The sequence below is a fragment of the Quadrisphaera sp. KR29 genome (assembly GCF_052644995.1).
In genome coordinates, this window is the sequence record NZ_JBQXXG010000013.1 from 56,213 (window position 1) to 113,703 (window position 57,491).

Annotated in this window: 52 protein-coding genes and 2 tRNA genes (2 of these 54 running past the window's edge); 17 read left to right on the forward strand and 37 right to left on the reverse strand. The window is 75.7% G+C overall.

Annotated elements, in window-relative coordinates; translation table 11 throughout:
- The 6 genes in view from ACUN9U_RS12840 to ACUN9U_RS12865 are tightly spaced (at most 12 nt apart) and all read left to right on the forward strand, a layout consistent with a single transcriptional unit that may run on beyond the window.
- Positions 1-382 carry the end of a metal ABC transporter solute-binding protein, Zn/Mn family gene (locus tag ACUN9U_RS12840; protein WP_445485387.1) on the forward strand. The gene continues 674 nt to the left of window position 1, outside the view, so only the last 382 of its 1,056 coding nucleotides appear in the window; the start codon falls outside the window, past its left edge; it ends in the stop codon at positions 380-382.
- Positions 383-387: 5 nt separating this feature from the next.
- On the forward strand, positions 388-1,230 hold the full coding sequence (locus ACUN9U_RS12845) for a metal ABC transporter ATP-binding protein (protein ID WP_445485388.1): 843 nt from the start codon (positions 388-390) through the stop codon (positions 1,228-1,230).
- Positions 1,227-2,147, forward strand: a complete 921-nt coding sequence (locus ACUN9U_RS12850; protein ID WP_445485389.1) for a metal ABC transporter permease — start codon at positions 1,227-1,229, stop codon at positions 2,145-2,147. Before ACUN9U_RS12845 ends, ACUN9U_RS12850 begins: the two co-directional genes overlap by 4 nt.
- On the forward strand, positions 2,144-2,989 hold the full coding sequence (locus ACUN9U_RS12855) for a putative protein N(5)-glutamine methyltransferase (protein ID WP_445485390.1): 846 nt from the start codon (positions 2,144-2,146) through the stop codon (positions 2,987-2,989). Before ACUN9U_RS12850 ends, ACUN9U_RS12855 begins: the two co-directional genes overlap by 4 nt.
- A gap of 12 nt (positions 2,990-3,001) precedes the next feature.
- The gene (locus ACUN9U_RS12860) at positions 3,002-4,396 is read left to right on the forward strand and encodes a hemolysin family protein (protein WP_445485391.1); all 1,395 of its coding nucleotides are present in this window, start codon (positions 3,002-3,004) and stop codon (positions 4,394-4,396) included.
- Complete coding sequence (locus tag ACUN9U_RS12865) at positions 4,393-5,505, forward strand: hemolysin family protein (RefSeq protein ID WP_445485392.1); 1,113 nt, start codon at positions 4,393-4,395, stop codon at positions 5,503-5,505. The genes ACUN9U_RS12860 and ACUN9U_RS12865 overlap by 4 nt, the downstream gene beginning before the upstream one ends.
- 183 nt (positions 5,506-5,688) lie before the next feature.
- On the opposite strand, the gene ACUN9U_RS12870 is transcribed toward ACUN9U_RS12865, so the two are convergent.
- The 3 genes from ACUN9U_RS12870 to ald all read right to left on the reverse strand — a co-directional run bounded on the left by ACUN9U_RS12870 (position 5,689) and on the right by ald (position 9,332).
- Positions 5,689-6,399 (reverse strand): GAF and ANTAR domain-containing protein, encoded by a 711-nt coding sequence (locus tag ACUN9U_RS12870; RefSeq protein WP_445485393.1) that lies wholly within the window; start codon positions 6,397-6,399, stop codon positions 5,689-5,691.
- Positions 6,400-6,635: 236 nt separating this feature from the next.
- On the reverse strand, positions 6,636-8,123 hold the full coding sequence (locus ACUN9U_RS12875) for a PP2C family protein-serine/threonine phosphatase (RefSeq protein WP_445485394.1): 1,488 nt from the start codon (positions 8,121-8,123) through the stop codon (positions 6,636-6,638).
- Positions 8,124-8,201: 78 nt separating this feature from the next.
- Positions 8,202-9,332: an alanine dehydrogenase gene (gene ald, locus ACUN9U_RS12880; RefSeq protein ID WP_445485395.1), complete on the reverse strand. Its 1,131-nt coding sequence runs from the start codon at positions 9,330-9,332 to the stop codon at positions 8,202-8,204.
- A gap of 118 nt (positions 9,333-9,450) precedes the next feature.
- On the opposite strand from ald, the gene ACUN9U_RS12885 reads away from it, so the two are divergent.
- Positions 9,451-9,939, forward strand: coding sequence for an Lrp/AsnC family transcriptional regulator (locus ACUN9U_RS12885; RefSeq protein WP_445485396.1), 489 nt, complete (start codon positions 9,451-9,453; stop codon positions 9,937-9,939).
- Positions 9,940-9,948: 9 nt separating this feature from the next.
- Here the strand turns inward: ACUN9U_RS12885 and ppc are convergent, their stop codons facing one another.
- Together ppc and ACUN9U_RS12895 are read right to left on the reverse strand one after the other, a co-directional pair.
- Positions 9,949-12,672, reverse strand: coding sequence for a phosphoenolpyruvate carboxylase (ppc, locus tag ACUN9U_RS12890; RefSeq protein ID WP_445485397.1), 2,724 nt, complete (start codon positions 12,670-12,672; stop codon positions 9,949-9,951).
- Positions 12,673-12,730: 58 nt separating this feature from the next.
- Positions 12,731-13,639, reverse strand: a complete 909-nt coding sequence (locus tag ACUN9U_RS12895; protein WP_445485398.1) for an HDOD domain-containing protein — start codon at positions 13,637-13,639, stop codon at positions 12,731-12,733.
- 310 nt (positions 13,640-13,949) lie between these two features.
- On the opposite strand from ACUN9U_RS12895, the gene ACUN9U_RS12900 reads away from it, so the two are divergent.
- From ACUN9U_RS12900 to ACUN9U_RS12910, 3 genes are all read left to right on the forward strand, one after another.
- Positions 13,950-14,867: a manganese catalase family protein gene (locus ACUN9U_RS12900; RefSeq protein ID WP_445485399.1), complete on the forward strand. Its 918-nt coding sequence runs from the start codon at positions 13,950-13,952 to the stop codon at positions 14,865-14,867.
- Positions 14,868-14,898: 31 nt separating this feature from the next.
- Positions 14,899-15,366: an SRPBCC family protein gene (locus tag ACUN9U_RS12905; protein ID WP_445485400.1), complete on the forward strand. Its 468-nt coding sequence runs from the start codon at positions 14,899-14,901 to the stop codon at positions 15,364-15,366.
- 68 nt (positions 15,367-15,434) lie between these two features.
- A complete protein-coding gene (locus ACUN9U_RS12910) occupies positions 15,435-16,046 on the forward strand; it encodes a GAF and ANTAR domain-containing protein (RefSeq protein WP_445485401.1) in 612 nt (203 codons plus the stop codon).
- Positions 16,047-16,158: 112 nt separating this feature from the next.
- Here ACUN9U_RS12910 and katG read toward each other — a convergent pair whose 3' ends face one another.
- From katG to ACUN9U_RS12925, 3 genes are all read right to left on the reverse strand, one after another.
- Positions 16,159-18,384 (reverse strand): catalase/peroxidase HPI, encoded by a 2,226-nt coding sequence (gene katG / locus ACUN9U_RS12915; RefSeq protein ID WP_445485402.1) that lies wholly within the window; start codon positions 18,382-18,384, stop codon positions 16,159-16,161.
- Positions 18,377-18,856: a Fur family transcriptional regulator gene (locus ACUN9U_RS12920; protein WP_445485403.1), complete on the reverse strand. Its 480-nt coding sequence runs from the start codon at positions 18,854-18,856 to the stop codon at positions 18,377-18,379. Before ACUN9U_RS12920 ends, katG begins: the two co-directional genes overlap by 8 nt.
- Before the next feature lie 75 nt (positions 18,857-18,931).
- Positions 18,932-21,868 carry an FAD-binding and (Fe-S)-binding domain-containing protein gene (locus ACUN9U_RS12925; RefSeq protein WP_445485404.1) on the reverse strand — a complete coding sequence of 979 codons (2,937 nt, stop codon included), beginning with the start codon at positions 21,866-21,868 and terminating at the stop codon, positions 18,932-18,934.
- A gap of 158 nt (positions 21,869-22,026) precedes the next feature.
- On the opposite strand from ACUN9U_RS12925, the gene ACUN9U_RS12930 reads away from it, so the two are divergent.
- Positions 22,027-22,620 carry a hypothetical protein gene (locus ACUN9U_RS12930; protein WP_445485405.1) on the forward strand — a complete coding sequence of 198 codons (594 nt, stop codon included), beginning with the start codon at positions 22,027-22,029 and terminating at the stop codon, positions 22,618-22,620.
- Positions 22,621-22,662: 42 nt separating this feature from the next.
- Here the strand turns inward: ACUN9U_RS12930 and ACUN9U_RS12935 are convergent, their stop codons facing one another.
- The 3 genes from ACUN9U_RS12935 to ACUN9U_RS12945 form a co-directional block, all read right to left on the reverse strand.
- On the reverse strand, positions 22,663-24,402 hold the full coding sequence (locus ACUN9U_RS12935; RefSeq protein WP_445485406.1) for a diguanylate cyclase domain-containing protein: 1,740 nt from the start codon (positions 24,400-24,402) through the stop codon (positions 22,663-22,665).
- 8 nt (positions 24,403-24,410) lie between these two features.
- Entirely contained in the window at positions 24,411-25,640 is a 1,230-nt protein-coding gene (locus ACUN9U_RS12940; protein WP_445485407.1) for an FIST signal transduction protein, read from the reverse strand.
- Positions 25,641-25,766: 126 nt separating this feature from the next.
- Positions 25,767-25,839 (reverse strand) — tRNA-Arg (locus tag ACUN9U_RS12945).
- A gap of 144 nt (positions 25,840-25,983) precedes the next feature.
- On the opposite strand from ACUN9U_RS12945, the gene ACUN9U_RS12950 reads away from it, so the two are divergent.
- Positions 25,984-27,552, forward strand: a complete 1,569-nt coding sequence (locus ACUN9U_RS12950) for a hypothetical protein (RefSeq protein ID WP_445485408.1) — start codon at positions 25,984-25,986, stop codon at positions 27,550-27,552.
- Between the two features lie 82 nt (positions 27,553-27,634).
- Here the strand turns inward: ACUN9U_RS12950 and ACUN9U_RS12955 are convergent.
- Positions 27,635-27,725 (reverse strand) — tRNA-Ser (locus ACUN9U_RS12955).
- Positions 27,726-28,011: 286 nt separating this feature from the next.
- Between ACUN9U_RS12955 and ACUN9U_RS12960 the strand changes: the two genes are divergently transcribed.
- From ACUN9U_RS12960 to ACUN9U_RS12980, 5 genes are all read left to right on the forward strand, one after another.
- Positions 28,012-29,448: an LCP family protein gene (locus ACUN9U_RS12960; RefSeq protein WP_445485409.1), complete on the forward strand. Its 1,437-nt coding sequence runs from the start codon at positions 28,012-28,014 to the stop codon at positions 29,446-29,448.
- Between the two features lie 149 nt (positions 29,449-29,597).
- Entirely contained in the window at positions 29,598-31,268 is a 1,671-nt protein-coding gene (locus ACUN9U_RS12965) for an LCP family protein (RefSeq protein WP_445485410.1), read from the forward strand.
- Between the two features lie 126 nt (positions 31,269-31,394).
- A complete protein-coding gene (locus tag ACUN9U_RS12970) occupies positions 31,395-31,979 on the forward strand; it encodes a type 1 glutamine amidotransferase domain-containing protein (RefSeq protein WP_445485411.1) in 585 nt (194 codons plus the stop codon).
- On the forward strand, positions 31,976-32,287 hold the full coding sequence (locus ACUN9U_RS12975) for a DUF6480 family protein (RefSeq protein ID WP_445485413.1): 312 nt from the start codon (positions 31,976-31,978) through the stop codon (positions 32,285-32,287). Before ACUN9U_RS12970 ends, ACUN9U_RS12975 begins: the two co-directional genes overlap by 4 nt.
- Before the next feature lie 49 nt (positions 32,288-32,336).
- Entirely contained in the window at positions 32,337-33,548 is a 1,212-nt protein-coding gene (locus tag ACUN9U_RS12980) for a glutamate--cysteine ligase (protein ID WP_445485414.1), read from the forward strand.
- On the opposite strand, the gene csrA is transcribed toward ACUN9U_RS12980, so the two are convergent.
- The 25 genes from csrA to fliF all read right to left on the reverse strand — a co-directional run.
- Complete coding sequence (csrA, locus tag ACUN9U_RS12985; RefSeq protein ID WP_445485415.1) at positions 33,484-33,765, reverse strand: carbon storage regulator CsrA; 282 nt, start codon at positions 33,763-33,765, stop codon at positions 33,484-33,486. The two genes, ACUN9U_RS12980 and csrA, sit on opposite strands and share 65 nt — an antisense overlap.
- A gap of 122 nt (positions 33,766-33,887) precedes the next feature.
- Positions 33,888-34,613 (reverse strand): PilZ domain-containing protein, encoded by a 726-nt coding sequence (locus tag ACUN9U_RS12990; protein ID WP_445485416.1) that lies wholly within the window; start codon positions 34,611-34,613, stop codon positions 33,888-33,890.
- Complete coding sequence (locus tag ACUN9U_RS12995) at positions 34,610-36,679, reverse strand: hypothetical protein (protein ID WP_445485417.1); 2,070 nt, start codon at positions 36,677-36,679, stop codon at positions 34,610-34,612. The genes ACUN9U_RS12990 and ACUN9U_RS12995 overlap by 4 nt, the downstream gene beginning before the upstream one ends.
- A complete protein-coding gene (locus ACUN9U_RS13000; RefSeq protein WP_445485418.1) occupies positions 36,654-38,699 on the reverse strand; it encodes a flagellar biosynthesis protein FlhA in 2,046 nt (681 codons plus the stop codon). Before ACUN9U_RS13000 ends, ACUN9U_RS12995 begins: the two co-directional genes overlap by 26 nt.
- A gap of 188 nt (positions 38,700-38,887) precedes the next feature.
- Positions 38,888-39,835, reverse strand: coding sequence for a hypothetical protein (locus tag ACUN9U_RS13005; RefSeq protein ID WP_445485419.1), 948 nt, complete (start codon positions 39,833-39,835; stop codon positions 38,888-38,890).
- A 185-nt stretch (positions 39,836-40,020) separates the two neighbouring features.
- Complete coding sequence (locus ACUN9U_RS13010; protein WP_445485420.1) at positions 40,021-41,166, reverse strand: EscU/YscU/HrcU family type III secretion system export apparatus switch protein; 1,146 nt, start codon at positions 41,164-41,166, stop codon at positions 40,021-40,023.
- Positions 41,163-42,014, reverse strand: a complete 852-nt coding sequence (locus ACUN9U_RS13015) for a flagellar biosynthetic protein FliR (protein WP_445485421.1) — start codon at positions 42,012-42,014, stop codon at positions 41,163-41,165. Before ACUN9U_RS13015 ends, ACUN9U_RS13010 begins: the two co-directional genes overlap by 4 nt.
- Positions 42,015-42,027: 13 nt before the next feature.
- Positions 42,028-42,300, reverse strand: a complete 273-nt coding sequence (locus tag ACUN9U_RS13020) for a flagellar biosynthetic protein FliQ (protein WP_445485422.1) — start codon at positions 42,298-42,300, stop codon at positions 42,028-42,030.
- Entirely contained in the window at positions 42,300-43,046 is a 747-nt protein-coding gene (gene fliP / locus ACUN9U_RS13025) for a flagellar type III secretion system pore protein FliP (RefSeq protein WP_445485423.1), read from the reverse strand. Before fliP ends, ACUN9U_RS13020 begins: the two co-directional genes overlap by 1 nt.
- Positions 43,043-43,561: a flagellar biosynthetic protein FliO gene (locus ACUN9U_RS13030; RefSeq protein WP_445485424.1), complete on the reverse strand. Its 519-nt coding sequence runs from the start codon at positions 43,559-43,561 to the stop codon at positions 43,043-43,045. Before ACUN9U_RS13030 ends, fliP begins: the two co-directional genes overlap by 4 nt.
- A 7-nt stretch (positions 43,562-43,568) precedes the next feature.
- On the reverse strand, positions 43,569-44,333 hold the full coding sequence (fliN, locus tag ACUN9U_RS13035; protein ID WP_445485425.1) for a flagellar motor switch protein FliN: 765 nt from the start codon (positions 44,331-44,333) through the stop codon (positions 43,569-43,571).
- Complete coding sequence (locus ACUN9U_RS13040; RefSeq protein ID WP_445485426.1) at positions 44,330-45,283, reverse strand: flagellar motor switch protein FliM; 954 nt, start codon at positions 45,281-45,283, stop codon at positions 44,330-44,332. Before ACUN9U_RS13040 ends, fliN begins: the two co-directional genes overlap by 4 nt.
- 81 nt (positions 45,284-45,364) lie before the next feature.
- The gene (locus ACUN9U_RS13045; RefSeq protein WP_445485427.1) at positions 45,365-45,913 is read right to left on the reverse strand and encodes a flagellar basal body-associated FliL family protein; all 549 of its coding nucleotides are present in this window, start codon (positions 45,911-45,913) and stop codon (positions 45,365-45,367) included.
- A gap of 8 nt (positions 45,914-45,921) precedes the next feature.
- Positions 45,922-46,875 (reverse strand): flagellar motor protein MotB, encoded by a 954-nt coding sequence (locus ACUN9U_RS13050; RefSeq protein ID WP_445485428.1) that lies wholly within the window; start codon positions 46,873-46,875, stop codon positions 45,922-45,924.
- On the reverse strand, positions 46,875-47,645 hold the full coding sequence (locus tag ACUN9U_RS13055; protein ID WP_445485429.1) for a motility protein A: 771 nt from the start codon (positions 47,643-47,645) through the stop codon (positions 46,875-46,877). Before ACUN9U_RS13055 ends, ACUN9U_RS13050 begins: the two co-directional genes overlap by 1 nt.
- A complete protein-coding gene (locus tag ACUN9U_RS13060) occupies positions 47,645-47,956 on the reverse strand; it encodes a flagellar FlbD family protein (RefSeq protein ID WP_445485430.1) in 312 nt (103 codons plus the stop codon). The genes ACUN9U_RS13055 and ACUN9U_RS13060 overlap by 1 nt, the downstream gene beginning before the upstream one ends.
- A gap of 137 nt (positions 47,957-48,093) precedes the next feature.
- Positions 48,094-49,410, reverse strand: a complete 1,317-nt coding sequence (locus ACUN9U_RS13065) for a flagellar hook protein FlgE (protein WP_445485431.1) — start codon at positions 49,408-49,410, stop codon at positions 48,094-48,096.
- A gap of 138 nt (positions 49,411-49,548) precedes the next feature.
- Positions 49,549-50,034, reverse strand: coding sequence for a flagellar hook assembly protein FlgD (locus ACUN9U_RS13070; RefSeq protein WP_445485432.1), 486 nt, complete (start codon positions 50,032-50,034; stop codon positions 49,549-49,551).
- Between the two features lie 65 nt (positions 50,035-50,099).
- Positions 50,100-50,717, reverse strand: a complete 618-nt coding sequence (locus ACUN9U_RS13075; RefSeq protein WP_445485433.1) for a flagellar hook-length control protein FliK — start codon at positions 50,715-50,717, stop codon at positions 50,100-50,102.
- Between the two features lie 1,067 nt (positions 50,718-51,784).
- Positions 51,785-52,804, reverse strand: coding sequence for an NlpC/P60 family protein (locus ACUN9U_RS13080; RefSeq protein WP_445485434.1), 1,020 nt, complete (start codon positions 52,802-52,804; stop codon positions 51,785-51,787).
- Positions 52,801-53,331, reverse strand: coding sequence for a flagellar FliJ family protein (locus ACUN9U_RS13085; protein ID WP_445485435.1), 531 nt, complete (start codon positions 53,329-53,331; stop codon positions 52,801-52,803). The genes ACUN9U_RS13080 and ACUN9U_RS13085 overlap by 4 nt, the downstream gene beginning before the upstream one ends.
- A gap of 49 nt (positions 53,332-53,380) precedes the next feature.
- Entirely contained in the window at positions 53,381-54,790 is a 1,410-nt protein-coding gene (locus ACUN9U_RS13090; protein WP_445485436.1) for a FliI/YscN family ATPase, read from the reverse strand.
- Complete coding sequence (locus ACUN9U_RS13095) at positions 54,787-55,485, reverse strand: FliH/SctL family protein (protein WP_445485437.1); 699 nt, start codon at positions 55,483-55,485, stop codon at positions 54,787-54,789. Before ACUN9U_RS13095 ends, ACUN9U_RS13090 begins: the two co-directional genes overlap by 4 nt.
- A complete protein-coding gene (fliG, locus tag ACUN9U_RS13100) occupies positions 55,469-56,500 on the reverse strand; it encodes a flagellar motor switch protein FliG (RefSeq protein WP_445485438.1) in 1,032 nt (343 codons plus the stop codon). The genes ACUN9U_RS13095 and fliG overlap by 17 nt, the downstream gene beginning before the upstream one ends.
- 6 nt (positions 56,501-56,506) lie before the next feature.
- On the reverse strand, positions 56,507-57,491 hold the 3' portion of the coding sequence (gene fliF / locus ACUN9U_RS13105; protein WP_445485439.1) for a flagellar basal-body MS-ring/collar protein FliF. Its footprint extends 617 nt past the window's final position; the window shows 985 of its 1,602 coding nt (coding positions 618-1,602); its start codon lies off the right edge, out of view — the gene reads right to left on this strand; it ends in the stop codon at positions 56,507-56,509.

The window sequence follows — 57,491 nt, forward strand, 5'->3', positions numbered from 1 at the left end:
GGTGCAGCAGGTGCAGGCCGCGGTGAGGTCCAGCTCCGCGGGGACCGGGGTGGCGATCACCGAGCCCGTCCCCGACCGCATGCTCGAGGCCATGGGCCTGGTGGTGAGGACCCCGCAGGCCTTCTCCGAGGCCGTCGAGGAGGGCACCGACGTCCCGCCGTCGGTGCTGGCCGACACCACCGCGCTCTTCGGCGACGGGGCCGTCGCGGCGCTGGTGTACAACGAGCAGACCGCCGGCGCGGAGACCGAGGCGGTGCTGAGGGCCGCGGAGGCCGCCGGCACCGCGGTGGTCCCCGTCACCGAGACGCTCCCGGAGGGGCAGGACTACACGCAGTGGATGACCGCCAACGCCGAGGCCATCCGCGCCGCCGTCCAGGGCTGAGGGGCGTGGTCCCGCCCGAGCGCGGCGCCCCGGCGGCGGGCCCCGCGCTGGCCCTGCGCGGAGCGGCCCTGAGCTACGGCGAGCACCGGGTGTGGTCGGGGCTCGACCTGGAGGTGCACCCCGGTGAGCTCGTCGCCGTCCTGGGCCCCAACGGCTCGGGCAAGACGAGCCTGGTGCGCGCCGTCCTGGGCCAGCAGCCGCTGACCAGCGGACACCTGGCCGTCGGCGGGCGCCCGCCGCGCACCGGCTCACCCGAGATCGGGTACGTGCCGCAGCAGCGCCTGATCGACCCGATGACGCCGCTGCGCGCCCGCGACCTCGTCCGCCAGGGCCTGGACGGGCACCGCTGGGGGCTGCCCCTGCCCAGCCGGCGGGTGCGGGCCCGCGTGGACGAGCTCCTCGCCGCCGTCGGCGCCACCGCCTACGGCGACGTCCCGGTGGGGCTGCTCTCGGGCGGGGAGCAGCAGCGCGTGCGCATCGCGCAGGCGGTGGCCACCGACCCCGCGCTGCTGCTGTGCGACGAGCCGCTGCTCTCCCTCGACCTGGCCCACCAGCGGGAGGTGGTGGGCGTCATCGACGCCCGTCGCCGCGCCGGGACGGCCGTGCTCTTCGTGACCCACGAGATCAACCCCGTCCTCGACGTCGTCGACAAGGTGCTCTACCTCGCCCCGGCCGGTCACCGGGTCGGGACGCCCGAGGAGGTGCTGACCTCGGAGTCCCTCTCGGAGCTCTACGGCACGCGGGTGGAGGTCCTGCGGCACGCCGGGCGCGTCCTCATCGCCGCCACGGGGACCCACGCCGACCACGACTGCCACCCCGAGCCCCTTCCCGCGGGGGGTGCGGCGTGAGCTGGGACGCGCTGATCAACTTCGAGGACTACTCGCGGCTGCTGCCGCTGGTCACCAACTCGCTGTGGGCGGCCGCCGCCCTGGGCCTGGTCGGCGGGCTGGTCGGGGTGCTCGTCGCCGCCCGCGACATGGCCTTCGCCGTGCACGGCATCTCCGAGCTGAGCTTCGCGGGCGCCGCGGCCGCGCTGCTGGTGGGCCTCGACGTCGTGCTGGGGTCCGTGGTCGGCTCCCTGGTCGCCGCGGTGCTCATCGGGGTGCTGGGGGTCCGCGCCCGCGACAGGAACTCCATCATCGGCGTCCTGATGCCCTTCGGCCTGGGCCTGGGGGTGCTGTTCCTGGCCCTGTACCCCGGGCGCTCGGCCAACAAGTTCGGCCTGCTGACCGGGCAGGTGGTGGCCGTGGACGACCCGCGGCTGGCCACCATGCTCGTGACCTCCGCGGTGGTGCTGGCCGTGCTCGCCGTGGTGTGGCGCCCGCTGCTGTTCGCCAGCGTCGACCCCGACGGCGCCGCAGCCCGCGGCGTGCCCGTGCGGGCCCTGTCGCTGGTCTTCATGGTGGTGCTCGGGCTGTCGGTGGCGATGGCGGTGCAGGTGGTGGGCGCCCTGCTCGTGCTCTCCCTGCTCATCACCCCCGCTGCTGCCGCCACGCGGGTCTCCGCCTCCCCGCTGTGGGTCCCGGTGCTGTCCGTCGCCTTCGCGGTGGCCTCCGCGGTCGGCGGCATCCTCCTGGCCCTGGGCGGCACGGTCCCGATCAGCCCGTACGTCACCACCGTCTCCTTCGCGATCTACGTGGTGTGCCGCCTGCTGGGCGCGCGGCGCGGGCGCCGCGGCTGGACCAGGCGACGGGACCTCCCGTCGCCGGGGGCGGCGGCGAGCGGACCCGCGGGCCCGGGCGGGCTGGCCGGCGCCCCCGGGTGAGCGGCGCCGCGCGGGAGGGCGCTGCGCCCGAGCCGGCTCTGGTGGAGCGGCTGCGCGCCGCCGGCTGCGTCTTCGCCGAGGAGGAGGCCGCGCTCCTGCTCCAGGAGCGCCTGCCGGCCGCGGAGCTGGAGGCGCGGGTGCGCCGGCGCGAGGCCGGCGAGCCGCTGGAGCTGGTCCTCGGCTGGGCCGCCTTCGCGGGCCTGCGGGTGCGCACCGCCCCGGGGGTCTTCGTGCCGCGCCGCCGCAGCGAGCTGCTCGTGCGCGAGGGGCTCGCCGTGCTGGTGGGCCGCGCGGCGCGCGCGGACGGGCAGGAGGGACCGCTCGTCGTCGTCGACCTGTGCTGCGGGACCGGGGCCCTGGGAGCGGCCCTGGCGGTGGCCGCGGCCCGCGAGCGGGTGGCGGTGCGGCTGCACGCCGCCGACGTCGACCCGCTGGCCACGGCCTGCGCCGCCCAGAACCTGCGCGAGCTCGCCCCCGGGGCCGCAGCGGGCGTCCACACCGGGGACCTCTACGGGGCCCTGCCGGCCGGGGTGGTCGGGCGGGTCGACCTGCTGGTGGTCAACGCCCCGTACGTGCCCTCCGCCAGCGTCGCGCTCATGCCGCCGGAGGCCCGCGAGCACGAGCCGCGCGCGGCCCTGGACGGCGGCGCCGACGGCCTGGACCTGCACCGGCGCGTGGCGGCCGGCGCCCGGTCCCGGCTGGCGCCGGGAGGGGTGCTGCTGCTGGAGACCAGCGAGCCCCAGGCGGAGCTGACCGCCCGGGCCTGCCGGCAGGGCGGCCTGGAGGCCGCCGTGGTGCACGACGCCGACCTGGGGGCCGCCTGCGTGCTCGCCAGGGCCTAGCCTGGCGGCACCGTGACCGAGCTGCTCCTCCTGCTGACCGCGGCCGCGCTCGTCGTGGCCTGCGGGGGGTTCGTGGCCGCCGAGTTCTCCCTGCTCACCGTCGACAGGGCCACCGTCGAGCGCGACGCGGCGGGCGGTGACCGGCGAGCGCAGGGCACCCTCGCCGCCCTGCGCAACCTGTCGACGCAGCTGTCCGGCGCGCAGGTGGGCATCACCATCACCAACCTCGCCATCGGCTACCTCGCGGAGCCCGCGATCGGCCGGCTGGTGGCGCCCCTGCTGGAGGACGTCGGCGTCCGCGGCGGCGCGGCCACCGCCACGTCCGTGGCGCTCGCGCTGGCGCTGTCCACGCTGGGCACGATGGTGTTCGGCGAGCTGGTGCCCAAGAACCTCGCCATCTCCCTCCCCTACGCCACCGCGTACGCCGTGCAGGGCTTCAGCCGCGGCTTCGCGCGGGCCATGGCCTGGCCCATCCGCCTCCTGAACGGGATGGCCAACGCCCTGCTGCGCGGGCTGTTCCGCACCGAGCCGCAGGAGGAGCTCGCCTCCGCGCGCTCCGCCGACGAGCTGCTGTCCCTGGTCCGCCGCTCCGCGGAGCAGGGCACCCTGGAGCAGGAGACCGCGGCGCTGGTGCAGCGCACGCTGGCCTTCTCCGACCGCCGCGCCGTGGACGTCATGACCCCGCGGATCCGGGTGCGCACGCTGTCGGGCGAGGACGACCTCACCGAGCTGGTCGCCGCGGTGCACGACTCCGGCCGCTCCCGCTTCCCCGTCACCGGCGCCGACCAGGACGACGTGCTCGGGGTCGTGCACGCCCGGCAGGCGCTCATGGTGCCGCCGGAGCAGGCCTCGCGGGTGCTGCTGCGCGACGTGGTCGAGGAGCCGGCGCTGGTGCCCGAGACCCTCGAGCTGGACGAGCTGCTCGACCAGCTCAAGGACTCCCCGCTGCAGCTGGCGGTGGTCGTGGACGAGTACGGCGGCTTCGCCGGCGTGGTGACCTTCGAGGACCTCGTCGAGGAGATCGTCGGGGAGGTCGTGGACGAGCACGACGTGGAGACCTCGGCGGTGCGCGAGGACGGCGAGGGCGGCTGGCTCGTCTCCGGGCTGCTGCGTCCCGACGAGGTCGCCGCCGGCACCGGGGTGCAGCTGCCCGAGCATCCCGACTACGAGACGGTCGCCGGCCTGGTGCTGCGCGCCCTGGGCCGCCTGCCGGAGGTCGGTGAGGTGGCGCGCGTGCCGGTGACCACCGGGGAGACCGACGACGACGGCCTGCCCGTCGAGCGCTGGTGCGAGCTGCGGGTGGAGGCCCGCGACGGCCTGCGGCTGGAGGGCGTCCACCTGCGGGTGCTCGAGCCCGTCGCCGCCGGCGAGGTCGACGCGAGGACCGACGCGGGGGCCGGGCGGTGAGCGACGGGCTGGCCATCGGCCTGGCGGTGCTGCTGCTGGCCCTCAACGCCTTCTTCGTGGGGGCCGAGTTCGCCGTCATCTCCGCGCGCCGCTCCTCGGTGGAGCTGCTCGCGGCCGCGGGCAGCCGCGCCGCGCGCACCACCCTGCGCGCCATGGAGGACGTCACCTCGATGCTCTCCTGCGCGCAGCTGGGCATCACGCTGTGCTCCCTGGGCCTGGGCGCCGTCGGGGAGCCGGCGGTGGCCCACCAGCTGGAGCCGCTCTTCGAGGCCGCCGGCCTTCCGGCGGCGCTGGTGCACCCGGTGGCCTTCGCCATCGCCCTGGCCCTCGTGGTCACCGCGCACGTCGTGCTGGGTGAGGTGGTGCCCAAGAACCTCGCGCTCGCGGGACCCGACCGCGCCGCGCTGCTGCTGGCGCCGCCGCTGCGCGCGCTGGCCACCGTGCTGCGACCCCTCATCGCGGTCTCCAACTGGCTCGCCAACCACGTGCTGCGGCTGTTCAAGGTCGAGCCGAAGGACGAGGTGAACAGCACCTACACCCGCGAGGAGGTGGCGGGGCTGGTGGCCGAGGCCCGCTCGGAGGGCCTGCTGGAGGAGGACGTGGAGGAGCTGGCCACGGCCGCGCTCGGCTTCGCCGACCGCACCGCGGCGGCCGTGGTGGTGCCGCTGGGCTCGCTGGCGACGCTGCCGCGGGGGGCCACCGTGGCGCAGGTGCAGGACGCCGCCGCGCGCACGGGCTTCTCGCGCTTCCCCCTCGAGGACGGCGAGGGCGGCCTGTCCGGCTACGTCCACGTCAAGGACGTGCTGACCCTCGACCCGGGGGCGCGCGCCGCCCAGGTGCCCTCCCGCTACGTGCGCGAGCTGGCCACCGTCTCCGACGCCGACGCGCTGCGGCCGGTGCTGCGCCGGATGCAGGAGAGCGGCGCCCACCTCGCGCGGGTGGAGGGGGCCGACGGCGGCCTGCTCGGGGTCGCGACGCTGGAGGACGTGCTCGAGGAGCTCGTCGGCGAGGTGCGCGCCGGCGCTGCCGCGCGCCCCGCGGCGTCCGGGAGCGGCACCGCCGCAGCCGCCGCGGCCGCTGTCACACGGGCCACACGCGGCGCGCGCTGACGGCGCGGCGCCCGTCCCGGCTCGGCGTGTCGCCGCGGGGACGCCGGGCGCGTGGGGGACCGTGGGGGCGTGCTCCTCGCCCTCGGACTCCTGCCCTTCGTCGCGGCGCTCGTGTTCCTCCTGGACATGATCGAGCGCCGCCTGCTCGTGGAGGCCCGCCCCCGCCGCCGCTGAGAGCGCGCCTCACCAGCCGGTGTCGCGCCCCTCGGTGACCGCCTCGACCACCTCGCCGGCCAGCTCGGCCAGCTTGCGGTTGGAGTCCTGGGAGCGGCGCGACAGCAGAGCGAACGCCTGCTCCGGCGTCACCCCCCGCTGCACCGCGATGACGCCCTTGGCCTGCTCGATCACGGCCCGGGAGACCATGGCGCGCTGCAGCTGCTCGGCCAGCTCCCGGGTGCTCTCCACCGCCATCGCGTTGGTCAGGGCGATGGCGGCGTGGCCGGCGAAGACCGCCGCGACCTCCCGGGAGCGCTCGCCCAGAACGCTCTCCCCGTGGGTGTCGTAGAGGTTCAGGGCGCCGACGGTGCGCCCGGGCACGGCCAGGCCCACCGACAGGGCGGCGCGCACCCCGGCGCGGGCTGCGACCTCGGAGTAGCCCGGGTAGGCCTCGTCGCCCGCGCCGGTGTCGGCGATGGCGATGGTCTGCCCCGACATCGCCGCGTCCATGCACGGCCCGAAGCCCAGCTCGTACTGGCGCTCGTCGAGCTGGACGGCCAGGCTGCCGGTGAAAGCGACGGAGGTGGCGCGCTTGCCCTGCACCACCGTCACGGAGGCCTCGTCGGCTCCCGGCACGCAGTCGCGCGCCAGCTCCGCCACGCGCTGGAGGACGGCGTTCAGCGGCGTCCTGTCGAGGAGGATCCTCCCCAGCTCGGCGTAGGCGACGTCGACCGACATGGGTGCTCCTGGTTCTCCACGCTGCGCCCGCCCCGTTGGCCGAGCGGTCGCCCAATCTAGTGGGGCACCTCCCCACCCGGCGCGGCCAGCGCCTCGCCACCGCCCCGGGCGCGAGCAGCCTCCCGCCTGGACCCCCGTGGACGCCGCGCACCGTCAGGTCCTGGAGGCCGGATCCGGCCTCCAGGACCTGACCCTGAACCTCGTCCTGACACTGCCGAGCCGCACGGGGGCCGCGGTCAGGGGGCCGGGCGGGCTACGACGAGGAGCGTCAGGTCGTCGACGGGTCCGCCGGCGACGTGCTCGGTCACGGCGGCGGTGACGGCGGCCACGGTCCGCTGGGCGGCGTCCGGTCGGGTGCGGTCGTGCTCGTCGAGCCCGGCCAGCACGTCCAGCAGCCCCTGCTCCTCGAGCTGGCGCCCGCTGCGGTCGGTGGCCTCGGTGACGCCGTCCGTGTAGAGCACCAGCTGGTCGCCGGAGCCCAGCTCCACCTCCACCTGTGACACCTCGACCTCGGCGAAGGGCCCCAGCAGCGTGCCGGGGCGGCCCACGAGGCGCGGCGCTCCCCGTGCCGGCAGCAGCACCGGCTGCGGGTGGCCGGCCAGCGCCAGCACGACCGCAGCGGGCCCACCGCTCGCGCCGCCGGGGCGCCCGTCCGGCTCCTCGACCGGCAGGGTGAGCGCCGCCACGGTGGCGAACCTGTCCTCGAGGGCCTCGTGCACGGCGCCGGCGGCGGCGGTGAGCAGCGCGGCGGGCTCGCCGTGCGTGGTGGCCGCGCCACGCAGCGCCCACCGCAGTGCGCTGGTGCTCGCCGCGGCCCGCGGCCCGCGGCCCGAGACGTCGCCGATGACCACGTACCACGCGCCGCCCGCACCGGCGGGCCCGGCGAAGACGTCGAAGAAGTCACCGCTGACGGCCCCGCGGCGGCCGTCGGCGCGGGTGGCGGGCTGGTAGCCGGTGGCCACGCGCCAGCCGGGCAGCGCGGGCAGCGCGCTGGGGACCAGGCTGGCCTGGACCGCGCGCGCGGTCTGGTCGAGCTCGTCGGCGAGGGCCGCGCGCGCCCGCCGGACGGTCGCGTACGGCGTCATGTCGCGCTGGACCGCCACGTAGTGGAGGGGCGCGCCGTCGGCGCCCGCGACCGGCGACAGGGCGAGCTCGTTGACGAAGAGCCGGCCGTCGGCCCGGCGGTTGACCAGCACCACCTCGCCCGCCTCGCCGGCGGCCAGCAGGTCGCGGATCCGCTGCACGGCGGCGGCGACCTCCGCCGAGCTGGTGCCGAGGGCCTCGAGGTCGGCGTCGGCGGAGGGGTCGAGCAGGCCCTCGTGCAGGAAGCGGCAGTTGCGCCCCAGCACCTCGTCCTCGGTGTACCCGGTGGTGCGGGTGAAGGCGGGGTTGACGTAGACGATGGGCTGGTCGGGGGCGCGCACGTCGGCCACGCACACCGCCTGGTCGACGGCGTCCAGCACCGACCACGCGGCGGCGGGGGCGCGCCCGGGCACCGCCGAGCGGTCGCGGTGGGCCACCGGTGTGGTGTCGGTGAGGTCGCGCAGCTGGGACAGGGCGGCCAGCGGGAGCCTGACCAGCTCGCGGCGCACGCCGTCGGCCATCCCCGTGAAGGGGGGCACCGCGGGTCCGGCGGTGATCCTGTCGAGCACGGCCTCGACGGCCGCGGGGCTGACGGACCAGCGCTGGGCCCACGCGAGCAGCCCTGCGCGGTCGGTCGGCACCGGCCCAGGCTAGAGGGGACGGCCCGGGCCAGCGCGCAGGGCGCCGGCCCGGGCCGTCCCGCTGCGCCGGGCCGGTCCTCAGGCCGCCAGCAGCGCCGCCGCGTCCGCCAGCGGCAGCCCGTGGGCCGCCGCCACCGGTCCGCTGACGAGCTGGCCGCCGAGGGTGGTCAGGCCCTTGGCCAGCGCCGGGGAGGCCCCGGCCGCCCCGCGCACACCGAGGTCGGCGACCGTGACGAGGTGCGGCAGGGTGGCCGAGGTGAGCGCGAGGGTGGAGGTGCGGGCCACGGCGCCGGGGATGTTGGCGACGCAGTAGTGGACGACGCCCTCCTCGACGTAGGTGGGGTGCGCGTGGGTGGTGGGCCGGCTGGTCTCGAAGCAGCCGCCCTGGTCGATGGCGATGTCGACGGCGACGCTGCCGGGGCGCATCGAGGCGATCATCTCGCGGCTGACCAGCTTGGGGGCCTTGGCGCCCGGCACCAGCACGGCGCCGATGAGGACGTCGGACTCGGCCACGTACTGGGCCAGCCGTGCGCGGTTGGGCGTGACGAGGTCGAGCCGCCCCTCGAAGACGTCGGACAGGTACGCCAGGCGCGAGGGGTTGGTGTCGAAGACCCGCACGATGGCGCGCATGCCCACCGCGATCTTGGCCGCCTCGGTGCCGGAGACCCCGCCGCCGATGATGGTCACCTTCGCGGCGGGGGTGCCGGGCACCCCGCCGAGCAGCAGCCCGGCGCCTCCCGCGGGGCTCTCGAGGTGGTGGGCCGCGGCCTGCACGGCCATGCGGCCCGCGACCTCGCTCATGGGGGTCAGCAGCGGCAGGCGCCCGTCGGGGGTCTGCACGGTCTCGTAGGCGATGGCGTCGATGCGGCGCTCGAGCAGGAAGTCCGTCAGCGACCTGTCCGCCGCGGCGTGCAGGTAGGTGAACAGCTGCTGGCCCTCGCGGAAGCGGTGGTGCTCCTCGGCGACCGGCTCTTTGACCTTGACGATGAGGTCCGCGGCGGCGAAGACCGCTTCGGCGTCGGCCACCACCTCGGCGCCGGCGGCGGTGAACTCCTCGTCGCTGAAGCGCGAGCCGGCCCCTGCGCCGGCCTGGACGAGCACGCGGTGCCCGTGGTGGACCAGCTCGGCGGCGCCGTCGGGCTGCAGCGCGACGCGGTTCTCGTTGTCCTTGACCTCCGTGGGGACACCCACCACCAGCCGAGACGGCACGCCGGACCTCCAGGGGCTCGCCGGCGCCGACCAGCTCGGCACCGCTGCTGCCCTGCAACGTCGCAGGATGCACGGGGTGGCGCCAGAGGTCGTGACGGATCGTCGCCATGATGGCCGTGTGCCGAAGGACCGTCGACCCAGCACCGCCCTGACCGACGTGGACCGGACGATCGTCGAGGCCCTGCGCCGCGACGCCCGCACCCCCGGGGCCGAGCTGGCCCGCCGGGCGGGAGTGGCCCCCTCCACGGCGTCCGTGCGCCTGCGCGAGCTGGAGCGGCGCGGCGTCATCACCGGCTACCACGCCGCGGTGGACCTGGACGCGGTCGGCGCCGCGCTGCAGGCGATGGTGGCGGTCCGCCTGCACGGGGGCGCCCGGGGCCGGCTGCGGGAGTTCACCGAGCACGTCAGGGCGCTGCCCGGCGTGCTCAGCGTCTTCTTCCTGGGCGGTGAGGAGGACTTCCTCCTCCACGTGGCGACGGCGGACTCCGCGGCGCTGCGCGACCTGGTGGCCGACGGCCTGTCCACGCGGCCGGAGGTCTCCTCCACCCGCACGAGCATCATCTTCGAGCACACCCGCGGCACCGGCTCAGCGGTGCCGCGGGAGTGAGCGCGCTGCTCAGCCGGTGTTGCGCATCCCCGCGGCGATGCCGTTGATCGTCAGCAGCAGCGCGCGCTGCAGGCCCGGGCCGGTCTCCCCGCGCCGGTAGCGGCCCAGCAGCTCGGTCTGCAGGTGGTGCAGCGGCTCCAGGTAGTTGTCGCGCACCTCCAGCGTGGTGCGCAGCGCCGGCTCCCTGTCGAGCAGCGCGCCGTCGCCGGTGACGGCGAGCACCTGGGACACGGTCAGCTCGAACTCCTCGCGCACCACGTCGAGCAGGCCGCGCAGCGGCTCGGGCGCCAGCTCCACGTAGGCCGCGGCGATCTCCAGGTCGGTCTTGACCAGCGTCATGGACACGTTGCCCAGGAAGGTCCGGAAGAAGCGCCACTGGTCGTACATCTCCCGCAGCACGTCCTGCGCCCCCGGGTCCTGCTCCACCACGGCCCGCAGCCCGGAGCCGACGCCGAACCACCCGGGCACGATCTGGCGGGACTGGGTCCACCCGAAGACCCAGGGGATGGCGCGCAGGTCCTCGATGCCGCCGCCGCCGGGCCGCTTGGCCGGGCGGGAGCCGACGTTGAGCGCCCCGAGGAGGTCCACGGGCGTGGCGGTGAGGAAGTACTGGGTCAGGCCGTCGGCCTCGACCAGGGCCCGGTACCTGTCGTGGGCGGCGCTGGCGAACCTGTCGACCAGCGCGTCCCAGCGCTCGCCCTGCTCTTGAGTGCGCCGGTCGGTGCGGTGCAGCACGCTCGCCTCGATGGTCGCGGCCAGGGTCAGCTCGAGGTTCTGCCGGGCGAGCTGGGGGAGCGCGTACTTGTCGCTGATGACCTCGCCCTGCTCGGTGATCTTCACCTCGCCGTCGACGGTGCCCGAGGGCAGCGCCATGATCGCGTCGTAGGTGGGGCCTCCGCCGCGGCCCACCGAGCCGCCGCGGCCGTGGAAGAAGCGCAGCCTGACCCCGAAGCGGCGGGCGACGTCGCGGGCCCTGCGCTGGGCCAGCTGGATCTGCCACTGCGAGGCGGCGATGCCGCCGGCCTTGTTGGAGTCGGAGTACCCGAGCATCACCTCCTGCACGTCGCCGCGCAGGCGCACCAGCTCGCGGTAGGAGGGGTCGGACAGCAGCGCGGTGAGGATGCGCTCGGTCTGCTGCAGCTCCACGACGGTCTCGAGCAGGGGGACGAAGTCGAGCCGGGCCACACCCGAGGGCAGGTCGACCAGACCGGCCTCGCGGGCCAGCACCACTGCGGCGAAGACGTCGTCGGCGTCGTGGGTCATCGAGATGATGTAGCTCTCCACCACCCGCCGTCCCAGGGAGTCCTGGGCCCAGCGGATGGCGTCGAAGGCGCCCGCGGTGGTCGCCGCCTCGCCCTCCAGGGGCAGCGGCGCCCGCGCCAGCGGGCGGGCCGAGGCCAGCTCCGCCGACAGGACCCGGAGCCGCTCGGGCTGGCTGAGCTCGCCGTAGGGGCGCTCCAGCTCGCCGGCGCGGCCGGCGAGGCGGTCCAGCAGGGCGCCCACCGCGACGTGGTGCTTGGCGGAGTGCTCGCGCACGTCGAGGGTGGCCAGCACCAGGCCCGTCGCGGCGACCGTGCGCACGAGGCGCTCGACCCCGCCGGAGGCGACCAGCCCCTTCTGGTGCTCGGCCACCGACGCGTGCAGCAGCAGCAGGTCGGACAGCAGCTCGGCGTCGTCGGCGTAGCTGCGCCCCGGCTCCGGGGCGGTGCCGGCGACGACGCGCTGCTCGGTGAGGGCGAGCCGGACGTCGACGCAGGTGAGGAAGAGGCGGTAGGGCTCCTGCACGTTGAGCCGGCGGTAGCGCGGCTCCACCTCGGGCAGGGCGGCGATGAGCTCCTCGGTGCGCGCCGCGAGCGCCGGGGAGACCGGGCTGACGGCCTGGCTGACGGACAGGTCCCGGCGCAGCTCGTCGACCGCGGCGCGCAGCGTGTGGATGCCGTGGCGGGCCTGCAGGACCAGCACGTCGCGCGTGGTCTGCGGGGTCACGAAGGGGTTGCCGTCGCGGTCCCCGCCGACCCAGGAGCCGAAGCGCAGCGGGCTGACGGCGGGTGGCAGCGCGACACCGTGCTCGGCCAGCCGGTCGCGCAGCTCCTCCAGCACGTCGGGCAGCGCCGCCCGGGAGAGCCCCTCGAGGTAGTAGATGACGTTGCGCGCCTCGTCGATGGGCTCGGGCGGCTCCACGCGCAGCTCGTCGGTGAGCCACAGCAGCTCCACCGCCTCGGCCAGGCGGCGGGTCCGGCGGGGGCTGTCGGGCTCCTCCAGCAGGGAGGCCACGCGGCGCAGCTTGTCGATCGTCGAGCGGCGGGCGACCTCGGTGGGGTGCGCGGTGAAGACCGGCCTCACCGCGACGTCCTCCATGATCGCGGTGAGCTCGGCGGCGTCCACGCCGGCGTCGGCGATGCGGGCCAGGGCCTGCTGCAGCCAGCCGCCCGCGGCGTCCTGCTCCGCGCGCATCGCGCGCCCGCGGTGGACCTGCTCGGTGGTGTTGGCCAGGTGGAAGTACGCGGTGAAGGCGCGCACCAGGCGCGTGACCGTCTCGAGGTCGAAGCCGGGCAGCTCGGTGAGGGTGTGCTCCTTGGCGTGGGCGCGCACCCGCTCGACGAGGTCGAGCAGCTCGCGGCCCTCGTGGCGCACCAGCGCCTCCCCGAGCAGGGTGGTCACGAGGCGGATGTCGCGGCGCAGCGCGTCGAGCGCGGGCCCGGGGGTGGAGTCGGCGTCCGGCCTGGTGGTCATGGGCACATCGTGGCCGCTGCGTCGCGCGCGCGGGGCCCCGGGGTGCGGATCAGCGGGCTCAGGCGGGCGGGGGCTGCACGGGCGGCGGGGGCGGGAGGACCAGGCGCGCGGCGAGCGCCGACAGGCGCTGCTCGTCCACCGCCCCGCCGGACAGGCGCCCGGCGTCCTGCTGCTCAGCGCCGGGTGAGGCCGCGCGCTCGACGGCCTCCAGCGCGCTGGCCAGGCAGCGCGACCAGGGCGTGGGCCGCACGCCCGCGGCCGGCGGTGCGTCGACGGCCTGCAGCGCCCCGGTGAGGTCGGCCGGGAAGTGCCAGGCCGCCAGCGCCGCCGCGGAGACCTCGGTGTGGCAGACGCCGTGCGCCGCCCGCTCGGCGGCCACCAGCGCCCGGCGCCCGCCGCGTCGCACGCCGGCGTCCTGCAGCACCGCCCGGCAGGCGGCGGGGTCGTGGTGGGCCAGCACCGCCCGCCCCAGCCCGGCGAGCAGGCCCAGGCAGAACGCGTCGGCGGCGGGGACGCCGAACAGCGGCGCCAGCTCGCCGCAGGCCAGGGCCGCGGCCTCCGAGCGCGCCCACACGTCCTCGGGCAGCACCCCGTCGGTGCCCGCGCCGGCGGCGGCCGTGGCGGCCATCGCGCGGACGGCGGCGAAGCCCACCACCGTGACCGCGAACGGCACGGTGCGCACCCGGCCGCTCAGCCCGTAGAAGGTGCTGTTGGCCAGGCGGGTGACCCGGGCGGTCAGCGCGAGGTCGCTGACGAGGACCGCGGCGAGCTCGGCGGACCCCACCGAGCTGTCGCCGGTCATCGCGACCAGGCGCGCGGCGACCGGCCGTCGCGAGGCCAGCTGGTCGACGACGCCGACCAGCGCCGCCAGCGCGACCTCGGCGCGCTCCACCTCGTCGACCTCGTCGACGTCATCGAGCTCGTCGGCCTCGTCGACCTCGTCGGGCTGCTCCCCCGGCCCGCTCACCGGTCCACCTCCCCGGGCCGCGGCCGGGCGTGCCGCCGCTGGTCGCTGCCGCGCATCGCCGTCCTCCCCGCGAGCGGTGGCGCCGCGGGTGCAGCGCACACCCCTCCATCGGCGCCCCGGGCGCGCTCTTGACGCACCGGCGCGCACCGGCACCCACCGGCGCGCTGCGGGCTGCGGGGGTGCGGGGGCGGGCGCACCGCCCTAGCGTCGTCAGCGGTCGACACCACGGCCGCCACGATCCGCCGCAGCCCGTCCGCCGGGTGCTCGCAGCCGTCGTCGCTGCGCGGGCCACCCGCCCTGAGGGGGACCCGTGTTCCGCTACTCCCACCAGCTGCAGTTCTCCGCCAAGCCGGAGAAGCCCGACGCCCTGTTCGCGATGAAGGTGCAGGAGCTCATCGGCGGCCAGTTCGGCGAGATGACCGTGATGATGCAGTACCTGTTCCAGGGCTTCAACTGCCGCATGCCCGGCAAGTACAAGGACATGATCATGGACATCGGGACCGAGGAGATCGGTCACGTGGAGATGCTGTCCACCATGGTCGCCCGCCTCCTGGAGGGCGCCCCGGCTGAGGTCACCGAGAAGGCCGTGGCCACCAACCCGGTGCTCGCCGCGGTGATCGGCGGGCAGAACCCGCAGCACGCGATCATCGCCGGCGGCGGTGCGCTGCCGTTCAACAGCCAGGGCGTGCCGTGGAACGCCGGCTACATCGTCGCCTCCGGCAACCTCCTGGCCGACTTCCGCTCCAACGTGGCCGCCGAGGCCCAGAGCCGGCTGCAGACCTCCCGCATCTACGGCATGACCGACGACCCGGGCGTCAAGGAGATGCTGCAGTTCAACCTGGCCCGCGACACCTTCCACCAGCAGCAGTGGCTGCTCGGCATCCAGAACCTGGTCGACGACGGGCTGGCCGACGTGCTGGAGGACTCCCGCGCCAGCGAGGAGGACCAGCAGCAGAACCACACCTTCTGGTCCTTCTCCCTGGACGAGAGCAAGGCCGGCGAGGGCCGCTGGGCCTCCGGCCCGGCCCTCGTGGGCGACGAGCCGATCCAGTACCTCGCCGAGCCCCCGTTCCTCACCGACGACGACGGCCTGCTGCCCCCGCCGGACCCGAAGCTGTTCTCGACCTACGACGGCGACCAGGGCGCAGGGACCCCGGGCGACGCCGCCGGGGCACGGGTGCAGGGCACCAAGAACGTCGCGACCAAGATCAAGGACGCGCTGACCTGACCGGCCGCGGGACCGACGGGAGGAGGCCGGGGTGAGCGTCCAGGAGCGCTGGGTCGCGGCGCCGCCCGAGGCCGTGTGGCAGCAGCTCGCCGACGGCTGGGGCTACGCCGACTTCGTGGTGGGCACCGCGCACGTGCGCCGGGTCGACCCCGGCTGGCCCCGGCCGGGCACGCGCATCCACCCGGTGGTGGGCGCGTGGCCGCTGCTGCGCCGCGGCAGCACCACCAGCGAGGAGGCGGACGCCCCGCACCGGCTGGTGCTCACCGCGCGCAGCTGGCCCCTGGGCGGGGCGCGGGTCGTCTTCGAGCTGCTCGGTCGCGACGGGGGCACGCTGGTGCGCCTGTCCGAGGACGCCGTCGAGGGGCCGGGGCGCCTGGTGCCCCGGCCCCTGCGGGCGCCGCTGATCAAGGCCCGCAACACCGAGACGCTGGCGCGCCTCGAGGGGCTGGCGCTGGGGCGGGGCACCGCTGCCGGCGGCCAGCGGGCGGGAGCGCCCTGAGCGAGGGGCGCCGCGGTGGCCCGGCCCACCGCGGCGCCACGTCCCCCGAGCTGTCGCTGTGCGCCGCGGTGGAGCCGGTGGTCGGGTGGGACCGCGCCGCCGTGTCGGTGGCCGTGGACGACGAGCGCCGCCTGCCGCTGGCCGGCTCGGACCTGGCGCTGCAGCGCTACGAGCACTTCCAGGAGAGCCTGGTCCAGGGACCCAGCCGCGACGCGCTGCAGCGCCGGGTGCCCGTGCTCGTGGACGACCTGCGCACCGCGACGGGTCCGTGGCAGCTGCTGCTGAGCACCGCGAGCAGCTCCTTCCCGGTCCGCTCGACGGCGTCCCTGCCGCTGGTGGGCCCGGACCCGCTCGGCCGCGTCCTCGGGGTGCTCGTGATCGGGCGCGACAGGGTGCGGCCCTTCACCGCCCCCCAGGTGCTGGTGCTGCAGCGCCTGGCGGACGTGCTGGTGCGGCTGCTGCTGGCCCGCTCCTCGCGCGGGGACCTCCTCGGCGACGTCGCCCGCGACGACGTCCCGGTGCTGGTGGGGATGCTGCGCGTCCGGCTCGGGGTGGACGAGGCCGGTGCGCTGGCACGGCTGCGCGCCCACGCCTTCGCGGCGGGCACGACGATCCAGGACGTCGCCGCCGACGTGGTGGCCGGCCGCCTCGGCGTCGCCGCGCTCGACCTGGACGGGTGAGGCCCGGGGCCGGTGGGCGCGCTCGGGCAGCCGCGTCCGCGCCGCCTCGCGGCGCACACGAGCACCGCGCCCCGGCCGGGCGGCCGGGGCGCGGTGCTGGAGCTGCTGGGGCTCAGGCGTGCAGGTCGAAGCGGTCCAGCTCCATGACCTTCTGCCAGGCCTTCGCGAAGTCGCGGGTGAACAGCTCCGCGGCGTCGTCGGAGGAGTAGACCTCGACGATGCCGCGCAGCACGGAGTGCGACCCGAAGACGAGGTCGGCGGCGGTGGCGGTGCGCACCACGGAGCCGTCGGCGCCGACGCCCTCGTAGACGCCCTCGGCGTCCTGCGAGGTGCGCCACTGCACGCCCAGGTCGAGCAGGGTGGTGAAGAAGTCCTGCGAGAGCACGCCCACCCTGTCGGTGAAGACGCCGTGGCGGGTGCCGCCGGTGTTGGCGCCCAGCACGCGCAGCCCGCCCACGAGCACCGTCATCTCCTTGGCCGTGAGGTCGAGCATGTACGCCCGGTCGACCAGGAGGTGCTCGGCGTGGGCCTTGGTGCGCGGGTCGACCCAGCTGCGGAAGCCGTCGGCCTTCGGCTCGAGCCAGCGGAAGTTCTCCACGTCCGTCTGCTCCTGGCTGGCGTCGGTGCGCCCCGGGGTGAAGCCCACGGACACCGGCGCGCCGGCGTCGGCAGCCGCCTTCTCCACCGCGGCGGTGCCGCCGAGCACGATGACGTCGGCCAGGGACACCCTCGCGCCGGTGGCCTGCTGGAACTCCTCGCGCACGCGCTCGAGCACCGGCAGCACCTCGCGCACGCCCTCGTTCACGGCCCAGCCGACCTGCGGCTCCAGGCGGATGCGGGCGCCGTTGGCGCCGCCGCGCTTGTCGGTGTCGCGGTAGGACGCCGCGGCCGACCAGGCGGTGTGCACCAGCTGGGAGACCGTGAGCCCGGAGCCGAGCAGGCGCGCCTTGAGGTCGGCGACCTGCGCGTCGGTGACCAGCTCGTGGTCCACCGCGGGGACCGGGTCCTGCCAGATGAGCTCCTCGGCGGGCACGTCCGGGCCGAGGTAGCGGGCGCGCGGGCCCATGTCGCGGTGGAGCAGCTTGAACCAGGCGCGGGCGTACTGGTCGGCGAAGTACGCGTGGTCGTCGCGGAACCTGACCATGATCTCGTGGTAGGCCGGGTCGGCGAGCAGCGCGAGGTCGCTGGTGAGCATCACCGGCGGGTTCTTCTTGCCCTCGACGTGCGCGTCCGGCACGAGGTCGGCAGCGGCGCCGTCCTTCGGGCGCCACTGCTTGGCGCCGGCGGGGCTGGTGGTCAGCTCCCACTCGTAGCTGAACATCGTGTCCAGGTAGGAGCTGTCCCACTGCGTCGGCGTGGGCGTCCAGGCGCCCTCCAGGCCGCTGGTGGTGGTGTCGGCGCCCTTGCCGGTGCCGAACTGGTTCTTCCAGCCCAGGCCGTTGCCGTGCACCGGGCAGCCCTCGGGCTCGGGACCGACGAGCTCGGGGTCGCCCGCGCCGTGCACCTTGCCGAACGTGTGGCCGCCGGCGATGAGCGCGACGGTCTCGACGTCGTCCATCCCCATCCGCCCGAAGGTCACGCGGATGTCGTGGGCCGAGCCGAGCGGGTCGGGCCGGCCCTGCGGGCCCTCGGGGTTGACGTAGATCAGGCCCATGGTCACGGCGGCGAGGTCGCCCTGCTCCAGGTCGAGCGGGGCGTCGGGGCCGGAGTAGCGGTCGTTGGTGAGGAAGGAGTCCTCCGGGCCCCAGAAGACCTCCTCGGGCTGCCAGGTGTCGCGGCGGCCGAAGGCGAAGCCGAAGGTGGGCAGGCCCATGTCGTCGTGGGCGACGTTGCCGGCCAGCACCAGCAGGTCGGCCCAGGACAGCTTGCGGCCGTACTTCTGCTTGATGGGGAGCAGCAGCCGGCGGGCCTTGTCGAGGTTGGCGTTGTCGGGCCAGCTGTTGAGCGGGGCGAAGCGCTGCGCGCCCTGGCCGCCGCCGCCGCGCCCGTCGGCGATGCGGTAGGTGCCCGCCGCGTGCCAGGACATGCGGATGAACAGCGGGCCGTAGTGGCCCCAGTCCGCCGGCCACCAGTCCTGGGAGGACTTCATGAGCTCGGCGAGGTCGCGCTTGACCTCGGCGACGTCCAGCTTCGCGAACTCCGCGGCGTAGTCGAAGTCCTCTCCCAGCGGGTCGGACTCGCGCGCCGTCTTGTTGAGCACCGACAGGTCGACCTGCTCGGGCCACCAGTCCTGCACCCGGCGGGGGTGGTCGACCGCCGGGGTCGGCGGCTTGATCGCCGGGTTCTCGCTCTCGACGGTGCTCGCGGTGGTCGCCTTCTCGTGGGCGATGTCAGTCACGGTCTGCCTCTCTGGTGGCGGGCACTTGCTCGGGGGTGGTCTCGGCTGGGGCCGGGCCGGCGGCGCACGCGGCGCACAGGCCCCAGAAGGTGATCTCGGCCTCGTCGACGACGAAGCCGTCCTGGGCGCCGGTGGCCAGGCAGGGCGCGCGTCCTGCCGTGCAGTCGACGTCGCTGATGGAGCCGCAGCGCCGGCAGACCTCGTGGTGGTGGTTGTCCCCGACCCGCGCCTCGTAGCGGGCCAGGGAGCCGCGCGGCTGGATGCGGCGCACCAGGCCGCTGTCGGTGAGCACGCGCAGCACGTCGTAGACGGCCTGGTGCGACAGCGAGGGCGTCCGGGTGCGCGCCGCGGCGATCACCGCGTCGGTGGTGGCGTGGGGGTGCGCGTGCACGGCGTCCAGCACGGCCAGGCGGGGCCGCGTGACGCGCAGCCCCGCCGCGCGCAGCTCGCGCTCGCGGTCGGGCTGGCTCACCCCTCGATCCTGGCTGCTGGACTTGAACCGGTCAAGAAGAGAGGGCCCTCCCCCGGCCGTGCACCCGCCCGCCGCTCAGCGGGTCGCGGCATCGAGCAGCTCCAGCACGTGCTGGTAGGGCCTGCCGGTGGCCCGCGTCATCGCCAGCTCGCAGGTGCGGTTGGCCGAGCAGTGGGCGTCGAAGGAGCGCTGGCCCACCTCCTCGGCCTCGCGCGCGGTGGCGCTGGCCGTCAGCTCCGGGTGCAGCAGCCCGCGGTCCCCCGCGTAGCCGCAGCACCCCCAGGCCGTCGGCACGACGACCTCGCGGGCCACGTGCCCGGCGACGGCGACGAGCGCCGCCGTGCTGCCCAGCGCCGTCGTCGCGCAGGTGGGGTGGACGGCCACCGACCCCAGCCGGCGCCGCACCGGGAGCCGCTCCAGCAGGAGGTCGGCGGTGAGCTGCACGGCGTCGACCACGCGCACCGGAGGCACGGGCCCTCCCGTCGCCGCGCGCACGGCCCGCGCCGCGGCGGGCGAGGCCAGCAGCTTCTGCAGGCCCTCGGCGCACGAGGCGGCCTCGCAGACCACGGGCAGCTCACCGCCGCGGCTGGCCCGCACGAGGGCGGGCGCCACCGCGGTGGCCACCGCCTCGTACCCGCTGCGCAGCCCCTTCGACGACCACGGGGTGCCGCAGCACAGCGAGCCCATCCCCTCGGGCGTCACCAGCACCAGGCCCGCCCGCTCGGCCAGCGCCGCGAAGGCCTGCGCTGCGCCGCCGCCCGGCTCCGCGGGACGGGCGGGTGCGCCCGCGGTGGGCCCGAACAGGGCGCCGGTGCAGGAGGCGAAGAGCACGGCCTCGGCGCGCTCGGCCCGCCCCGGGTCCCGCAGCGAGGGGCGCGCGCGGCCACCGCGGGGCAGCTCCGGCTGGTAGGAGGGCACCAGGTCGGGGCCGGCCACGGCGCGGGCGGCGCCGGTGGCGGCCCGCACGAGCGGCGCGGGCAGCAGCGCGGCTGCCGACAGGGCGGCGCCGCCGGCGCGCGTGGCCGCGCCCCAGTGCCGGGCCGCACCCGCCCAGGCGCGGTCCAGGGCGGGAGGGACCCGCTCGGCGCGCAGGCGGCGCACGAGGTCCCCGGTGTTGATGCCCACGGGGCAGGCCTGCGCGCATAGCCCGTCGACGGCGCAGGTCTGCACCCCGGCGTGCTCGTAGTCGGCCTCCAGCTCCGCCGCGAGCGCGTGGTCGCCGGCCGCGCGGGCCGCCGCGGCCTCCCGCCGCAGCACGATGCGCTGGCGCGGGGTCAGGGTGAGGTCCTTGCTGGGGCAGGCGGGCTCGCAGTACCCGCACTCCACGCAGGTGTCGACCTCCTCCTCCACGGTGGGCACCGTCTTGAGGTGGCGCAGCCAGGCCCCGGGGTCGTCCTCGATGACGACGCCGGGGTTGAGCAGGCCGCCGGGGTCCAGGAGCCTCTTGACCTCGACCATGAGGTCGTGCAGGAAGGGGCCGTACTGGCGCCGCACGAACGGCGCCATGATCCTCCCGGTGCCGTGCTCGGCCTTCAGCGACCCGCCCGCGCCGAGCACGAGGTCGACCAGGTCGGCGGTGAAGGCCTCGTGGCGGGCCAGGCCGGCGGGATCGTCGAAGCGCTCGTTGACCAGGAAGTGCAGGTTGCCGTCCTTGGCGTGGCCGAAGACCACCGAGCCGTCGTACCCGTGCTCGTCCAGGAGGCGCGTCAGGCCGCGGCAGGTCTGCAGCAGCGCCTCGACGGGGACGACGACGTCCTCCAGCAGAGCTGTCGTGCCCGAGGGGCGCGCACCGGCCACCGCCGTGTAGAGGCCCTTGCGGACGTGCCAGAGCGCGGCGCGCTGCGCGGGGTCGGAGGTCAGAGGTGCCCGGCTCACCAGCGGCAGGGCCTCCAGGACGGGCGCGAGCGCGGCCCGGCCGGCCTCCAGGGCCTCGGGCGTGGCGGCCTGCAGCTCGACCAGGAGCGCCGCGTGGCCGTCGACGTCGACGGCGGCGATTTCCGGCGGGACGTCGGCCAGCCCCTGCGCCACCGCGAGGGAGGCGGCGTCCATGAGCTCCGCGGTCGCCACCCCCGCCCGCACGAGGGCCGGCAGGGCCGCGGTGGCGCCGCTCAGGTCGGCGAAGACGAGCAGGCCGGTGGCGGCGTGGGGGTGCACCGGGACGGTGTCGAGGGTCACCTCGGCGATGAAGCCGAGCGTGCCCTCGCTGCCCACCAGCAGGTGGGTGAGCACCTGCACGGGCGAGGAGTGGTCGAGCAGGGCGTCCAGGCCGTAGCCCATGGTGTTCTTCATCGAGGACTGCCGGCGCACCTCGGCCACGGCCTCGGGGTCGGCCAGGAGCCGCTCCCGCAGGGCCGTCAGGCCCCGGTGCACGTCCGGCCGCTCCCGCAGCAGCCGCTCGTCGGCGTCGGGGGCGGAGGAGTCCACCACGGTGCCGTCGGCCAGCACCACCACCATCGCCCGCAGCGTCCGGTAGGCGTTGGCGGTGGTGCCGCAGGCCATCCCGCTGGAGTTGTTGGCCACCACCCCGCCCACCGTGCAGGCGACCTCGCTGGCGGGGTCGGGGCCCAGCGCGCGCCGGTGCGGGGCGAGGCGGGCGTTGACCTCGCGCACCGTCGCCCCCGGCTGCGCGCGCACGGTGAGCCCGCCGGGTCCGACCTGCACCCCGCGGAAGCCGGCGCGCACGTCGAGCAGCAGACCACCGGTGACCGCCTGGCCCGACAGGCTGGTCCCGCCCGAGCGGAAGGTGACGCCCAGCCCCAGGGCGCTGGCGCGCGCCATCGCCGCGGCCACCCCGGCGGCGTCGCGGGCGGTCGCGACCACCTGCGGCACGAGCAGGTAGTGCGAGGCGTCGTGGGCGCGGGCGCGGCGGTCGAGCTGGCGCCGGCTCGCGGTGACGCCCTCGGCCCACACCTCCGCGCCCTCCACCGCCTCCAGCGGGGTGGTCGGGAGCGCCGGGCCGCGCAGGGGCGGCCGGTCCGGGTGCGCGGCGGCGGGTCGGGTCGGGCTGGTCACGCGCCACCTCCGGTGGTGGGCGGGGACGCGCGGCGCCGGCTGCGCCGCGTCGGCCCCCTCGCCGTCCGCCCAGCATCCACCACCGGCGGCCGGACCCCCGCACGGGAGACGCGCGGCGCCCTTCCTCGGCGCCGCCGCGCGCCCCTACCATGATCACCGTGAGCGACGCGCCCGGGACCGCGCTGGAGCCGGCGGCGACCCTGGGCGTGCCCACGGCGCCGCGCGACCCGCAGGAGCTGTCGGCGCGCATGGCGGCCGAGGCGGTGCGGCGCGTCCACGCCCTGCCCGACGTGCCGGCGGACGCTCCCCTGGAGCCGCACCCGGACGGCAGGGCGCCCGGCGCCAACTACGTCGACGTCCGCGACGACCACTCCCACCCGCGCTACTGGGTGGGGATGGCCGGGGAGGTGCTGGCGACCAGCACCGCCGCGCAGCCCGGTGCCGGGCCGGTGGTGCGGCGCGCCCGCGCCCGCTACGGCGCCGCGGTGGAGGCGGTGCGGCTGCGCCACCGGGTGCCGGTGAGCACGGAGCTCTTCGCGACCCCTGACGGCTTCGTCGAGGGCGCCTTCTTCGTCCACGAGGCACCGGGGGACGGTCCGGCGCTCGTCCGGTGGGTCGACGCGCAGGGCGGGGTGCACGACGGCTACGAGCTCCTCGACGGCGTCCCCCGGTGGGAGCCGAGCACCGTCGCCGCGCGGCGGGAGGCGCTGCGCGCCCAGCCCTCGACGGCCGCGCTGGTCGACGCCGACTGAGCGGCCGCCGCGCCGGGTGTGCTCGGCCGGGTGACCGCGCCGTCAGGTGCGCAGGAGGGCGCTGTCGACGTCGACGTCGATGGCGACCAGTCGCCGTCCGCCCGCGCGCTTGGCCTGGTACATGGCCGCGTCCGCGGCGCGCAGCAGCTCACCGGCGCGCTGCTCGGGCCGCTCACCCGCAGTACCGGCAGCGGCGCCCAGGCTCGCGCCGACCAGCACCGGCTCCACGCCCCCGCGCAGGCCGTCCAGCGGGAAGGGCGCCGCGAGGGCGGCGAGGACCCGCTCCGCGACGGCCTCGAGCGAGCGGGCCTCCGCCACGCCGTCGACCAGGACGACGAACTCGTCGCCCCCGAGCCGGGCCACGAGGTCCTCGGCGCGCACCACGGCGGTCAGCCGGTCGGCCACCTGGCGCAGCAGCTGGTCACCGGCGTCGTGGCCCAGCGCGTCGTTGACGTCCTTGAAGCCGTCCAGGTCGCAGAAGAGCACGCCGACGCCTCCCACCGGCGCGCCGTCGAGGGGGGCGGGGTGCTGAGCCGGCCCCTGGTCGGGCGGGGCGGGCCGCCGCGGGTGCAGGCGGCGCTCGAGCTCCTCGCGGAACAGGGCCCGGTTGGCCAGCCCGGTGAGGGGGTCGTGGCTGGCGCGGTGGCGCGCGCTCTGCTCGCTGAGGCGGAGGGCCTCGTGCAGGCGCGAGGAGACCAGCGCACCCGACAGGCCGCTGCTGAACTGCTCGACGGCCTCGGCGGTGACGCGCGAGAACGCCGAGGGCGTCCCGTGCAGGGCGTACAGGAGCACCTGGGTGGCCCCCTCGGCCACCACCGGCACGCACAGGACCGTCCTCACCCGGCTGCGCGGTGGACGGTCCGGGTGCCCGGCGACGGCGGCCAGGTCGTGGCACAGGTGCGGGCGGCCGGCGCGCAGGTCCTGCCACCCGAGCAGGTCCTCGGCGCGCCGGGGCCAGCTGTCGGTGAGGTCGGTGCCCGCCGGGCTGCTCTGGGCGCACAGGTGCGCCAGGCCGTCGCGCACCTCGACGACCCCCGCCCACTCCGCGCCGGTGAGCGCGACCAGCATCCCGGCGGCCTCGGCCAGGAGGTCGTCACCCGCCCGGTGGCGGGTCAGCCGCGGGCCGGCGGCGGCGAGCACCTCGGCGGCGGCGCGGCGCTCGCAGGCCTGCAGCGCCGCGCACAGCCGCTCGGTGAGCGACTGGAGCATCTTGAGCTCGGTGGCCGTGAAGGCGGTCTGCAGGCCCCGCAGCACCAGCAGGCTGCCCGCCGCGGCGTCCGCGGGGTCCAGCACCAGCCGGGCCCCCGAGCGGACGGCCACCCCGGCGACGTGCAGGGGGTGGCTCGCCGACGACCACCCGCCGCAGCCACCCCCGGGGGCGCCGGGCGCGGCGTCGGCCAGCTCGCGCGGCAGGACGGGCAGGGCGGGGGCGGTCCCGCGGGGGAAGCCGCAGGCCGAGACCACGACGTGCTCGGCGTCACCGGCGGCCACGGGGGTGGCGGGGCGCACGAAGCAGACCACGTCGGCCGCGAAGGCCTCGGAGATGGTCTCGAGGGCAGAGGTGAGCAGCGCGGCGGTGTCGCTGGCGGGCCGGGCGAGGGCGGTGAGCAGGCGGACCAGGCGGGCGGAGTCCCGGTGGGCGTGGCGCGCGGACTCGCGCGCCGCGGCGGCCTCCCGGCGCGCGGCGTCGAGCTGCAGCCGCAGGTCGGCGACGAGCGCGGCCACCCCCGGGTCGTGCACGTCCGCCGGACCCGCCGGCGGCGGTGGGTCCGCCTCGGTCACAGGGGCCATCACAGGGCCAGCGCGCACAGGGTGGCGTTGTGGGTGCCGCCGACGCCCGCGCTGCGGGCGAACTCCCCGTAGCTGTACAGGCCGAACACCCGGGCGCCGCGCGCAGCCCCCTCCATCGCAGCGGCCTCCTCGTGCACCGCGGCACCGAGGATGTCGGCCCGTCCGATGCAGTCGAAGACCAGCAGCGCACCCGGCCGCTCCTGGTCGCCGACCGCGGCGGTGACCACCGGCTCGACCGTGTCCAGGACCGCCTGCGGGCCCGCGGTCACCACCTGCACCGCGGAGAACTCCTCGATGCTGGTGAAGGTGCCCAGGGCGCCGCCCGGCAGGGGGTAGACGCCGCGCACCGCGTGGGAGCCGTCAGGCTCGATGACGCCGAGCCCGTAGCTCGCCTGGGACTCGCCCTCCACGGCCAGGCGCGCCCCGACCTCCCCGAGGGCGGCGTGCTGGCCGTACACCTCAGCGGCCGGACGGCCGCCGATCTCGTGCACCACCAGGCCCTCGGCGCGGGTGACGACCTCCGGGGCGGAGACCGGGAGCCAGCCGTGGGCGGAGGCGACGTGCAGGGGCTGCGGGGAGGAGATCCAGACCCCCACGGCCGCGTCGGACAGCACCCGGTCGTCGTGGAAGACCGAGGTCGCCGACATCTGCCGGTCGTCGCCGGCGGCCCCGCCGACCACGGGGACCGCGGCCCCGGCCACCCGGTGGACGCCCTTGAGCACGCGCTGGCCGTCACCGGCCAGGCCGTCGGTCAGCAGGAGCACCGCCGCGTGCGGCCGCGGCCCGCCGCCGGCGCCGGGACCGACCTCGCTGGTCTGGCTGGTCTGGCTGGCCTCGCTGGCCTCGGCGGCGGCGGCCGCGGCCCTGGCCGCGGAGGTCAGCCGCTCGCCGACGTCCTCCGGCGAGGCGGCCATGCCCGTGGCGGAGGCGACGCTGAAGCGGTAGCGGTCACCGCCGAGCACCAGCACGGCCACCCCCTCGCCGGGGGCGCAGTAGCGGCCGGCCACCACGTGCCCGGCCGAGGTCGACCCGACCAGCGGGGTGGCGCCGGTCACCGAGCGCACGCCGGCGAGCAGGGCGCTCAGGTCGTAGCGCACGCTGGTGTAGACCAGCACCAGGCCGGGCCGTGCGCCCTCCAGGGCCTCGACGGCAGCGCGGGCCGCCGCCGCACCGGCGGAGGCGGCGTCCTCGAGCGTGCTGGTGGCGGCGCCGCTGGCGGTGCAGGTCACCTGCCAGTGATCGGCACCCGCGGTGGTGGGCTTGAACGGGGGGTGCAGCGCGGACCACCCGGCACGCAGAAGGCCCCTGCCAGCCTCGCGGCTGCTCAGGGGCCTGTGCGTCGCTGTCTCAACGAGCGCGCCCGGCAGGACTCGAACCTGCAACCTTCTGATCCGTAGTCAGATGCTCTATCCGTTGAGCTACGGGCGCTGGAGTGCGGTGAAGACACTACCCGACGCCTGGACGTGCTCGCGAACCGGTCCCCCGGGTGACCCCGCGGGCGCGGGTGGCACCGGGTGGGTCTGCGACCAGCGCTGTTTGGCGGGCGGCGGCGCGGTCGGCGAGGCTCGGCCGGTGCTGCGCCGCTCGCCGTCCCCTCCCACAGCCCTCGCCGCCGGAGCGCTGGCCGCGTCGCTGGTGCTCGTGGGCTGCACCGGGCAGGAGCCCCCCGGAGGCGCGGACCGCCCCGCGGGCGCCAGCGCCCCGGCCTCGACCGACGCCGTCGCAGCCTCCGGCCGCGCCGTCGCGGTGGTGCCGGCGCAGGCCTCGACCCTGGTCGGCGGCGGTGGCGCCGACGCGCTGGCGGCGGGCGCCAGCGCGGCCCTGTTCACCAGCGCCGAGCGGGCCCTGCTGGTCGGCGCCGACGACACCGCCTCGCAGGCCGCCGCGGCGGCCGCGGCGGAGCGCCTGCGCGTGCCCGTCCTCGTGGCCGGCGACGCGGGAGCCGCCGAGGTCGCCCGCCTGGGCGCGCAGGTGGTGCCGGTCGGCCAGCAGGCGCAGGACGCAGCCGCCCAGCGCGGGCTGGTCGTCGCCGAGGACGCCCAGTCCCTGCTCGACCAGGCGCAGGACGACGCCGGCGCGAGCGCGACGAGCCCGTCCGCGGGGGGACCGACCGCCGTGGTCCTCACCACCGGCGCCCCCGAGGCCGGGCCCGCGGAGGCCACCGCCCGGGCTGCGGGCGCCTCACCGGTCGCGCTGCCGGGCGCCGACCCGCGCGCCGACGCGGCCCTCGTGGACCAGCTGGGCGCCTCCCCCCAGGTCCCCGTGGTCGCCCTGGGTGACGCCTTCGGGCCGGCCGAGCGCCTCGAGCAGCGCCTCGCGGTGGTGCGGACGGGGGTCCAGGTGCCGGGCCCCGAGGGCCTGGGCGGCCAGCTGCCGCTGGCGGGCCGGCGCCTGGTGGCGCTGTACGGCCACCCCGGCACCCCCAGCCTGGGGGTGCTCGGCGAGCAGGACACCGCCGCGGGCCTCGCCCGCGCGCGGGAGGTGGCCCAGCAGTACGCCGGCCTGGACGCGCTGCCCCCGGCGCCCGCGCTGGAGGTGATCGCGACGGTGGCCAGCAGCTCACCGGGGCCGGACGGCGACTACTCCACCGAGACCCCCGTCGAGGAGCTGCGGCCCGTGGTGGACCAGGCCCTGGCCGCCGGGGTGCAGGTGGTGCTGGACCTGCAGCCCGGCCGCTCGACGTTCCTCGAGCAGGCGCAGGCCTACGAGGAGCTGCTGGCGCTGCCCGGGGTGGGGCTGGCGCTGGACCCCGAGTGGCGGCTGGCGCCCGGCCAGCGCCACCTGGACCAGATCGGCAGCGTCTCGGCGGCCGAGGTGGACCAGACCGCGGCCTGGCTGGCGCAGCTGGTGCGCGAGCGGCAGCTGCCGCAGAAGGTGTTCCTGCTCCACCAGTTCAGGCTGTCGATGGTGACCGGCCGGACCTCCCTGGACACCAGCCACGACGAGCTGGCCTTCGTGGTGCACGCCGACGGCGCCGGCTCGCCGGGCGACAAGGAGGCGACGTACCGCGCGCTGCAGGCGGAGGCCCCGCCGGGCGTCGTCTGGGGGTGGAAGAACTTCTACGACGAGGACTCCCCCACCTTCTCGCCCGCCCAGACGGTGGAGCAGCAGCCGAGCCCGGTGTTCGTCAGCTACCAGTGACACCGCCCGGCGCCGCACGCGCGGCGGGACGCGACGAGGCCCCCGGCTCGGCCGAGCCGGGGGCCTCGTCGTCCCGTGAGGGCGGAGGTGGCGGGATTTGAACCCGCGATGGGCTTTAACACCCAAACCCGCTTAGCAGGCGGGCGCCATAGACCGGACTAGGCGACACCTCCTCGCGCCACGGGGACGCGCGTCGCCGCGCAGCGCACCCGTGAGCGCAGCGCCACCCTACGCCGTCCTCGTGCTGCGCGTGCAGCAGTCCCCAGGAACAGGTGCTGCAATGGGGCGCTGCCGCACCGGGCACCTGCCGGCGCGAGCCCCTGAGCAGCGCCCACGACGACTCACAGCGACGGAGGACCCGACCTGGACGGGACCACGCGGACCGGCTCGACGGCCGCCACCCCCCCGAAGCACCGCGGGGACGGCGCCCCGGGCTTCGGGCGCGCCGCGGGCTGGACGGTGCTGGGCACCGCCGTCCCCGGGGCTGGTCTGCTCAACGCCCGCCGCCGCGCGCTCGGCTGGCTGGCGCTGGTCCTCTTCGCCCTGGTGGTCGGCGCGGCAGCGGCCCTGTGGCTGTCCGGGCGCGCCGTCGAGGTGGCCCAGCGGTACGTGCTCGACGCCGGCGTGCTGCTGTGGCTGGCCGTCGCCGCGGCGGTGGCCGGGCTGGCCTGGGCCGCGGTGGTCGTGGCCACCCACCTCGCCCAGCGGCGCCACCGCGGGGTCCAGGGCCACCGCGTCGCCTCCTGGCTGCTCGTGGCGGTGCTGGTCGCCGTGGTCGCGCTGCCGGCCGCCACCGCCACGCGCTACGCGCTGGTCTCCCGCTCGCTGCTGACCACCGTCTTCGACGACGAGGCGGCCAGCGGCCTGCCGACCGGCAGCGAGGAGGACCCCTGGGAGGGCATCCCCCGCGTCAACGTGCTGCTCGTCGGCGCCGACGCGGGCGCTGACCGCACCGGCACGCGCCCCGACACGGTCATCGTCGCGAGCATCGACACCGCCACCGGCGACACGGTCATCTTCGGGCTGCCCCGCCAGCTGTCGGGCGACTTCTTCCCCGCCGGCACGCCCGCCGCGCAGGCCTGGCCGGAGGCCTGCCAGGCCAACGGCACGGGCGGCTGCTGGCTCAACGCCGCCTACCTGTTCGGCACCCAGAACCCGCAGCTGTTCCCCGCCGCGGAGGACCCGGGGCTGGCGGCGACCGAGCTGGCCGCCGAGGGCGTGGTCGGCATGAAGATCGACTACACCGCGATGGTGAACCTCGCGGGCTTCCAGGACCTCATCGACGCCATGGGCGGCATCCGCCTCACCGTCGAGCGCAGGATCCCCATCGGCGGCGGCGAGCGGCTGAGCGCCTCCGGTCGGGTCATCGGCACCTACCCGGTGACCGGCTACATCGAGCCGGGCCCCGACCAGCTGCTCGACGGCTACTACGCCGAGTGGTACGCCCGCTCCCGCTGGGAGTCCAACAACAACGAGCGGATGGACCGCCAGCGCTGCCTCATCAACGCCGCGGTGGAGCAGTACAGCGTGCTGGACCTCGCGCGCGCCTTCCCGCGGCTGGCCGCCTCCGCCGAGCGCGACGTGAGCACCGACATCCCCGCCAGCCGCCTCTCGGCCTTCGTCGACCTCGGCCGCAAGGTCAAGGAGGCACCGCTGCGCTCGCTGTCGTTCACCGAGCCGCTCGTCAACACCGGCGACCCGGACTACGACCAGATCCACGCGCTGGTGGAGCAGGCGCTCGTGCCGCCGCCACCCCCGCCGCTGTCGTCGTCGTCCTCACCGACCCCGACGACGCCCGCGCCGAGCCCGTCGCCGACCGACGGCGCCACTCCCAGCGCCACCGAGAGCACCCCCAGCGGCGAGGCCGTCGACGCCGACGCCGTCTGCCCGTCCTGAGCGCCGGCGGCTCGCGGGGCCGCCCGGTCCGCTACCACAGGTGACCGTCCCAGCGCGTCACGTGGTGAATCCGGCGTTTCGGCGGGGTCCCGGTGGTGTGATGGCCCTCCGCCGTGCGCGACCGAGACGCACGGGCCCGAGGGGGTCTGGTGACCGTGACAGAACCGGGGAGCTACCCGCGGCGACGCGACGTCCGCGACTCCCGCGACGTGCGCGGGGCGCGCGGCGCCGGTCCCGCGCGCGGCGCCACCGCGACAGCGGCGCGCCCGCCCGCCCCGCGCCGCCCGCCCGAGGGCCCGCCGTCCCGCCCCGCCAGCGAGGTGACCCTCATCCACGCCGGCGACGACCCCCGCGGACGCCACGCGAGCAGCACCGGCGAGGGCTTCACCCGCCTGGTGCTGCTCACCGTGCTCGGCGCCGCCCTGCCGGGGGCCGGCCTGGTCGCCGCCGGCCGCCGCTGGGGGTGGCTCGTGCTGCTGCCGGTGCTGGCGGCGCTCGGCGCCCTCGGCGCGGTGGTGGCCACCGGCCGGCTCGTGCCGCTGGCCCGCAGCGTGGTCTTCAACCCCACGGCCATGCTCGTGCTCGCCGCCGGCGCGGTGGTCGGCGCCCTGCTGTGGTGCCTGGTGGTCGTGGCCAGCCACGCGGGCCTGCGCCGCTCACCCGCCGTCGGCCGCCTCTCGCGCGGCCAGCGCCTGGCCTCCCTGGTGCTGGTGACGGCGCTGCTGGCCCTCGTGGTGGCGCCCTCGGCCACCGCCGCCCGCTACGCGATGGCCAACCACGACCTGCTCGAGGGGGTCTTCGGCTCGGAGTCGCGCGACGGCGACGGGCCCGACACCGGCGCAGCGGACCCGTGGGCGCAGGTGCCGCGGGTCAACGTGCTCATGCTCGGCGCCGACACCGGTGCCGACCGTGTCGGCACCCGCCCCGACACGATCATGCTGGCGAGCATCGACACCCGCACCGGTGGCACCACGCTGCTCAACCTGCCCCGCCAGCTGGAGGACGTGCCGTTCCCCGAGGGGAGCGCCGCGGCGAAGGCGTGGCCGAAGGCGTGCAAGGAGGACGGCGAGGGCGGCTGCATGCTCAACGCCGTCTACCTGTTCGGCACGCTGCACCCGGAGATGTTCGGGGGCACCGAGGACGGCAACGACCCCGGCGTGGAGGCGACGAAGGAGGCGGTGAGCACCGCCACGGGCCTGGACGTCGACTACTACGCGATGGTCGACCTGGAGGGCTTCCAGCAGCTCGTCGACGCCATGGGCGGCCTCACCCTCAACGTGCCGCGCGACATCCCGATCGGCGGTGGCCACAACCTCGAGACCGGCGGCACGTACCCGGTCACGGGCTGGATCAAGAAGGGGCAGGCGCAGCAGCTGGACGGCTACCAGGCGCTGTGGTTCGCCCGCTCCCGCGAGGGCTCGGACAACAACGACCGCATGGCCCGCCAGCAGTGCGTGGTCTCCGCAGCGGTGCAGCAGTACGACGCCCTCGCGCTGGCGCAGGCCTTCCCGGCCATCGCCGAGGCGGCCGAGAAGAACATCCAGACCGACATCCCCGCCGACGAGCTGAACGCGTTCGTCACCCTCGGGCAGACCGTCAAGGGCGGTGACCTGCGGGCGCTGTCGGTCACCAGCGCCAACATCTCCACCGGCGACCCGGACTACGACGCGCTGCGCGCGATGGTCCAGGAGGCGCTGTACCCGCCGCCGCCGGCCCCCGCCGCCCCCGCCGACGCCTCGGCACCGGCCAGCGGCGCCCCGGCCCCGGCGCCGGCCGAGGTGGACCCCCACCAGGCGGTCGACCCGACGACCACCTGCTGACCGGCGGCCGCTGACGGCGGCACTGCACGAGGCCGAGGGCCCGCACCCACCCGGGTGCGGGCCCTCGGCGAACCGGGGCCGCACCGGGGACCGCATGAGCAGCGGTCGGCGGGGTAGGGCCCAGCCATGACCGATCAGCTGCAGGGACGGAAGGTCGCGGTGCTCGCCGCCGACGGCGTGGAGCAGGTGGAGCTCACCGAGCCCGTGAAGGCCCTCCGGGGCGCCGGCGCCGAGGTGGTGCTGCTGTCGCTGGAGAGCGGCTCCATCCAGGCCTACGAGAACGACGTCGAGCCCAAGGACACCTTCGACGTCGACGCCGAGGTGGCCGGCGCCGACCCGGCGGACTTCGACGCGCTGGTGCTGCCGGGCGGCACCACCAACCCCGACCACCTGAGGACGGACGAGGCCGCGGTGGCCTTCGTCAAGCGGTTCGTGGAGTCCGGCAGGCCGGTGGGCGTCATCTGCCACGGCCCGTGGACGCTGGTGACCGCCGACGTCGTCCGCGGCCGCACGCTCACCTCCTGGCCGAGCCTGCGCACGGACCTCGTCAACGCGGGCGCCAACTGGGTGGACGAGGAGGTGGTGCGCGACGGCGGGCTCGTCTCGAGCCGCAACCCCGGCGACCTGCCGGCCTTCTGCGCGGCCATCGTGGAGGAGTTCGGCCGCGGCGGCTCGCTGCGGACCGGCGCGGCGGCCGGCGCGAGCGCGTGACGGCCAACCTGGGCGGCGGACCCGGCACGGGTCCCGACGGCGGCCACGGGGACGAGGGCGCTGACCGCGAGCGGCCCGGCAGCGCCAGCGAGGTGCCCGACCCCGACCCCGCGACCACCCCGGGCCTGGAGCCCGGCGGCGGGGTGCGCCCCGGTGACACGCCCCCCTCGGAGGCGGGCACGTCAGGTCTGTCGGCCCCCGAGCCGCGGCTGCCGAGCCGGCGCACCAACCTCGTGGTGCCGATCGTCATCGCCGTCCTCGTGGCGGCGGCGGCGCTGGCCTTCTTCGTCGCCCGCCTCTCGGGCTGATCCACCCGGAGGTGGCGCGGGCCGCGGCCGCGTGTGCTGAGGTGGCGGGGTGACCACCCCGTCCCTCGGACCCCACGCCGGCCGCGGTGCGCTGCCCTTCCGGGCCTCCCCGCGCCCCACCCTGGGGGTGGAGTGGGAGGTGGCCCTGGTCGACGCCGCCACGGGCGACCTCGCGCCGAGGGCCGCGGAGGTCCTGGCGGAGCTGCACGGGCGCCCGCCGCACCCCGACGGGCGCCAGCGGGTCACCCACGAGCTGCTCACCAACACCGTGGAGCTGGTCACCGGCGTCCACGACACCGTCGCCGAGGCCGTCGCCGACCTCCACGAGGTCATGGCCCAGGTCCGCTCCGTCACCGGGCCGATGGGCCTGGAGCTGGCGTGCAGCGGCACCCACCCCTTCGCGCAGTGGTCGGCGCAGACCATGACCGAGGGGCCCCGCTACGCCGAGCTCATCGAGCGCACCCAGTGGTGGGGCCGCCAGATGCTCATCTGGGGCGTCCACGTGCACGTGGGGATGTCCAGCGTGCACAAGGTGCTGCCGGTGCTGGACGCGATGCTCGCCTACGCCCCCCACCTGCAGGCGCTGTCGGCCAGCTCGCCGTACTGGGCCGGGGTCGACACCGGCTACGCCAGCAACCGGGCGCTGATGTTCCAGCAGCTCCCCACCGCCGGGCTGCCGTTCCAGTTCGCCCGCTGGGAGGAGCTGGAGGCCTACGTGGGCGACCTGCTGCACACCGGCGTCATCGACTCCTTCAAGGACGTGCGCTGGGACGTGCGGCCCTCCCCCGGCATCGGGACGCTGGAGGTCCGCGTGTGCGACGGGGTGCCCACCGAGGCCGAGCTGGCGGCGCTGACGGCGCTGACGCACTGCCTCGTGGTCGACCTGGACGCGCGCCTGGAGGCCGGTGAGGAGCTGGTGGTGCTGCCGCCGTGGCACGTGCAGGAGAACAAGTGGCGCGCCGCCCGCTACGGCCTCGACGCGATCATCATCACCAGCGCCGCCGGTGACGAGCGGCTGGTCACCGACGACCTGCACGACGTCCTGGAGCGGCTCGAGCCCGTGGCGCGGCGGCTGGGCTGCAGCGAGGAGCTGGCAGCGGTGGCCGCCATCCCCGCACGGGGGGCCAGCTACCAGCGCCAGCGCGAGGTGGCCCGCGCCAGCGGCGGTGACCTGAAGGCCGTCGTGGGCTCCCTCGTCAGGGAGCTGCGGGAGGGTCGGCCGGGGCCGGCACCGGAGCCGGCGCCGGCGGGCGCTTCCTGAGACCCGCCAGCACGGCCGGGGAGGGCGCCGCGCCGGTGCTGGCGGCCTCGAGGTTGGCGGCGCGCACGGCGTGGAACACCTCCTCGCGGTGCACCTGGACGTCGCGGGGCGCGTCCACGCCCACCCGAACCACGTCACCGCGGATCTCCAGGACCCTGACGGTCACGTCGGTCCCGATCATGACGCTCTCACCGGCACGTCGCGTGAGGACCAGCATCCACCCACCGTAGCCGTCCGGTACGCACCGCCACGGGCGAAACGCCGGAACCACCTGCACCGACGACGCCGCGGACCGGTCGCCGACCGGCCCATCGGGGAGCGCTCAGGCGCGCCGAGGGGTCAGGCGCGCCGGGCGCGGCGCTGCCAGGTGAACACCAGCCGGCGCAGCGCGTCGGCCTGCGCGGCGTCGTGGTGCAGCTGGACGACCAGCTCGCAGGCGTCGGGGTCCTGGGGCAGCCGCCCGGAGCGCAGCACGGTGCCGAACAGCTCGTGCTCGGTGACCTCGACGCCCTCCACGGCGTCGGCGGCGCCGTGGGCGACGTCGACCAGGGTCAGGCGCACGGCGACCGCCGCGCCCTCGGGGCAGTCGGGCCCGTCGCCGCCGCGCAGGTGCGCCCGCAGGCCCCCCTCGGAGAGGTCCTGCAGCTCACCGGCCGCGCTGCCCGGCTCGGGCAGCTGCCACTCCAGCACCACGCGCGCGGGGAACGGCAGGCTGGCGCCCGCCCTCACGAAGCTGCGGCGCTGCCGCACGTCGGCGCCCCCGGCGACCTGCAGCCACCACAGCGGCACGCCCTCGCGCACGCGGCCGCGCAGCACCACCGGCACCGCGACCAGGCCACGGGGACCGGGCCAGCTCAGCTCGAAGGGGTCGCCCTCGCGGGGCGGCTCCAGCTCCCCCCGGCGCGGGACAGGGGCGGACACGGCCACGGCGTCGCCGTCGACGTCCTCCACCACCACCGCGCGCGGGCGGTCCTGCCCGGCCTCGACCAGGCGCGCGGGGCTGCCGAGCGGCGGCCAGTCGACCTCGCGGCGCGGCGGCGGGGTGCGGTCGCGGGCGGGGCTCACCGCAGCTCCTGCGCGGCCAGGCGGGCGGCGAGCAGGGACACCCAGGTCTCCGGCGTCGCGGGGCGGTCCCCGACGAGCACCACGGGAGCGGGCAGGGCCAGCGCGGCCGCGGGGGCGGAGGTGACGTCGGTGTTGGTCAGCGCCAGGGCGTCCACGCCGCGGTCGCCGGCCACCGCGGCCAGCCAGGCGGCGGTGTCGTCCAGCCGGCGGGTGGCGTCGACCACGGCCCACACCTCGTCGGGCGCCAGCTGCTCGAGGGTGTCGGCCAGCGCCGATCGGACCGGCGGAGCGGCGCCGATCGGGGCGGGCAGCACCACGACGAGCGCGCGGCGCTCGGCGCGGGCGTCCTGCGCGGCCTCGTGCAGCTCCTGGCGGGAGGGCAGGCAGCGCTCGGGGGCCACCCCGCGCACCCGGCGGCCGAGGACCACGACGTCCTCCTCGCCCAGCCCCATGCCGGTGGCCAGGTGGTGGGCGACCGGCAGCGCGTCCTCCAGGTCGGCCAGGACGACGACGACGGGGTCGGCCACCGGCGCCCTGCTCGTGCGCACCGGGACGCTGCCGATGCGGCGAGCGAGCTCGCGCAGCGCCGCCGAGCGACCCGGCGGCAGGTCCCACAGCCACGGCACGGGCACCCCGAGGGCGGCGAGGCGCTGGGCCAGGCGGTCGGCGGAGCGGCGGTCGGGGGCGGGCTCGTGGACGGGGGCCGGCAGCGGGGCAGGCAGCGGGGCAGGCAGCGGGGCAGCCATCGGGACCGGGACCGCGGACGGCGGGCCGGCGAGGCTGGGCGCCCAGGCGCCGTCGTCGGCGGAGAGGGCCTCGACCAGCGGCGCCAGCGGCGCGAGCCGCGGGTCGGTCTCGGGCAAGCGCAGCACCGCGCTGCGCTCCAGCGCGTAGCCGGAGCCCTGGGGGCCGGCCGGCAGCGGCGCGAAGGAGCGCCCGACGCGGCGCGGCAGCGCGGCCGGCGCGGTCACCGCCGCTGTCAGCGGGGCGGGCAGCGGCGCGGGCGTCGCGGCCGGGGAGGGGGCGATGGGCGAGGCGCGCAGCCCGGGCACCGGCGCGGGGGGCGCGGCGGTGGCGATGGCGGTGGTGCTCGCGGCGCGCTCGTGGGCGGCGGCCGTGGCGGGCACGAGGTCGGGCGCCCCCGGGGACAGCTGCTCGGCCGCGTGGCCGGACGGCTCCTCGGCGTCGTGCGGCTCGACCCCGGCGGCCGGGGCGCCCCGGTGGGGTCCGGGCCGGGCGCCGAGGGCCTCCTCGGTCTCCCAGGGCGCGCGCCACGGCTCGACCACGGGGGTGTCCGGGAGCACCGCCGCGGCTGCGGTGGTCTGCTGGGGCGCGTCGTCGTGGTGCTCCAGCGGGTGCTGGTCCAGCGGCGGCTCGGGGTGCTCCCGGCCGGCGGCCGGGCCCTGCGCGAGGCGCCCGACGAGGGCGCGGCGCGAGCGGGGCGTGCTGCCGGGGGGCGGTCCGTCGACCCACGGGTCCTCGTCGGTCGGGGCCGGCGCGCCCGCCGGGGCGGCGGCGAAGGCCTCGGCCACGGCGCGGGCGGCGGGGCTGAGCGGCGCCCCGCCGGTGACGGCGCTGAAGATGGCGTCGAAGTCGTCCTCGAGCCCACCGGCGGCCGCCGGCGCCTGCGCGCGAGCCGGCGACGGGTCCGCGGCGGGGCGGCGGGCGGCGGGGCCCCGGCCGGAGCCGGGCCGTCCGTCGCCGTCCTGCTGCTCGGCCGCGGCCAGCAGCGCCTCGAGCCCGCCCGCCGAGGGGGCCGCGGCCGGCGCGGTGGAGGCCGGCGCGGGAGGAGCCGGGCGCGGCGCGCGGGCGGGAGGAGCGGGCCGGGCGGCGGCAGTCGTCGTCGTAGGACTGCCGGCGGGCCGATCAGGGGAGCCGGAGCCGGGGGCGGGGTCGGGGACCTCGACGGTCACCTCGAACTGCTCGCGGGCGAAGAAGCCCGCGACCCCGCCGACGCGCACGCGCTCGGCTTTGACGATCTTGACGTCGGCGCCGTGCTCGGCCCAGACCTTCTCGAGGAGCGGCTCGATGGCGGGGCCCTCAAGCAGCAACTGCTTCGGCGCCACTCACGACCCCCACCGTCTCGACGACCATCCCGGGGCCCGACACCTCGGAGTAGGACAGGACAGCGACGCCGGGGGTGGTCAGCGACACGACGCGACGCAGCGGGGCCCGCAGCGCCGGGGCGCACACCAGGACGGGAGACCACCCAGCGTCCTCGACATGACGGACCTTACGGGCCACCTCGTCCACGACGCGCTCGACACGCGCAGGGTCCATCGAGAGCTGCGGACCGGAGTCGGTCATGCGCAGGGTCTCCACGAACTGGTGCTCCAGCAGCGGGTCGAGGGTGAGCACGCGCAGCACGCCGTCCTGCACGTGGGGGGCGGCCACCGCGGGCCCGAGCGCGGCGCGGGCCGCCTCGACCAGGTCGGTGTGGGAGGCGCCGCCCTTGGCGCGCAGCGACAGGCCCTCGTAGATGCGGCCGAGGTCGCGCACGGCGACGCCCTCCTCCAGCAGCGACTGCAGCACCTGCTGCACCTCGCCCAGGGACAGCAGCGAGGGCACGAGCTCCTCCACCACGGCGGCGTCGGTGCTCTTGAGGGAGGCGGTCAGGGTCTTGACGTCCTCGCGGGAGATGAGGCGCGGGGCGTTCTTGCGGACGATCTCGGCGAGGTGGGTGACCAGCACCGAGGCGCGGTCGACCACGGTGGCGCCGGTGAGCTCGGCCTGGTGGCGCATCTCGGCGGGCACCCACTTGCCCTGCAGCCCGAAGACCGGCTCGACGGTGACCACGCCGGGCAGGGTCTCCAGGTCGTCGCCGAGGGCGAGCACCTTGCCGGGCGGGGCCTGGCCCACGCCGACCTCGACGCCGGAGATGCGCACGGCGTAGGAGGACATCGGCAGGTCCAGGGAGTCGCGGGTGCGCACCGGGGGCAGGACGATGCCGAGCTCCAGGGCGATCTTGCGGCGCAGGGCGCGGACCCTGTCGAGCAGGTCGCCGCCGGAGGCGGTGTCGACCATGTCCACGAGGTCGGGGGCCAGCACGATCTCGAGGGGGTCGACGCGCATCTGCTGCATGAGCTGCTCGGGGGTCTCGGCCGCGGGCGCCAGCGGGTCGACCTCGTCGGCGGCGTCCGCAGCGGCGGCCTCGGGCTTGATGCGCTGGGCCAGCAGCAGCAGACCGCCGCCGACGACGAGGAACGGCAGCTTGGGCAGGCCCGGGATGAGCGCGAGGGTCAGGCCGCCGACGCCGGCGATGCGCAGCGCGGTCTTGTTGCGCAGCAGCTGGGTGGCGGCGTCGGTGCCCAGGTCGGAGGTGGAGGTGGCGCGGGTGACGATGATGCCGGTGGCGATGGACATCAGCAGCGCCGGGATCTGCGTGACCAGGCCGTCACCGACGCTGAGCATCGAGTAGGTGTGCAGCGCGTCGGAGGCGTCCATGTCGCGCTGCAGCATGCCGATGGCGAAGCCGCCGATGAGGTTGATCAGGATGATGATGATGCCGGCGATCGCGTCGCCCTTGACGAACTTGGCACCACCGTCCATGGCGCCGTAGAAGTCGGCCTCGGCGGTGACGTCGGCCCGGCGCTGGCGGGCGGTGTCCTCGTCGATGAGGCCGGCGGCCAGGTCGGCGTCGATGGCCATCTGCTTGCCGGGCATCGCCTCGAGGGTGAAGCGGGCGCCCACCTCGGCGACGCGCTCGGCGCCCTTGGTGATGACCATGAACTGGATGACGACGAGGATCGTGAAGATCACGAGCCCGATGACGATGGACCCGCCGACGACGAAGTCGCCGAAGGCGTGGATCACGTCGCCGGCGTGGCCGTCGCGCAGGATGAGGCGGGTGCTGGCCACGTTCAGGCCGAGCCGGAACAGCGTGGCGATGAGCAGGACGCTCGGGAAGATCGAGAAGTCCAGCGGACGCTGCACGTACATCGCGGTCATCAGCACCAGCAGGCCGATGACGATGTTCAGCGCGATGAGGAAGTCCAGCAGCAGCGGCGGCAGCGGCACGACGAGCAGCAGGATGATGCCGATCACGCCCACCGGCAGGGCCAGGGTGCTCACGCGGCGGAAGTCCACGGGGGGTGCATCGGCAGTGCAGGCCGCCGCCTTGAGCCGATCGGGTGACCACCCGGCTGGAGCAGCGAGGGGTGCTGGCGGCTGGCCCGGAAGGCCGCGTGCCGCGCAGGGGTGCAGATCTTGGCGATCGGTCGGTCAGCGACGGTGCCAGCGCCGACCGATCGCCAAGATCTGCGAGCGGCGTGCCGTCACAGCGCCCGGCGCAACCGCCAGGGGATCCGCATCGGGTCGAAGGTGTCGTCCCAGGTGAAGCGCTCGACGTCGCCGCCGCTGGCCAGCACGTCGCTGGCCTTGTCGCGGTCTCGGAACGCCGCCCCCGGGCTCCCGTGAGGTCCCCTCCCGTCGGCCTCGACGAAGAGCGGTCCGCGCTCAGGGCGCCGCCGGCGCGCAGGGTCGATGGTCATGTCAGGGCGGGCGTACACCCGGCCCGCAGCGTCGCGCAGCCGCTGCTGGAGCCGGTCCGGGGCGAGGTGGCCGTCGACCATGCGCAGGCGCACCCGGCTCTCCAGCGGTGACTCGGCGTCCGGGTCGGCCAGCTCCCACAGGTCGTCGACCTGGCGCCAGCCGGAGCGTCCACGAGCCAGCTGCCGCGCCGCCGCCAGCTGGGCTCGCGTGGCACCGCGCCGCAGCGCACCGTCGAGGACCGCCAGTGCGGTCGGCCGGTCGACGGCGGGCACGAGGTCGGCCAGCGTGCGCACCAGCGAGGTGGCGCGCAGGCCCCGCGGCGCGACGACGTGGTCAGCCGCGAGCGACCGGACGTGCACCCGCAGCCCCGGCCTGGCCCGGAGCTCTCGGCCCGGTGGGACCACCACGGTCACGCCGTCCCAGCGCGGCACGCCGACCACGCCCAGCTCTACCGCGGCGCTGTCCGCGCCGAGCACCGCGTGCGGCAGCACCAGCGCCGCGGCCTGGTTCCAGGCCCGCATGAGGTCGTTGGACGCGTCCGGCCCGGTGTGCACCGCCACCATGCGCGTCCCCTGCAGGGGCGTGCGCCAGCCGTCGCGGCGCCCGACCTCGTGCAGGCGCGCGCGGGTGAGTCCTGACGCCAGCAGCTGGTCCGTGCTGAGGACGCCGCGCTGGGCGCGGGCGAGCTGCGTCAGCAGCGGTGGCAGCGAGGTGTCGAAGAGGAGTTCCACGCGCCGCAGGTTCGCGGCGCCCGGGCGCTGGGCGTCGTCGTCGCCCTCAGGCCTGTGGGCCGGGACCTCCAGCGGAGGGCCTGTGGGCGGACGAGACGCAGATCTTGGCGATCGGTCGGTCACTGCGGCACCACTCAGCCACCGAACGCCACGATCTGCGTCGGCGAGTGCGGACGAACCGCCCCTCAGCCCGCAGAGGGCAGGCCGCGCAGCAGCGGGTGGTCGGGCACCTCGACCTCGACCGGCGCCGGGTTGGCGTGCAGGCCGGAGGCCGAGCCGCGCTTCTTCAGCGCCATGACGAAGGCGAGCACCTGCGCGACCGCGACGTAGAGGTGCATCGGCACCTCCTGCTCCAGCTCGCACGCGGCGTACAGCGCACGGGCCAGGGGGACGTCGGAGACCAGCGGCACGCCGGCCTCGGAGGCGGTGGCGCGGATGCGGGCGGCGAGGTGGCCGGAGCCCTTGGCGACCACGCGGGGCGCGCCGCGGCTGGGCTCGTACTTCAGCGCCACGGCCACGTGCGTCGGGTTCACCAGGACGACGTCGGCCTCGCCGACGGCGGCCATCATGCGGTTGCGGCTCATCGCGCGCTGCTTGCCCTTGATGGCGGCCTTGATCTCCGGGTTGCCCTCGCTGGTCTTGTGCTCGTCCTTGACCTCCTGCTTGGTCATGCGCAGGTCCTTGGACGTCTTGGCCTTCTGCACCGCGAAGTCGACGGCGGCCAGCACGATGCCGGCGACCACGGCGGTGCGCACCAGCGAGGCGGCGCCCGACGTGGTGGCCGCCATGGTCCCAGCCAGGGAGAGCCCGCCGCCGGCCATGAGCTGCGGCACCAGGCCCTGCACGGTCATCCACAGCACGGCGCCGATGAGCGCGGTCTTGAGGAGGGACTTCACCAGCTGCCACAGGTTGACGGCGCTGAAGAGGTTCTTGACGCCCTTGAGCACGTCCAGGCGCTGCCAGTTGGGCTTGGCCGCCTGGGTGGCCAGCACGAAGCCGCCCTGCCCCACCGAGGCCACCACGGCGACGACCACGGCGACGGCGAGCAGCGGGGCGACGGCCGGCACGACCGCCGCCCCGCCGTCGGCCAGGGCCTTCACCATGAGCGCGGGCTCGGGGTCGGCCGCCACGGCGTCGAGGGACTCCAGCAGCACCTGCAGGCGCTCGCGGGTGGGCCCGACCACCACCGGGATGATCGCGACGATGATGCCGAGCCCGGCCCACGCGCCCAGGTCGGGGGTCCGGGCGATCTGGCCCTTCTTGCGGGCCTCTGAGAGCCGTTTCGGTGTCGGCTTCTCGGTCTTCTCCCCGCCGCCACCTCCCGCGCTCACGGGGCGACCGCCCGGTCAGCCGGCGTGCCGGCGGCGCCCAGCAGGAAGCTGGTGGCGGCGTCAGCGGCACCGGCGTCGTCCCCGGCGGTGGCGGTGGCCGCGGTCTGGGTGCCGGCCTGGTCGGCCATCGCGTCGACCACGGAGGGCAGCGCGGCGACCGTCATGGCGGCCAGCGACAGCGTCACCAGGATCTTCAGCGGGAAGCCGAGGGAGAACGCCTGCAGGGCGGGCGCGGCGCGGGTCAGCAGGCCTAGGCCGACGTCGGTGAGGAAGAGCACCGCCAGCAGCGGGCCCGCGATCTGGATCGCGGACAGGAACATCTGCGTGGTGCCCTCGACCACCAGGCGCGCCAGGAGCGCGGAGGAGACCTGCTCCTGCAGCCCGAGCACGCGGAAGGTCTGCACCAGGCCGTGGAAGATGACCAGGTAGCCGTCGGAGGCGAACAGCAGCACCACGGCGGTCATCTGGTAGAGCCGGCCGAAGACGGCGGCGCCGGTCTCCATCTGCGGGTCGTAGGCGGTGGCCGCCTGGAAGCCGCCGAACAGGTCGAGCAGGTTGCCCGCCGCCTGCACCGCGGAGAAGACGAGGTAGCACAGGAAGCCGAGCGAGGCCCCGACGAGCACCTGCGACAGCGCCGCGAGCACGAGGTCGGCCGTGGACAGCGAGAGCGCGGTGAAGTCCATCGAGGAGCCGACGGCCAGGGTGATCCCCAGCGCGAGGAGCACCTTGACCTGGTTGGGGATGGCCTTGTGGGAGAACGGCGGGGCGATGGCGAGCCAGGCGGAGACCCGCAGCAGCACGAGCAGGTGGCCGGCGACGGTGGTCAGCGCGATGGTGGGCAGCTCCACGGGTCCCCTCCTCTCAGCCCATCGCCAGCAGTGCGGGGATCCGCTCGAACAGCCCGGTGGTGAACTCGTTCATCTCCGCGAGCATCCAGCTGCCCGACAGGACCAGGACGACGGCGACGCCGATCGCCTTGGGCACGAAGGACAGCGTCGGCTCCTGGATCTGGGTGACCGACTGGAACAGCGAGACGATGAAGCCGATCGACAGGGCGACCAGCAGCATCGGCGCGGCGAGCTTCGCGGCGATGATCATCGCCTGCACGGCGATGTCGATGACGGCGGCGTCCATCAGCGGTAGCTCCCCACCAGGGCCGTCACGACCAGGCCCCACCCGTTGACCATGACGAACAGCAGCAGTTTGAAGGGCAGCGAGACGGTCACCGGCGGGAGCATCATCATGCCCAGCGCCATCAGCCCGGAGGACACGACGATGTCGATGACCAGGAACGGGACGTAGACGACGAAGCCGATGATGAAGGCGGCCCGCAGCTCGGAGAGCACGAACGCCGGGACGAGCGTGGTCAGCGGGACGTCGGCCGGGTTCGCCGGGTTCGGGCGGTCGGCGGCGCGGGTGATGAGCGCCAGGTCCTGCTGACGGGTCTGGTGGAGCATGAACTGCTTGAGCGGCTCGGCCGCGGCCTCGAACATCTGGCCCTGGGTGATGCTGCCGTCCAGGAACGGCTGCACGGCGTCGGTGTTGATCTGCGTGATGACCGGGGCCATGACGAACAGCGAGAGGAACAGCGCCAGGCCGGCGAGCACCTGGTTGGGCGGCACCCCCTGCAGGCCGAGGGCGTTGCGGGTGATGCTGAGGACGACGACGATCTTGGTGAAGGCCGTCATCATCAGCAGCAGCGCGGGCGCCACCGACAGCAGGGTGATGGCGAGGATGAGGACGATCGAGGTGCTGGGCGTCCCGTCGATGCCGTTGACGGCGACGGTGAAGCCGGCTCCCCCGGGGCCCTGGGCCCCGGTCGGTCCGCCGGGACCAGCGGGCCCTGCCGCGGCCCCTGCCGTCAGCAGGGCGGTCATCATCGCCGGGTCGTCCTCTCGCGGAGCACCTCGAGCGCCGAGGTCCAGGTGGCCGGGGACAGCGCCGAGCCGGCCAGCGCGCTGCGCTGGGGGGCGGCGCCCACGGTCGCCACGGCCCGGGCGGGCGCGGCGGCCGGGGTGAACCCGGTGGTGGTGACGGGCGTGCGCACCTCGCGGACGCCGGCCGCGGGGGCGGGGACCGCCTCGGTGGCGGTGAGCTCGACGACGTCGGCGGAGGCGGCGGGCCGCTCGAAGTCGGCCAGCGGCAGGCGCGCCAGCAGCTGCACCTGGGTGTCGGTGACGCCGACCACGAGGGCGTCGTCGCCGACGCGCAGCACCGAGACGCCGGCGGAGCGGGTCAGGGACTGGCGGGCCAGCACCGTGAAGCGGGAGGCGTCCACGGTGCGGCCGGCGCCGCGGCGCCTGGCGGCGCGCTGGAGCGCGTAGACCAGGCCGAGGACGAGCGCGAGGGAGACCGCGACGCGGACGACGAGGGGCAGGATGTCGGTGGAGCCCATGGCTTCCTCAGTCCTCCGCGCCGGGCTCGACGATCTCGGTGATGCGCAGGCCGTAGTCCTCGTCGACGACGACGACCTCGCCGCGGGCGAGCAGCCGGCCGTTGACCAGCAGGTCGGCCGGCGCGCCGGCGGCGCGGTCGAGCTCGACCACGGAGCCGGGCGTGAGGGCCAGCAGGTCCTTCACCGACATCCGGGTGCGGCCCAGCTCCACCGTGACCACCATCTCCACGCCGCGCAGCAGCGCCATGCCGGCGCGGCCGGCGGCGTTCTGGACCGGCACGGCCGGGCCGGTGGGGACGCCGGAGGGGATGGCGGTCTGGGCGAGCAGCAGGCCCACCCAGACCACGACCTCCTGCGCGGCGGAGTTCGCGTCCACCAGCGGCACCCACAGCGCGTCGGGGTCGGCGACGGCGGCGGCCACGTCCACGGCCTGCACCGCGCCCGGCACCGAGGGGCCCATCGCGGTGACGGCCGCGCGCAGCGCCGGGGCGATCGCGTCGACCACGGGCAGCGGGCCGCCCTCCGCGCCGGCGAGCGCCTCCTCCAGGGAGGGGTCGACGATGACGACCAGGCTGCCCGAGACGGCGCCGGTGAAGGCTGCCGACACGGCGGTGCCGTCAGCGGTGGGGGCCAGCGAGCCGTCGGAGGGGCCGACGGCCAGCGTGGCGCTGGAGGGGAGCTGCTCGGCGGCGACGGCCGCCGCCGCCAGCAGCGCGCTCTGCGCGGCCTGGACGGCAGCGCCGTCGGTGCGGGCGTCCGTGGGGGTGGTCATCGCGTCTCCTCATCAGGGTTCACCACGAGGCAGGCCAGGCGGGTGCCGCTCGTGCCGGGCACGGCGCGGGCGAGGGCGACGTCGTTGGTGACGACGTCGAGGGGGCGGGCGGTGGGGTGGGGCAGGTGCAGGACGTCGCCCACCGCGAGCGCGGTGACGGCCTGCACGGACAGCGACATCGGCGTCATCCGGACCGACACGTCCACGGGCAGCTCGGGGACGGTGCGGGAGAGCACGTCGGCGGCCTGGGCGCTGGTGCGGCGCTCCTCCTCGGTGCCGTCGTCGTCGCCGCGGGCCTCGGTCAGGCGCGCCAGGACGGGGTTGAGCGGCAGCATCACCGACATCTCCGCCGGCTCGGCGTCCTCGCCGAGGGCGATGGTGAACCCGGCCACGAGGACGACGTCGGCGGGGTTGGCGAAGGTGAGGAACTGGGAGGTCTGGTCGACCTGGGACAGCACCGGCGCCATCGGCACGGTGCTGTGGAAGGCGGCGCCGAGGTCGGCGAGCAGGCGGCTGGTGAGGCTCTCGATGAGCCGGCCGTCGATGTCGGTGAGCTCGCGCTCGGGGTCCAGCACGGCCGCCTCGACCACGCCGTGGCCGCCGAGGAGGAAGTCCAGCGCCGTCATGACGGTGGCGGCCTCGAGCACGACCAGGCCGCTGGGGCCGCCGGCCTCGGTGCGGAAGGTGAGGAAGGCGCCGTGGGCGGGGGTGGTGGCGAGGTGGTCCTCGAAGCTGCGCGCGCCCACGCCGGTGCACACCACGGTGCAGGTCTGGCGCAGGCGGGTCAGCAGCGTGGTGGAGAAGGACCGGGCGAAGGCCTCGAAGGAGACCTCCAGGGCCCGGGTGTGCTCGCGGGCCAGGGCGGTGGGCCGCGTGAAGTCGTACGGGCTCACCACGCCGCGACGCCGCTTGCGGCGGCCGGGCGCTGCGCTCGGGGTCTGGACGGTCACAGACCAGTTGTCGGCAGGACGGGTGACGGAGTTGAGCCGTCCGGGGGACCTTCTTGCGGTCCGGCTCAGACGACCGTCAGGTCACTGCATGACGTACTGGGTGAGGTACACGTCCAGCACCTCGTCGTCGTAGGCCTCCTTGACCTTCTCCACCAGCTCGGCCTTGGTGGCGTCGCGGCCCTCGGGGCTGCTGATCTCCTCCATGGGCTTGCCGCTGTAGGTCTCGATCACGGCGTCCAGCGCCTTGCTGCCGTTGACGCCCTCGGCCACCGAGCTGCTCTGCTGCAGCGCGATGCCGATCTTGAGGAAGTGGCCCTCGGCGAGGTTGACGCTGATGGGGTCGAGCGCGGTGACCTCGCCCAGCTCGGCCTTGGCGGCGGCCTCCTCGGCGGCGGCCTGCTCCTCGGCGGTGGGCGGCGCCTTGGGCGCCAGCACGAGGAAGTAGGCGGCGCCGCCGGCACCCATGAGCACGATGACGGTGACCAGGATGAGGACCAGCTTGCTGGGGCCCTTCTTCTTGGGGGCCGCGGTCTCGGCGGTGGCGGTGGCGGTGGCCATGGCGGGCGTCCTGTCCTTGGTCGAGGTGCTCGGGCGGGGGTCCTGGGCGCGGCGGGTGGGCGTCTCGGTCATGGGCGGTCTCAGTCGTGGCCGGTGGGGGCCGCTTCGGCTTCGGCGGCGAGGTGCGGGACGGCGCCGACGTCGGCGGAGGGCTTCACACCCGACGGCGCGGCGCCCTCGCTGGCGGCCCTGACCGCGGCGCTGGTCGCGGCCTCCTCGGCCGTGGGCGCCTTGGCGAGCAGGACGATGTCGACGCGGCGGTTGCCCTCCAGGGCGCGCGGGTCGTCGTCGGGGAAGAGCGGGTGCTGGTCGGCCATGCCCGTCAGGCGGAGGCGGTCGGTGGGCACCCCGTCGGTGGCGAGGCGCAGGAGCACCGAGGTCGCGCGGGCGGCGGAGAGCTCCCAGTTGTTGGCGTAGCGGCCGTCGCTGATGGCGAGGTTGTTGGTGTGCCCCTCCACGGCGATCTGCCGGTCGTTGCCAAGCAGCAGCGGGGAGACGACGTCCAGCACGCGCAGGCCGGCGGGCTCGATGGTGGCGCTGCCGTTGGCGAAGAAGACGTTGTTGGCGGCCACGCTGATGACCAGCCCGCGCTCGGTGACGGTGGTGGTCACCTGCTCCAGCAGGTCCTGCTGGCGCAGCTGCTCCTCCACCTGCTGCTGCAGCCGCTTGAGGTCGTCGACGTCCTTGGCGGCGTCCTCGGCGGCCTTGCCCTGCGTGCTGCTGATCTGGGTGTCGGAGGCCGCGTTGGAGCCGCTCATCGCGCCGGAGCCGACGTCGACAGGGGTCTGGGTGGAGCCGTCGACGACGCCGGAGCCGCCGTCCGTGGGGAGCACCTCCTGCCCGAAGCCCTCCGCGAGGGAGGTCTTGAGCTCGAGGTACTTCTTCTGGTCGACGTTGCTCATCGCGAACAGCACCAGGAACAGGGCCATGAGCACCGTCATCATGTCCGCGTAGGACACGGCCCAGCGCTCGTGGTTCTCGTGCTCCTCGTGCTCCTCGTGCTTCTTGCCGCGCTTGCCGCCGTGCCCTGACATCAGGCGGCTTCCTTGGCCTTGGCCTTCGCCTCCGGGACGAGGCTGCGCAGCCGCTGCGCGACCAGGCGGGGGTTGGCGCCGGCCTGGACGGCCATGAGGCCCTCGACGACCAGCTCCATCTGCGCGCACTCGGTCTCCGAGAGCCGCTTGAGCCGGGCCGACAGCGGGAGGGCGATGATGTTGGCGGAGAGCAGGCCCCAGAAGGTCGCGACGAGCGCCGCGGCGATCATGTGACCGAGCTTGGTCGGGTCGGCCAGGTTCTCGAGCACGTGCACCAGCGAGACGACGGTGCCGATGATGCCGACGGTCGGCGCGAAGCCGCCCGCCGTGCCCCAGAAGCCGGCGGCGATCTTGTCGGTGGACTTCTTCGTGGCGATCCTCGCCTCGAGCATCTCCCGGAGGTCCTCGGGGTCGGCCCCGTCGATGGCCGACTGCAGCCCGTCCTTGAGGAAGGGGTCCTCGACGTCCTTGGCGGCGTCCTCCAGGGCCAGCAGGCCCTCGCGGCGCGCGGTCTCGGCGAGCTTGACCAGGGTCTCGATGGTCTTGGTGGGGTTGGTCGCCTTGCCCGTGAGCGCCTTGATGGTGCCCTGGATGATGAAGGGGAGGTCGGCCATGCGGGAGCCGGCGAGCGTCGCGCCGAGCGTGCCGACGATGACCAGGGTCATCGCTGGGATGAGGATGACGGACATGGGGCTCGAGCCCTCGAGGATGATCGCCAGCAGGATGCCGCCGAACGCGAGGGCGAGCCCGATGAGGGTCGCGGGATCCATCAGACCTCCTCAGGAGCGGACTGGCGCGAGACCACGCGCAGGCCCGGGACGACGTGCAGCTCGGGGCGCCCCTCGGAGCACGGCTCCGGGGCGGGGACGGCGCTGACGGGCTCGCGCAGGCTGCGGGCGCTGGCGACCACGCTGGCGCGGTAGTCGCGGACCAGCTCGATCACCTCGCCGACCGACTCCGCGACGAGGTACTTGGTGCCGTCGATGAGCGTGAGGACCGTGTCGGGGGTCGCCTCGACCCGCTCGAGCAGGTCGGGGTTCACCGCGAACGCGGCCCCGGTCAAGCGCGTGACGAGGATCATGGCGACCGTCCTTGAGAGTCTTCGTCGACGCCCTTCCGTGGGCGCCGCCACCTGCTCCATCGGCGCTGGCGCGCCTCCGGTGAGGGGTCCGGGTGGCGGTGGCGGCGGCGCCGCTCACCGCCACCCGGACGGGCGCGTCAGCGCTTGAGGTTGACGAGCTCCTCGAGCATCGAGTCCGAGGTGGTGATGACGCGGCTGTTCGCCTGGAAGCCGCGCTGGGACACGATGAGGTTGGTGAACTCCTGCGCCAGGTCGACGTTGGACATCTCCAGGGCGCCGGAGACCAGGGAGCCGTGGGCGCCGTCGCCGGCCACGCCGACGTTCGGCAGGCCCGAGTTGGAGGTCGCCTGGTAGGTGGAGCCGCCCTGCTTGTCCAGGCCGGCCGGGTTGTCGAAGGTCGCGACGGCGATGCGGCCGAGCTCCTGGGAGCGGCCGTTGTCGAAGGCGCCGACGATGGCGCCGTCGGGGCCGACCTTCCAGCTGACGAGAGCCCCCGCGGTGTAGCCGTCCTGGCTGGAGACCGTCACGTCCGACATCGAGATGTCGCTGCGTGCGGCGACCGAGATCTTCGACAGGTCGACGACAGGCTGCGGAGCGAAGTCGACCCCGTCGGCCCCGAGGAAGCCGACCAGCTCGAGCTTCTCCCCGGCGCGCAGCTCACCCACGCCGCCGGCCATCGCGGCACCCGTGCCGTCGAAGGTGACGTCACCCACCGGGTTGCCGTTCTGGGACAGCTCCATCGTCCAGCTGCCGATCAGGCCCGAGTTGCTGCTGGGGTCGGCGAGGTTGGGAGTGATCTTGACGTCCAGCGGGACGCTGACGCCGTTCGCGTCGATGATCTTGTAGGTGAACGACTGGATGAAGTCGCTCTTCTTCTCATAGGTGCCCGGCGTGGTCGTCGACTCGACGACGTCCACGGTGTTGTCCAGCCGGCCGGACATCGTCAGGTTGTGCGTCGCGTACGCCGGGATCGTCTGGCTCGTCGGGATCGAGATGTTGCCCGGCGTCCCGGCGGAGTTCGTCACCCCCGTCGGGTCGGCCATCCAGCCCTGGACCTTGGCGCCGCCCAGGCTCACCAGCGTCCCGGTGCCGTCGACGTTGAAGGCGCCGTTGCGGGTGTACTGCATCGCACCGTTGTTGTTCAGCACGAAGAAGCCGTCGCCGTCGATCAGCATGTCGCTGTTGCGCCCGGTCGACTGGGTCGCACCCTGCGTGAAGTTGGTCGTGATGCCGGCGACGCGGACGCCGAGGCCGACCTGGGCGGGGTTCTGGCCGCCCTTCGCGCCCGCGGCCGCAGCGGCGTTGCTCAGCGTCTGCGAGAGCGTGTCCTCGAAGACGGTGTTCGAGGCCTTGTAGCCGGTGGTGTTGACGTTGGCGATGTTGTTGCCGGTGACGTCCATCATGGTCTGCATCGAGCGCATGCCGCTGATGCCGGTGTACAGGGAACGGAGCACAGGGTCCTCCTGGGAAGGGGCGCGCAGCGGAGTGCTGTCGCGGTGCCGTGTGCCGTCCGTGGCCATGGGGCGTTCCGTCGGGGTGCGACCTCGCGGCCGCGTCTTCAGTTGTTGTTGGGTTGTGGGTCGGGGAGCGCGTCAGCTGGACGCGGGCGCCGTCGTCGTGCTCGACGAGGCGGTGGAGGAGCTCACGGCCGGGGCCGCCTTGGTGATGCCGGAGACGGAGTCGAGGTTCACCGCGGCGCCGCCGATGGCCAGGACCGGCGTGCCCTTGGCGAAGGAGGCGGCGGTCACGACGCCGGACTGGGCCTTGCCCAGGTCGTCGGTGTAGGTGACCGTCTGGCCGACCATGCCGGAGGCGCTCACGCGCATCTGCAGGGCGAACTGCTCCTGCTGGACCTCGATCATCTCCTGCATCGTCTGCGTGGACGACAGGGTGGCCGTCTGCTGCATGATCGCGTTGGAGTCCATCGGGGAGCTCGGGTCCTGGTTCTGCAGCTGCTTGATGAGCAGCTGCAGGAAGTCCTCGTTCTTGAGGTTGGACTTGTCCTCGGAGACCCGGCTGCCGGACTGGAAGGCGTAGCGGGTCGCCGTCGTCGCAGTGGTGCCGATGGCGTCAGCCACACGTACCTCCTGGGATGGCGGTGGAGCTCGGTGAGCTCACGGGGTGGGGAGCGCTGGTGCGCCCCTCATGCGAGGACATCGACACGTCCGGGCCCGACCTTGAGCCGGGCCGGGGCGAGGTCGACCACGCGCTCGCCGTCGTCCACGCGGCCGGCCGAGCGGGCGCTGAACCAGCTGTGCGGGGCGCGGTCCTGCCCCTGCCGGGAGGCCGCGCCACTGCCGAGGCTGACGTCGAGGGAGGCGCCGGAGCCGGTGGCGGCGAGGTCCTTGCGCAGGTCGTCCAGCGACGCCTGGAGCGCGTCGCGGGCGGCGGGGCTGGCGCCGACCAGCTCGATGCGGGTGCCCTCGGGGCGGATGTGCGCGACCACGGTGACCGACCCGATCGCCTCCGGCTTCACCTCGAGGGTGAGGCGGTGGGTTCCCGCGCTGCGGCCGGCCAGCGCGACGAGCCGCGGCGACAGCTGGGCAGCGACGTGGGCGGGCTGGGCGACGAGCACCGGCGGGGCCACCGGAGCCGCCGGGGTGGCCGAGGTGACGGGCGGCGGCGGGTTCTGGGTGCTCGGCGCGACGACCGGCGCGGTCGGAGTGGGCGAGGCGGGCGACGGCGCGTCGGTGGCTGGCGCAGCGCCCGCGGTCACGACGCCCGAGTCGGGCGCGGTGAGCGGTGGAGGACCGGCGGGCACCGGCGGGAGGGTGGGGGTGGACGGGTCCGCGACAGGGGTCTGCCGATCGGCGGTGGCTGCGCGGAGGTGAGGGGCGCCGGCCAGCGGCGCAGCAGCGGCGACCGCTCCCCCATCCGTCAACTGATCGGTCTGTCCCTGGCGATGCTCGACCTGCTGGCCGAGTCGCTGATCGGGCCGCTCGGCCTGCTGGCCGACCCGCCGACCGGGCTCCTCGGCCTTCTGGCCGACTCGCTGACCGGGCTGATCGGTCTGCTGGCCGACTCGTCGACCCGGCTGCTCGGCCTGCTGGCCGACTCGCCGACCGGGCGGGTCGTTCTGGTCGCTCCGCTGCTCGGTGAGTGCTTCGCTCGGCTCCTCTCCGGGAGCCGTGACACCGCTGGTGGGCGCGGAGGAGGCCGCGGGAGCACCCTCGACGCCGGTCACGGGCGGGAGCTCAGCCGCAGATGCGGAGGTGCTGACGGTCTGCTGGACCGGAGCGACCATGGCCGCGAGCGCCTGGGAGGCGAGCGTCGTGCTCGCTGCCGTGGCGTGCTGGGCGGCGTCGTCATCACCCGACTCCGACGCTGGGGGCGCCGACGTGCCGCTGTCCGCGACTGCCCCCTCCGCACTTTCCGCGGCGAGTGCGGAGGGGGCCGGGTCGGGAAGCGCACTTCCCGCGGCAGGTGCGGAAAGGGCCGGGTCGGGAAGCGCACTTCCCGGGGAGGGTGCGGGAGAGAGGGCGACGGCGGAGGGGGTGGCCGCCGCGACCGGGAGGACGACGGTGGAGAGCACGTCGACGACGGGCGGAGCGGTCTCGTCGGTGCCCGGGGCAGCGGGCACTGGCGCTGTCGCGGTGGCGGGCGCGGTGGAGGCATCCGCGTCACCGGCCTGCTGGCGGGCGAGCACGTCGGCGAAGCCTCCGTCGCCGTCCTGCTCGGTCGGTGCTGCGGGGGCGGCCGGGGCGGCGACGGGCACGAGGCTGGCTGCGGTGACGTTCAGGGGCATCGGGTGCTCCGGGGCATCGGGGGGTGCAGCGGACGGGGGACGCGGTGCTGGGAGTGCGGAGGAGCGGTGCGGTGCGGGGCGGGTCAGGCACCCGGCATGGCCGCGGCGACCTTGCGCACGTAGGCCTGGGTCTCCGCGAACGGCGGCACGCCGCCGTACTTGGTGACGTTGCCCGGGCCGGCGTTGTACGCGGCGAGCGCAAGCGGCAGCGAGCCGAACCTGTCGAGGTGCTGGGCCAGCAGACGTGCGGCGCCGTCGACGGCCTGGGCCGGGTCGTGCGCGTCCACGCCGAGCTCGCGGGCAGTGCCCGGCATGAGCTGCATGAGGCCGCGGGCGCCGGCGGGGCTGACGGCGCTGGGGTCGTAGCTCGACTCGGTCTTCGCCACGGCGGAGAGGAGGCCGTCGGGCAGGTCGTAGCGCGCCTCGGCGGCGTCGAACAGGCCCTGGTAGGCGGCGGCGCCCGTGGCGCCGGAGGCACTGCTCGGGCCCAGCACGGAGGAGCGCAGCACGGCGCTCAGCGGCCCGGCTCCCGCGCCGCTGGAGGCGTCCGTCGTCATGCGGCGGATGGTCATCGGCGTCTCCCAGACCTTGGAGACCTTGACGACGTCGCCGGCCTTGGGGGCGTGGATCATCTGCCCCTCACCGACGTAGATGCCGATGTGCGAGCCACCCTCGAGCACCACGAGGTCACCGGGCTGCGCCTGCGCCAGGGACGGCACCTCGGTGCCGACCTTCGCCTGCTGGGCGGCGGTGCGGGGCAGCGTGATGCCGTTCTCCCGCATCACGAGCTGGGTGAACCCGGAGCAGTCCAGGCCCTTCTCGGGATCGGTGCCGCCCCAGACGTAGGGCACGCCGAGGTACTTCTTCGCGTCGGTGACGATCGCCTCTCCGCTGCCGCCCGCCGATGACGGTGCCTGCCCGTCCAGCTGCGACTGCGCCAGCGCCAGCGTGCCCGCGAAGGTGGTGCTCGTCGTGGCCGTCCCGCTCGCGCCCAGCGGGCTCCCGGTGAGGGCGGCGATGCGCTGCTGCAACGAGCTGATGCGCGACTGCACCTGCGCGATGGCCGCCTGGGCCGGGGCGGGGGCTCCCGTGACGGCCGTCATGCGCCGCCGCCGGACGGTTCGTTCCCTCTCACGGAGTAGTCATCGGCAGGAACGGCCTCGGAGTCGAGCCCAGAGCCCAGCCCGAGGTGCGCCGGCCCCTGCACGCCGGTGGTGCGCCCGCGAGCGCGGCCGGCGTGCTCGTCGATGACGGCCTGGTCGGCCTTGAGGTCGGCGGCCCGCTGCGCCTGCTCGTGGCGGTCGGCGAGGCGCTGCAGCCCCTTGGCCCGGCCCTCCGCGGCGGTGTAGGCGGCCTGCGCGGCGCGGGCGGCGGCCTCGGCCTCCTCCAGGGCGGCGAGCGCGTCCTGGTAGCGCGCGCTGCTGGCGCTGCGGGCGGCGACCGCGGCGGCGAAGCTCTCGGGGCTGCCGTGGTCGGCGAAGCTCTGGGCCGCGGCCTCCTCGAGCACGTCCTCGGAGCAGGTGCGCGCGGCGACGGTGCGCGCGGCAGCGGCGCCGGCCGCAGCGGCGGCGATGTCGCGCTGCAGGTGGCGCACGCGCAGCACCTGCTCCAGGCGGAACCTGCGGCTCACCGCCGTCTCCTCTCCGTGGTCCGTGCGGGCTGGTGGGTGGTCGGCGCGCTCAGGCGCCGGCGACCGGGTGGCGCGCCACGACGTCGGCCAGGGCGTCCCAGGCGTCCTGGGGGGAGGTGCGGTCCTCGACGTCCTGGCGCAGGAAGGCGTCGATGTCGGCGCGCGCGCCGATGGCGGCGTCGGTCAGCGGGTTGGTGCCGGGCACGTACGCGCCGACGTCCACGAGGTCCTGCGCCTCGCGGCGCGCGGCCATGAGGCGCCGCACGTGCGTGGCCAGGCCGCGCTGCTCGCGGGTGGTGACGCGGGAGGCGACGCGCGAGACCGACCCGAGCACGTCGATGCTGGGGAAGTGCCCGGCCGTGGCCAGCTCCCTGTCGAGCACCACGTGCCCGTCCAGGATGGAGCGCGCGGCGTCGGCGATGGGCTCGTTGTGGTCGTCGCCGTCCACCAGCACCGTGTAGATGCCGGTGATGGAGCCGGTGGCGCCGGTGCCGGCGCGCTCGAGCAGGCGGGGCAGCAGCGCGAAGGTGCTCGGCGGGTAGCCGCGGGTGGCGGGGGGCTCCCCCACCGACAGGCCGATCTCCCGCTGGGCCATGCAGAAGCGGGTGAGGCTGTCCATCATCAGCAGCGCGTCCATGCCCAGGTCGCGGAAGTGCTCGGCGATGGTGGTGGCCACCATCGCCGCGCGCAGGCGCACCAGCGGCGGCTGGTCGGAGGTGGCGACGACGACGACGGAGCGCGCCAGGCCCTCCGGGCCGAGGTCGTCCTCGATGAACTCGCGGACCTCGCGGCCGCGCTCGCCGATGAGGGCGATGACGTTGACGTCGGCCTGCGTGCCGCGCGCCATCATCGACAGCAGCGTGGACTTGCCGACGCCGGAGCCGGCGAACAGGCCGATGCGCTGGCCGCGCCCGACCGGGGTCATGGCGTCCAGGGCGCGCACGCCGGTGCCCATGGCCGTGTCGATGCGCTCGCGCTTGATGGGGTCCGGCGCGGGGTTGTCGATCGGCACCCAGGCGGTGGCGCGCGCCTTGCCGAGCCCGTCGATCGGGCGGCCGAGGCCGTCGAGCACGCGGCCCAGGAGGCCGATGCCGACCGGCACGCGCTGGCTGCGGCCGAGGGCGAGCACCGGCTGCCCGGCGCGCAGGCCCTGGCCGACCGGCGGCGTGCCCAGCGGCATGCAGGTGACGTGGTCGGGCGCGACCGCGACGACCTCGGCGTCGATGCCCTGGCCGGTGGTGGTGAGGTCGCCGGTGAGGATGCGCACGATGTCACCGACGGGCGCGCGCAGGCCCGCCGCCTCGATGGTCAGGCCCACCACGCGGCGGACCGTGCCGGTGACCTGCGGGGCGCCCGCGGCGGCGGCGCGGCGCAGGATGGCCGGCAGCGCGACGCCGGGGACGCCGGCGGCAGCTGCGGCGGCCGGGTCGCGCGGCGTCATGTGGTCCAGGGCGGTCATGCGCGGGCCTCCTGCGCGGGGCGGGCGGCACCGCGCATCTGCCCGCGGATGCGGGCCAGGGCGGTGTCGGTGCGGGCGTCGACCAGGCCGCCGGGGAACTCGGCGAAGGCGTCGCCCGGCGCCAGGCGGGGGTCGGGCAGCACGGTGACCTGCCCGTCGGCGAGGGCGAGCAGGCCCTCGGTGGCGTGCATCTCCTCGACCACCGCGAGGTCGTCGGGGTTGAGCCTGACGGTGATGTCGGCGTGGGTGGGGGCGGCGTCGAGCGCGCGGCGCAGCGCGGTGAGGCCGCGCATCCCGTCGTCGGCGATCTCCCGGCCGATGACCACCTCGGCGAGGTCGACCACGGCGATGGCGACGGCGTCGGCGACGGCGTCCAGCTGGGGGGTGGTGCGGGCGCGCAGCTCGTCGGCAGCGGCCCCTAGGGAGGCGATGGCCTGCACCACCTGGGCGCGCAGCGCCTCGCGCTCGGCGGCGGCGCGGGCCTGCAGCGCGGCGATGACGCGCCGCTCCTCCTCCGCGGCGGCGGCGACGCCCTGGGCCCAGCCCGCGGCGTAGCCGGAGGCCTGGGAGGCGTGCGCGACGTCGTGAGAGGCGAAGGCGGCGGCGGTGGCGGAGGAGTCCACCCCGGCGCGGCTGCTCGGCAGCGGGGTGAAGACCGCCGCCGAGCTGGCCGGGGGCCTAGGCGACGTACTCATCGTCGGACTCCCTCTGGATGGTGATCTGGCCGGACTCCTCCAGCTGGCGGATCGCGGCCACCACCGCGGAGCGGCCCTCCTCGGCCTGGGAGAGGCGGACGGCGCCCATGAGCTCCATCTCCTCGAGCAGGTTCTCCTTGGCCCGGGCGGAGACGTTGTTGAGGATCTTGTCGCGCAGGTCGTCGCGGGCGCCCTTGAGCGCCACCGCCAGCGTGCCGGCGTCGACCTCGCGCAGCACCAGCTGCATCGCCTTGTCCTCCAGGGACAGGATGTCCTCGAAGGTGAACATGGACGCGCGCACCTGGTCGGCCAGCACCGGGTCGCGCTTGGCGAGCTCCTCCAGCAGCTGCTTCGCGGTGCCGGGGTCGGCGCGGTTGATGATCTCCACGAGGGGCTGGACGCCGCCGACGGCCTCGTCGACCTGCGCGGTGAGCACGGCACCGGCCTTGCGGCGGATCGACTCCGCGACGATGCCGATGACGTCCGGCGAGGTGCGCTCCATGGTGGCGATGCGCTGGGCGACGTCGGCCTGCACGGCGGCGGGCAGGGTCGCCATCACCCCGGAGGCCTGGTGGGCCTTGAGGTGGGCCATCACCAGCGCGATGGTCTGCGGCGTCTCCCCCTGCAGGAAGGACACCATCTGGCGGGTGTCGGCCTCCTCCAGGAAGAGGAAGGGCTGCTTCTCATCACCGCTCCTGAGGCGGTCCATCATCTCCCCGGCGGCCTCCTTGCCCAGGGAGGCCTCGAGCATCGCCTTGGCGAAGCCGGGACCGCCCTGGCCGAGGGCCGCCGGACCCACCAGCTCGCTGAAGCCCGCGATGAGCACCTCGTCGGCCAGCTCGGGGTCGACCTCGCCGAGGCGCATGAGCTCGGCGCTGACGAGCTCGACCTCCTCGGCGTCGAGCTGGGACATGAGGAGCGCGGAGCGCTCGGGACCGAGCTGCACGAGCAGCACGGCCGCCTTCTGCGGGCCGGTGAGGCTCGCGACGGAGCGCAGGGCGAGGCCGGTGGGCATCGTGGGTCAGCCCTTCTTGGAGGCGGCGAGCCAGCCGCGGAGCAGGTTGGCGACCTCGGCAGGCTGGGTGTCGACCAGCTGGCCGAACTCCTGGCGTCGCAGGGCCTCGGGCTCCGGCTCCGGCGCCACGAGCAGGTGGGAGTCGTCGGCGGCCGGGGCCAGCGCGGTCATCGGCGCGGGCGGGCCGGCCGGACCCTCGGGGTAGAGGCGCTCGAGCTCGCCGAGGTCGACGGCCTCGCGCTTGTTCTTCTTCACGGCCCGGCGCCAGGCGATGAGCAGCACGATGGCCAGGAGCAGCACGCCCAGGGCGATGGCGCCCTGCTTGATGAGGGCCCACTGCTGCTCGCTCTTCTCGGCGGCCTTCGCAGCGGCGAGGTCCTTGGCGGCGGCGTCAGCGGCGGAGGTGTCGAAGGTGGCCGGGGTGATGACCACCTGGTCACCGCGCGCCTGGTCGAAGCCCGCCGCCGCGGCCACGGTCTGCTGCAGGTTCTGCTGCCCGATGCCGGCCAGCGCGGTCGGGTCGACCATGACGGCGACGGACAGCCGCTGGACGGCGCCGGGGGCCACCACGGTGTTGTCCACCACGGTGTTGTTGGCGTTGTCCTGGGTGTTCTCCTTCTTGGAGTACCCCCCGGCGCCGGTGGTGGTGCCGGCGCCCGCCGCCGGGTCGGTGCCGTCCACCCCGAGGACGCCGTTGGCGCCCAGGGCGCCGCCGACGCCGGCGGTCCCGCCGTTGTAGACCTCCTCTTTGGTGGTCTGCGAGCTGGGCAGCGCACCGCTGGGGGTGTACGTCGTCGAGATCCGGTTGGTCTTGTCGAAGTTCAGCGTGGCGTTGACCGAGGCGATCGCCTTGCCGGGCCCGAGGGTCTTGTCGAGCATCGCCTGGATCGTCGACTGGGTCTTGGTCTCGTAGGCGGCGGTCTGCTCGTCGCCCTGGCCGACGGCGCCCTGGCCGGCTGCGGAGAGCAGCTCGCCCTTGGCGTCGGAGACC

Excerpts from the sequence above, each read along its gene's own strand:
- ACUN9U_RS12870 (WP_445485393.1), bottom strand. The coding sequence starts at position 6,399 with ATGTCGGTCGACGTCGCCTACGCCGAGCTGGGGAGGATCCTCCTCGAC.
- ppc (WP_445485397.1), bottom strand. The coding sequence starts at position 12,672 with ATGACCACCAGGCCGGACGCCGACTCCACCCCCGGGCCCGCGCTCGAC.
- ACUN9U_RS12970 (WP_445485411.1), top strand. The coding sequence starts at position 31,395 with ATGACCGATCAGCTGCAGGGACGGAAGGTCGCGGTGCTCGCCGCCGAC.
- csrA (WP_445485415.1), bottom strand. The coding sequence starts at position 33,765 with ATGCTGGTCCTCACGCGACGTGCCGGTGAGAGCGTCATGATCGGGACC.
- ACUN9U_RS13020 (WP_445485422.1), bottom strand. The coding sequence starts at position 42,300 with ATGGACGCCGCCGTCATCGACATCGCCGTGCAGGCGATGATCATCGCC.
- fliP (WP_445485423.1), bottom strand. The coding sequence starts at position 43,046 with ATGATGACCGCCCTGCTGACGGCAGGGGCCGCGGCAGGGCCCGCTGGT.
- ACUN9U_RS13030 (WP_445485424.1), bottom strand. The coding sequence starts at position 43,561 with ATGGGCTCCACCGACATCCTGCCCCTCGTCGTCCGCGTCGCGGTCTCC.
- fliN (WP_445485425.1), bottom strand. The coding sequence starts at position 44,333 with ATGACCACCCCCACGGACGCCCGCACCGACGGCGCTGCCGTCCAGGCC.
- ACUN9U_RS13045 (WP_445485427.1), bottom strand. The coding sequence starts at position 45,913 with ATGACCGAGACGCCCACCCGCCGCGCCCAGGACCCCCGCCCGAGCACC.
- ACUN9U_RS13050 (WP_445485428.1), bottom strand. The coding sequence starts at position 46,875 with ATGTCAGGGCACGGCGGCAAGCGCGGCAAGAAGCACGAGGAGCACGAG.
- ACUN9U_RS13055 (WP_445485429.1), bottom strand. The coding sequence starts at position 47,645 with ATGGATCCCGCGACCCTCATCGGGCTCGCCCTCGCGTTCGGCGGCATC.
- ACUN9U_RS13060 (WP_445485430.1), bottom strand. The coding sequence starts at position 47,956 with ATGATCCTCGTCACGCGCTTGACCGGGGCCGCGTTCGCGGTGAACCCC.
- ACUN9U_RS13080 (WP_445485434.1), bottom strand. The coding sequence starts at position 52,804 with ATGACGGCCGTCACGGGAGCCCCCGCCCCGGCCCAGGCGGCCATCGCG.
- ACUN9U_RS13090 (WP_445485436.1), bottom strand. The coding sequence starts at position 54,790 with ATGACCGCCCTGGACCACATGACGCCGCGCGACCCGGCCGCCGCAGCT.
- ACUN9U_RS13095 (WP_445485437.1), bottom strand. The coding sequence starts at position 55,485 with ATGAGTACGTCGCCTAGGCCCCCGGCCAGCTCGGCGGCGGTCTTCACC.
- fliG (WP_445485438.1), bottom strand. The coding sequence starts at position 56,500 with ATGCCCACCGGCCTCGCCCTGCGCTCCGTCGCGAGCCTCACCGGCCCG.